The sequence below is a fragment of the Isoptericola sp. NPDC055881 genome (assembly GCF_053615895.1).
The window spans coordinates 1-55,768 of record NZ_JBSHCR010000016.1 but is presented as its reverse complement, the minus strand read 5'-3'; the positions used below and the strand labels follow the sequence as shown (position 1 = coordinate 55,768).

Annotated in this window: 53 protein-coding genes (1 of these 53 cut by a window edge); 22 read left to right on the top strand and 31 right to left on the bottom strand. The window is 74.0% G+C overall.

The window, feature by feature from the left end; translation table 11 throughout:
* Positions 1 to 10, top strand: partial view of an excalibur calcium-binding domain-containing protein gene (locus tag ACWGKI_RS07570; RefSeq protein ID WP_452185962.1) — the 3' portion only. The gene continues 989 nt to the left of window position 1, outside the view; only the last 10 of its 999 coding nucleotides appear in the window; the start codon falls outside the window, past its left edge; the stop codon is at positions 8 to 10.
* Here ACWGKI_RS07570 and ACWGKI_RS07565 read toward each other — a convergent pair whose 3' ends face one another.
* Positions 11 to 793 carry a hypothetical protein gene (locus ACWGKI_RS07565; RefSeq protein WP_452185960.1) on the bottom strand — a complete coding sequence of 261 codons (783 nt, stop codon included), beginning with the start codon at positions 791 to 793 and terminating at the stop codon, positions 11 to 13.
* Entirely contained in the window at positions 790 to 1,323 is a 534-nt protein-coding gene (locus tag ACWGKI_RS07560) for an RNA polymerase sigma factor (RefSeq protein WP_380245235.1), read from the bottom strand. Before ACWGKI_RS07560 ends, ACWGKI_RS07565 begins: the two co-directional genes overlap by 4 nt.
* 120 nt (positions 1,324 to 1,443) lie before the next feature.
* Here ACWGKI_RS07560 and ACWGKI_RS07555 point away from each other — a divergent pair, with 120 nt between their 5' ends.
* The gene (locus tag ACWGKI_RS07555) at positions 1,444 to 2,181 is read left to right on the top strand and encodes a hypothetical protein (RefSeq protein WP_452185958.1); all 738 of its coding nucleotides are present in this window, start codon (positions 1,444 to 1,446) and stop codon (positions 2,179 to 2,181) included.
* Positions 2,182 to 2,190: 9 nt separating this feature from the next.
* On the opposite strand, the gene ACWGKI_RS07550 is transcribed toward ACWGKI_RS07555, so the two are convergent.
* The 4 genes from ACWGKI_RS07550 to ACWGKI_RS07535 form a co-directional block, all read right to left on the bottom strand.
* Positions 2,191 to 2,994, bottom strand: a complete 804-nt coding sequence (locus ACWGKI_RS07550) for an amino acid ABC transporter ATP-binding protein (protein WP_452185956.1) — start codon at positions 2,992 to 2,994, stop codon at positions 2,191 to 2,193.
* Positions 2,991 to 3,950, bottom strand: coding sequence for an amino acid ABC transporter permease (locus tag ACWGKI_RS07545; RefSeq protein ID WP_380245232.1), 960 nt, complete (start codon positions 3,948 to 3,950; stop codon positions 2,991 to 2,993). Before ACWGKI_RS07545 ends, ACWGKI_RS07550 begins: the two co-directional genes overlap by 4 nt.
* Positions 3,951 to 4,026: 76 nt before the next feature.
* The gene (locus ACWGKI_RS07540; protein WP_452185954.1) at positions 4,027 to 4,956 is read right to left on the bottom strand and encodes an ABC transporter substrate-binding protein; all 930 of its coding nucleotides are present in this window, start codon (positions 4,954 to 4,956) and stop codon (positions 4,027 to 4,029) included.
* 170 nt (positions 4,957 to 5,126) lie between these two features.
* Entirely contained in the window at positions 5,127 to 5,606 is a 480-nt protein-coding gene (locus ACWGKI_RS07535) for a hypothetical protein (protein WP_452185952.1), read from the bottom strand.
* 165 nt (positions 5,607 to 5,771) lie between these two features.
* Here ACWGKI_RS07535 and ACWGKI_RS07530 point away from each other — a divergent pair, with 165 nt between their 5' ends.
* Positions 5,772 to 6,194, top strand: a complete 423-nt coding sequence (locus ACWGKI_RS07530) for a hypothetical protein (RefSeq protein ID WP_452185950.1) — start codon at positions 5,772 to 5,774, stop codon at positions 6,192 to 6,194.
* Positions 6,195 to 6,294: 100 nt separating this feature from the next.
* Here the strand turns inward: ACWGKI_RS07530 and ACWGKI_RS07525 are convergent, their stop codons facing one another.
* The 7 genes from ACWGKI_RS07525 to ACWGKI_RS07495 form a co-directional block, all read right to left on the bottom strand.
* The gene (locus tag ACWGKI_RS07525; protein WP_380244652.1) at positions 6,295 to 6,462 is read right to left on the bottom strand and encodes a methionine/alanine import family NSS transporter small subunit; all 168 of its coding nucleotides are present in this window, start codon (positions 6,460 to 6,462) and stop codon (positions 6,295 to 6,297) included.
* Entirely contained in the window at positions 6,459 to 8,042 is a 1,584-nt protein-coding gene (locus tag ACWGKI_RS07520; RefSeq protein ID WP_452185948.1) for a sodium-dependent transporter, read from the bottom strand. Before ACWGKI_RS07520 ends, ACWGKI_RS07525 begins: the two co-directional genes overlap by 4 nt.
* Before the next feature lie 86 nt (positions 8,043 to 8,128).
* Positions 8,129 to 9,409, bottom strand: a complete 1,281-nt coding sequence (locus ACWGKI_RS07515) for an FAD-binding protein (protein ID WP_452185946.1) — start codon at positions 9,407 to 9,409, stop codon at positions 8,129 to 8,131.
* A gap of 37 nt (positions 9,410 to 9,446) precedes the next feature.
* On the bottom strand, positions 9,447 to 10,595 hold the full coding sequence (locus ACWGKI_RS07510; protein ID WP_452185944.1) for a DNA glycosylase AlkZ-like family protein: 1,149 nt from the start codon (positions 10,593 to 10,595) through the stop codon (positions 9,447 to 9,449).
* 89 nt (positions 10,596 to 10,684) lie between these two features.
* The gene (locus ACWGKI_RS07505) at positions 10,685 to 11,053 is read right to left on the bottom strand and encodes an STAS domain-containing protein (protein ID WP_380244656.1); all 369 of its coding nucleotides are present in this window, start codon (positions 11,051 to 11,053) and stop codon (positions 10,685 to 10,687) included.
* Positions 11,054 to 11,147: 94 nt separating this feature from the next.
* Positions 11,148 to 11,723 (bottom strand): aminoacyl-tRNA deacylase, encoded by a 576-nt coding sequence (locus tag ACWGKI_RS07500; protein ID WP_452185942.1) that lies wholly within the window; start codon positions 11,721 to 11,723, stop codon positions 11,148 to 11,150.
* A complete protein-coding gene (locus tag ACWGKI_RS07495; protein ID WP_452185940.1) occupies positions 11,723 to 14,008 on the bottom strand; it encodes a PASTA domain-containing protein in 2,286 nt (761 codons plus the stop codon). The genes ACWGKI_RS07500 and ACWGKI_RS07495 overlap by 1 nt, the downstream gene beginning before the upstream one ends.
* A gap of 232 nt (positions 14,009 to 14,240) precedes the next feature.
* Here ACWGKI_RS07495 and ACWGKI_RS07490 point away from each other — a divergent pair, with 232 nt between their 5' ends.
* Both ACWGKI_RS07490 and ACWGKI_RS07485 read left to right on the top strand, forming a co-directional pair.
* A complete protein-coding gene (locus ACWGKI_RS07490) occupies positions 14,241 to 15,014 on the top strand; it encodes a LamB/YcsF family protein (RefSeq protein ID WP_452185938.1) in 774 nt (257 codons plus the stop codon).
* Between the two features lie 2 nt (positions 15,015 to 15,016).
* Positions 15,017 to 16,720: a 5-oxoprolinase subunit B/C family protein gene (locus ACWGKI_RS07485; protein WP_452185936.1), complete on the top strand. Its 1,704-nt coding sequence runs from the start codon at positions 15,017 to 15,019 to the stop codon at positions 16,718 to 16,720.
* A 2-nt stretch (positions 16,721 to 16,722) separates the two neighbouring features.
* On the opposite strand, the gene ACWGKI_RS07480 is transcribed toward ACWGKI_RS07485, so the two are convergent.
* Both ACWGKI_RS07480 and ACWGKI_RS07475 read right to left on the bottom strand, forming a co-directional pair.
* Entirely contained in the window at positions 16,723 to 17,466 is a 744-nt protein-coding gene (locus ACWGKI_RS07480) for a class I SAM-dependent methyltransferase (protein ID WP_452185934.1), read from the bottom strand.
* A 124-nt stretch (positions 17,467 to 17,590) separates the two neighbouring features.
* A complete protein-coding gene (locus tag ACWGKI_RS07475; RefSeq protein ID WP_452185932.1) occupies positions 17,591 to 19,057 on the bottom strand; it encodes a dicarboxylate/amino acid:cation symporter in 1,467 nt (488 codons plus the stop codon).
* 455 nt (positions 19,058 to 19,512) lie between these two features.
* Here ACWGKI_RS07475 and ACWGKI_RS07470 point away from each other — a divergent pair, with 455 nt between their 5' ends.
* Complete coding sequence (locus ACWGKI_RS07470) at positions 19,513 to 20,466, top strand: arginase family protein (protein ID WP_452185930.1); 954 nt, start codon at positions 19,513 to 19,515, stop codon at positions 20,464 to 20,466.
* Positions 20,467 to 20,693: 227 nt separating this feature from the next.
* On the opposite strand, the gene hutI is transcribed toward ACWGKI_RS07470, so the two are convergent.
* The 3 genes from hutI to hutH are packed head-to-tail and all read right to left on the bottom strand — an operon-like array spanning position 20,694 to position 25,446.
* Positions 20,694 to 21,953: an imidazolonepropionase gene (gene hutI, locus ACWGKI_RS07465; protein ID WP_452185928.1), complete on the bottom strand. Its 1,260-nt coding sequence runs from the start codon at positions 21,951 to 21,953 to the stop codon at positions 20,694 to 20,696.
* Position 21,954: 1 nt separating this feature from the next.
* A complete protein-coding gene (gene hutU, locus ACWGKI_RS07460) occupies positions 21,955 to 23,631 on the bottom strand; it encodes a urocanate hydratase (RefSeq protein ID WP_452185926.1) in 1,677 nt (558 codons plus the stop codon).
* Between the two features lie 54 nt (positions 23,632 to 23,685).
* On the bottom strand, positions 23,686 to 25,446 hold the full coding sequence (gene hutH / locus ACWGKI_RS07455) for a histidine ammonia-lyase (protein WP_452185924.1): 1,761 nt from the start codon (positions 25,444 to 25,446) through the stop codon (positions 23,686 to 23,688).
* Positions 25,447 to 25,625: 179 nt separating this feature from the next.
* Here hutH and ACWGKI_RS07450 point away from each other — a divergent pair, with 179 nt between their 5' ends.
* Complete coding sequence (locus tag ACWGKI_RS07450) at positions 25,626 to 26,390, top strand: IclR family transcriptional regulator (RefSeq protein ID WP_452185922.1); 765 nt, start codon at positions 25,626 to 25,628, stop codon at positions 26,388 to 26,390.
* Positions 26,391 to 26,413: 23 nt separating this feature from the next.
* On the opposite strand, the gene ACWGKI_RS07445 is transcribed toward ACWGKI_RS07450, so the two are convergent.
* Positions 26,414 to 27,691 (bottom strand): amidohydrolase, encoded by a 1,278-nt coding sequence (locus ACWGKI_RS07445; protein WP_452185920.1) that lies wholly within the window; start codon positions 27,689 to 27,691, stop codon positions 26,414 to 26,416.
* A 139-nt stretch (positions 27,692 to 27,830) separates the two neighbouring features.
* Between ACWGKI_RS07445 and ACWGKI_RS07440 the strand changes: the two genes are divergently transcribed.
* Positions 27,831 to 28,301, top strand: coding sequence for a hypothetical protein (locus ACWGKI_RS07440; protein WP_452185918.1), 471 nt, complete (start codon positions 27,831 to 27,833; stop codon positions 28,299 to 28,301).
* Positions 28,302 to 28,304: 3 nt separating this feature from the next.
* Here ACWGKI_RS07440 and ACWGKI_RS07435 read toward each other — a convergent pair whose 3' ends face one another.
* A complete protein-coding gene (locus ACWGKI_RS07435) occupies positions 28,305 to 29,153 on the bottom strand; it encodes a siderophore-interacting protein (protein WP_452185916.1) in 849 nt (282 codons plus the stop codon).
* A gap of 70 nt (positions 29,154 to 29,223) precedes the next feature.
* Between ACWGKI_RS07435 and ACWGKI_RS07430 the strand changes: the two genes are divergently transcribed.
* Entirely contained in the window at positions 29,224 to 30,018 is a 795-nt protein-coding gene (locus ACWGKI_RS07430) for a DeoR/GlpR family DNA-binding transcription regulator (RefSeq protein WP_452185914.1), read from the top strand.
* Positions 30,019 to 30,060: 42 nt separating this feature from the next.
* Here ACWGKI_RS07430 and ACWGKI_RS07425 read toward each other — a convergent pair whose 3' ends face one another.
* Both ACWGKI_RS07425 and ACWGKI_RS07420 read right to left on the bottom strand, forming a co-directional pair.
* Entirely contained in the window at positions 30,061 to 32,385 is a 2,325-nt protein-coding gene (locus ACWGKI_RS07425; RefSeq protein WP_452185913.1) for a beta-xylosidase family glycoside hydrolase, read from the bottom strand.
* Between the two features lie 144 nt (positions 32,386 to 32,529).
* A complete protein-coding gene (locus tag ACWGKI_RS07420; protein ID WP_452185911.1) occupies positions 32,530 to 33,669 on the bottom strand; it encodes an epoxide hydrolase family protein in 1,140 nt (379 codons plus the stop codon).
* A gap of 145 nt (positions 33,670 to 33,814) precedes the next feature.
* Between ACWGKI_RS07420 and ACWGKI_RS07415 the strand changes: the two genes are divergently transcribed.
* Both ACWGKI_RS07415 and ACWGKI_RS07410 read left to right on the top strand, forming a co-directional pair.
* Entirely contained in the window at positions 33,815 to 34,771 is a 957-nt protein-coding gene (locus ACWGKI_RS07415) for a helix-turn-helix transcriptional regulator (protein WP_452185909.1), read from the top strand.
* 67 nt (positions 34,772 to 34,838) lie between these two features.
* A complete protein-coding gene (locus tag ACWGKI_RS07410; protein ID WP_452185907.1) occupies positions 34,839 to 35,345 on the top strand; it encodes a hypothetical protein in 507 nt (168 codons plus the stop codon).
* Here the strand turns inward: ACWGKI_RS07410 and ACWGKI_RS07405 are convergent, their stop codons facing one another.
* Together ACWGKI_RS07405 and ACWGKI_RS07400 are read right to left on the bottom strand one after the other, a co-directional pair.
* Entirely contained in the window at positions 35,346 to 36,299 is a 954-nt protein-coding gene (locus tag ACWGKI_RS07405; RefSeq protein ID WP_452185905.1) for a D-2-hydroxyacid dehydrogenase family protein, read from the bottom strand. It lies immediately after the preceding gene.
* A 32-nt stretch (positions 36,300 to 36,331) separates the two neighbouring features.
* Positions 36,332 to 37,228, bottom strand: a complete 897-nt coding sequence (locus tag ACWGKI_RS07400) for a LysR family transcriptional regulator (protein ID WP_380245010.1) — start codon at positions 37,226 to 37,228, stop codon at positions 36,332 to 36,334.
* Positions 37,229 to 37,325: 97 nt separating this feature from the next.
* Between ACWGKI_RS07400 and ACWGKI_RS07395 the strand changes: the two genes are divergently transcribed.
* The 3 genes from ACWGKI_RS07395 to ACWGKI_RS07385 all read left to right on the top strand — a co-directional run bounded on the left by ACWGKI_RS07395 (position 37,326) and on the right by ACWGKI_RS07385 (position 39,931).
* Complete coding sequence (locus tag ACWGKI_RS07395) at positions 37,326 to 38,186, top strand: aldo/keto reductase (RefSeq protein ID WP_452185903.1); 861 nt, start codon at positions 37,326 to 37,328, stop codon at positions 38,184 to 38,186.
* A gap of 47 nt (positions 38,187 to 38,233) precedes the next feature.
* Positions 38,234 to 39,169, top strand: a complete 936-nt coding sequence (locus ACWGKI_RS07390; RefSeq protein ID WP_380245012.1) for an aldo/keto reductase — start codon at positions 38,234 to 38,236, stop codon at positions 39,167 to 39,169.
* A 90-nt stretch (positions 39,170 to 39,259) separates the two neighbouring features.
* Complete coding sequence (locus tag ACWGKI_RS07385; RefSeq protein ID WP_452185901.1) at positions 39,260 to 39,931, top strand: VanZ family protein; 672 nt, start codon at positions 39,260 to 39,262, stop codon at positions 39,929 to 39,931.
* Here ACWGKI_RS07385 and ACWGKI_RS07380 read toward each other — a convergent pair.
* Positions 39,862 to 40,533 carry a hypothetical protein gene (locus ACWGKI_RS07380; RefSeq protein WP_452185899.1) on the bottom strand — a complete coding sequence of 224 codons (672 nt, stop codon included), beginning with the start codon at positions 40,531 to 40,533 and terminating at the stop codon, positions 39,862 to 39,864. The genes ACWGKI_RS07385 and ACWGKI_RS07380 overlap by 70 nt on opposite strands.
* Positions 40,534 to 40,620: 87 nt before the next feature.
* Between ACWGKI_RS07380 and hrpA the strand changes: the two genes are divergently transcribed.
* On the top strand, positions 40,621 to 45,114 hold the full coding sequence (hrpA, locus tag ACWGKI_RS07375) for an ATP-dependent RNA helicase HrpA (protein WP_452185898.1): 4,494 nt from the start codon (positions 40,621 to 40,623) through the stop codon (positions 45,112 to 45,114).
* On the opposite strand, the gene ACWGKI_RS07370 is transcribed toward hrpA, so the two are convergent.
* Both ACWGKI_RS07370 and ACWGKI_RS07365 read right to left on the bottom strand, forming a co-directional pair.
* Positions 45,095 to 45,529, bottom strand: coding sequence for a DUF4267 domain-containing protein (locus ACWGKI_RS07370; protein ID WP_452185896.1), 435 nt, complete (start codon positions 45,527 to 45,529; stop codon positions 45,095 to 45,097). The genes hrpA and ACWGKI_RS07370 overlap by 20 nt on opposite strands.
* Positions 45,529 to 46,002 carry a cupin domain-containing protein gene (locus tag ACWGKI_RS07365; protein ID WP_452185894.1) on the bottom strand — a complete coding sequence of 158 codons (474 nt, stop codon included), beginning with the start codon at positions 46,000 to 46,002 and terminating at the stop codon, positions 45,529 to 45,531. The genes ACWGKI_RS07370 and ACWGKI_RS07365 overlap by 1 nt, the downstream gene beginning before the upstream one ends.
* A gap of 84 nt (positions 46,003 to 46,086) precedes the next feature.
* On the opposite strand from ACWGKI_RS07365, the gene ACWGKI_RS07360 reads away from it, so the two are divergent.
* Complete coding sequence (locus ACWGKI_RS07360; RefSeq protein WP_452185892.1) at positions 46,087 to 46,584, top strand: MarR family winged helix-turn-helix transcriptional regulator; 498 nt, start codon at positions 46,087 to 46,089, stop codon at positions 46,582 to 46,584.
* 29 nt (positions 46,585 to 46,613) lie between these two features.
* Here ACWGKI_RS07360 and ACWGKI_RS07355 read toward each other — a convergent pair whose 3' ends face one another.
* Positions 46,614 to 47,486, bottom strand: a complete 873-nt coding sequence (locus tag ACWGKI_RS07355) for an endo alpha-1,4 polygalactosaminidase (protein WP_452185890.1) — start codon at positions 47,484 to 47,486, stop codon at positions 46,614 to 46,616.
* 51 nt (positions 47,487 to 47,537) lie between these two features.
* On the opposite strand from ACWGKI_RS07355, the gene ACWGKI_RS07350 reads away from it, so the two are divergent.
* Entirely contained in the window at positions 47,538 to 48,470 is a 933-nt protein-coding gene (locus tag ACWGKI_RS07350; protein WP_452185888.1) for an aminoglycoside phosphotransferase family protein, read from the top strand.
* A gap of 22 nt (positions 48,471 to 48,492) precedes the next feature.
* Here ACWGKI_RS07350 and ACWGKI_RS07345 read toward each other — a convergent pair whose 3' ends face one another.
* Entirely contained in the window at positions 48,493 to 49,413 is a 921-nt protein-coding gene (locus ACWGKI_RS07345; protein ID WP_452185886.1) for a hypothetical protein, read from the bottom strand.
* 144 nt (positions 49,414 to 49,557) lie between these two features.
* Between ACWGKI_RS07345 and ACWGKI_RS07340 the strand changes: the two genes are divergently transcribed.
* The 4 genes from ACWGKI_RS07340 to ACWGKI_RS07325 all read left to right on the top strand — a co-directional run bounded on the left by ACWGKI_RS07340 (position 49,558) and on the right by ACWGKI_RS07325 (position 51,934).
* Positions 49,558 to 49,806 carry a PspC domain-containing protein gene (locus ACWGKI_RS07340; RefSeq protein WP_452185884.1) on the top strand — a complete coding sequence of 83 codons (249 nt, stop codon included), beginning with the start codon at positions 49,558 to 49,560 and terminating at the stop codon, positions 49,804 to 49,806.
* 40 nt (positions 49,807 to 49,846) lie between these two features.
* Complete coding sequence (locus tag ACWGKI_RS07335) at positions 49,847 to 50,371, top strand: O-acetyl-ADP-ribose deacetylase (protein WP_380243532.1); 525 nt, start codon at positions 49,847 to 49,849, stop codon at positions 50,369 to 50,371.
* Between the two features lie 104 nt (positions 50,372 to 50,475).
* Positions 50,476 to 50,796 carry a hypothetical protein gene (locus tag ACWGKI_RS07330; RefSeq protein WP_380243531.1) on the top strand — a complete coding sequence of 107 codons (321 nt, stop codon included), beginning with the start codon at positions 50,476 to 50,478 and terminating at the stop codon, positions 50,794 to 50,796.
* A 64-nt stretch (positions 50,797 to 50,860) separates the two neighbouring features.
* Complete coding sequence (locus ACWGKI_RS07325; protein ID WP_452185881.1) at positions 50,861 to 51,934, top strand: HAD family hydrolase; 1,074 nt, start codon at positions 50,861 to 50,863, stop codon at positions 51,932 to 51,934.
* Positions 51,935 to 51,949: 15 nt separating this feature from the next.
* On the opposite strand, the gene ACWGKI_RS07320 is transcribed toward ACWGKI_RS07325, so the two are convergent.
* Complete coding sequence (locus ACWGKI_RS07320) at positions 51,950 to 53,446, bottom strand: APC family permease (RefSeq protein ID WP_380243529.1); 1,497 nt, start codon at positions 53,444 to 53,446, stop codon at positions 51,950 to 51,952.
* 191 nt (positions 53,447 to 53,637) lie between these two features.
* Here ACWGKI_RS07320 and ACWGKI_RS07315 point away from each other — a divergent pair, with 191 nt between their 5' ends.
* Entirely contained in the window at positions 53,638 to 54,849 is a 1,212-nt protein-coding gene (locus ACWGKI_RS07315; protein ID WP_452185879.1) for a beta-ketoacyl-[acyl-carrier-protein] synthase family protein, read from the top strand.
* 171 nt (positions 54,850 to 55,020) lie between these two features.
* Here the strand turns inward: ACWGKI_RS07315 and ACWGKI_RS07310 are convergent, their stop codons facing one another.
* Positions 55,021 to 55,629: a GDSL-type esterase/lipase family protein gene (locus tag ACWGKI_RS07310; RefSeq protein WP_452185877.1), complete on the bottom strand. Its 609-nt coding sequence runs from the start codon at positions 55,627 to 55,629 to the stop codon at positions 55,021 to 55,023.
* Positions 55,630 to 55,768 lie beyond the last annotated feature (139 nt).

Here is a 55,768-nt window from a genome sequence, read left to right as displayed (position 1 = left end):
CGGCGAGTAGCTACCGCACGACGACGTCGGCCTCCGCGGTCGCCCCGTCGGAGAAGGTCAGCTCGGCCGTGTCACGGAGCGCCGTCGCGCCCGGTGCCCACACGGCCCACCAGCCGTCCTGGACGGTGGCCTCGACCCGCTCGCCCGACGTGAGGGTGAGCGTGACGGCCTCGACGTCCGCCCCGACCCGCCCGTACGCGGAGGTGAGGGCGCCGTCGCCGGTGTCGCCCTCGGACCACGAGGCGGTCCCCGCCTGGAGCGTCGTCAGCTCGCGCGGCCCCGGCGCGGCGGGTGCGTGCGCCAGGACGGCGTCGCCCGTGACGACGTCGGTCGCGCCGGAGGCCTGCGTCGTCACGAGGCACTCCCCCGTCGCGCTGTCGCCGGTGAGCAGGACGTACGTGTAGTCGCCGCGCTGCTCGGCCAGCACCGGGCTGATCGGGACGGTCTCGACGCGCGGCCCGTCGGCGCCCTCCGTGACGGCGTGCGCGACCGGGTCGCACGACGCGGCACGGTCGGCCGTCTCCGCGGCGGTCAGCGTCGCGGGGACGGCGGTCCAGCTCGCGTACGCCGGCGTCGGCCCGGACCACCACACGGTCGCGACGCCGGCCACCGCGACCACGGTGGCCGCCGCAGCACCGGCCAGGACGGCGGGCCGCCCGGAGCGCCGGGCTCGCGCGCCGGACCGGGTTGCGTCGAGGATCGCGGCCAGCGCCGCGTCGTCGGGACGTCCGGGCGCCCGCAGCTCGCGGGCAGGGTCCAGCGCGGCGAGCTCGGTCATCATCGGGGACCTCATCGCGCCTCCTGCAGCTTCTGGAGCACGGAGGCCGTCTCGGACGGGAGGCCGGAGTAGGCCAGCAGCCGCTTGCGGGCCCGGGTGAGCCGGACGGAGAACGTGGACGGGCGGATCCCGAGGACGCGGGCACCCTCGACGGCCGTGAGGCCGTCCCACGCGACCAGCGCGAGGACCTCGCGGTCCGCGTCGGTCAGCATCTCCCACGCCCGGTGCAGGTCGGTCCGGTCGGCCGCCAGGTCGTCCGTGCCCTCCCTGCCGCCCGCGGGCTCGCGCTCCAGCCGGACGCCGAGCGCCCGCCACCGGCCGTGGGTGCGCAGGTGGGTGGCGAGCACGTTCCGCGCCACGCCCAGCAGCCACGGCTTGGGCTCCGCGGGGACGTCCGCCAGACGGCGCCAGGCGACGAGGAACGTCTCCGACACGATGTCGTCCACCAGGCTCGCCTCCACCCGACGCGCCACGAATCTCGTCACCGCCTCGTGCTGGTCCACCCACATCTGCGTGAGCAGCTCGCGGGCGTCGGCGTCCTCCACACTGAAACCTTCCGTCTACCACAGGAGTTGCCGCCAACCCCCCGAGTGCTACACCGTAGTCACCGCGAGCGTCGACGACGACGTCCCGTGCCGCGCGCCGGAGCCCACCCGAGGAGTGTCATGAGCCGAGGCAGGACCGTCCACAGGAGCATCGCCGCAGGTCTGGGCGCCACCGTCCTCGCCCTGGGGCTCACCCTCGGCGCCGCGGCGAGCTCCCAGGCCGCGGACGACACCACCGCCCCCGCCGAGAACCTGCCGGGCGTGCCCGCCCCCGGCAGCCCCGACAGCGAGTGGGAGACGTGGGCCGCGCAGGAGCGCGCCGACGCCGAGGCCACCGACTGGGCGGCGGACGCCGCGGCCCGCGGCTGCACGCTGAAGGACGTGACGATCTCCGAGGAGGTCGACGCCGACTACAACAGGGCGATGGGCGCCCCCGCCGACCTCGCCACCCACCGGGTCGACCTGCTCGAACGCTGCGCCAGCCCCGCCGATGTCGCCGCCCGGTCCACCACGTCGGGGGTCACCACCCTCAGCCTGCCGGCGGGCGACCGGTGCGCCTCGACGTCCGGCCCGGGCACGATGTGCCTGTCCAAGAGCAGCGGGCGCATCTACGCCTCGTGGCAGTACCGCGGGTCGGGCTCCGTGACCGGGTTCGTCCGCGTCTACCGGGTCTCCTCCGGCGTGAGCGGCTGCCCCACGGGCACCACCTGGCTCACCGGGCCCAGCAGCACGTGGAGCAGCGGCGACACCCGCACCATCTCCAAGGCGCGCACCAGCGCGGGCGGCTACTCCGCGCACATCTGGAAGAAGGTCCTCGTGGGCCACACGGACTGGGGCGGCGCCTGCGCCTCGCTCTGACGCCCGCCCTCAGAGCACGTGGGCGAGGAAGTCCCGCAGCCGCGGCTCGGACGGGTCGTCCAGCACGTCGCCGGGGCGGCCCTCCTCCACGATCACGCCGTCGTCCATGAAGACGACGTGGTCCGCGACCTCGCGCGCGAAGCCGATCTCGTGCGTCACGACGATCATCGTCATGCCGGAGCTCGCCAGGTCCTTCATCACGGCGAGCACCTCGCCCACGAGCTCGGGGTCGAGCGCGGACGTGGGCTCGTCGAACAGCATCAGCTCCGGGTCCATCGCGAGCGCCCGCGCGATGGCGACGCGCTGCTGCTGGCCGCCGGACAGCTGCGCCGGGTAGTGCCCCACCCGGTCGGACAGCCCCACGCGGTCGAGCAGGTCGAGCGCCCGCTGACGAGCCTGCACCCTGGACAGCCCGCGCACCTGCACGGGTGCCTCCATGACGTTCTCCAGCGCCGTCATGTGCGGGAACAGGTGGAACCGCTGGAAGACCATCCCGATGCGGGAGCGCTGCTTCGCGATCACCTTCGGGTGCAGCCGGTGCAGCACGCCCTTGGCGTCGCGGCGGTAGCCCATGAGGTCGCCGTCGACGTGGATGGAGCCGGCGGTGATCTCCTCCAGCTCGTTGACGCACCGCAGCAGCGTGGACTTGCCGGAGCCGGACGGGCCGAGCACGACGGTGACGGAGCCGCGCGCGACGTCGAGGTCCACGCCCTTGAGGACGTGCACGGCGTCGTGCCCGTGGCCGAAGACCTTGTGCACGTCGCGCACCGCGACCATCGCGCCGTCGGCGCCGCTAGGGGTCTGGCCACTCATGGGGTCACCTCCAGGAAGGGGTCGTCCTTGGTGGTGCCGGACGCGCCGATGAGGTCCTGCTTGCTGGGCTTGCCCCGTCCGCCGCGCGGGCCGCGGCCGCCGCGACCGCTGCGGCCGCCGTCGAACCCGCGACCGTAGTACCGCTCGAGGTAGTGCTGCCCGACCATGAGGATCGAGGTGATGAGCAGGTACCAGAGCGCCGCCACGATGAGCAGCGGGATCGGCTGGAAGATGCGGTTGCCGATGGCGTTGGTGGCGTAGGTGAGCTCCAGCGTGAACGGCACCGCGAGCACCAGCGACGTCGTCTTGAGCATGGAGATCGTCTCGTTGCCCGTGGGCGGCACGATGACGCGCATCGCCTGGGGCAGCACGACGCGGCGCAGGATCTTGCCGTCCTTCATGCCGAGCGCCTTCGCCGCCTCGGTCTGGCCGGGGTCGACCGACGACAGCCCGGCCCGCACGATCTCCGCCAGGTAGGCCGACTCGTTGAGGGCGAGGCCGAGCAGGGCGGCCCAGAACGCCGTGATGACGTCCTGGGTGGAGAAGGTCCAGAACTCCGGGCCGAACGGGATGCCGACGCTGAGGCGCGGGTAGAGCACCGACAGCAGGCCCCAGAACACGAGCTGCGTGTACACCGGGGTGCCGCGGAAGAACCAGATCCAGAACCACGACACCGACCGCATCACGGGGTTGTCGCTGCGGCGCATCACCGCGAGCAGGATCGCCAGCACGATGGCGAGCGCCATCGAGCCGAACGTGAGCACGAGGGTCCAGCCGACGCCCCGCACGACGACGACGTCGCGCAGGTACAGCCAGACGGTGTCCCACCGGAAGTTCGGGTTGGTGACGAGCGCGTTGACGGCCATCGCCACGAGGACGAGGACGATCACCGCGGAGACCCAGCGGCCGGGCCGCGGCACGGGCCTGGCGTGGATCGGCTCGGGCAGCGAGCTCATGAGGAAACCTCCAGGGCGGCGGTCGAGCCTGTCGGGACCATCATGGCCTCGACGGGCTCGACCAGCGGGGACGGCCTCAGCCTGCCGGGTTCAGCTCGGCCGTGTCGAGCACGGCCGCGCCGGAGCCCCACGTGTCGGCGACCTGGGCGAGCACGCCGTCGTCCATGAGCTTCTGGAGCCCTGCCTGCACGGCCTTCGCGAGGTCCGTGTCGTCCTTGGCGACGACGACGCCGTACGGCGCGGCGTCGGTGATCTCGCCGAGCGACTCCACGGAGCCGCCCGTCTGCTCGACGGCGTACGCGATGATCGGCGAGTCCGCGTACATGGCCTGCAGCTTGCCGCCGGCGAGGTTGGTGGTGACGTCGGACTGCGACTTGTACGGCAGCACGTCGACAGCGTCCTTGCCGGCGTCCGTGCACTCCTTGCTCGTGGTCGCGAGCTCGTCCTGCTGGATGGTGCCGGTCTGCACGCCGACGGTGACGCCGCACAGGTCGTCGGGCGACACGCCGTCCGGGTTGCCCTTCGCGACGGCGAACTGCGAGCCCGCGCTGAAGTAGCTGACCATGTTGACGGTCTTCAGGCGCTCGGGCGTGACCGAGAACGCCGACATGCCGGCCTCGTACTTGGACCCGATCGCCGGGATGATCGAGTCGAACTCCGCGTTCTCGACCTGGAGCTCGAGGCCCATGGTCTTGGCCAGCGCGGTCGCGATGTCCATGTCGAGGCCGACGGGCGTCTTCCCGTCCGCGTCGAGGAACTCCACGGGCGCGTACTGCAGGTTCGAGCCGAGGGTGAGCTTGCCGTCCTCGGAGACGGCGGCCGGGACCATGGCCGCGACGGCGTCGTCCTTCTGGATGGCGTCGAGGTCGACGGCCGCGGCGGTGCTGTCGCCGGACGCGCCCGGCGTCGAGCCGGTGTCCTGCGAGGCCGTGGTGCAGCCGGTGAGAGCGAGGGCGGCGACGGCCGAGGTGACGACGGTCGCCACGAGGGCGGGACGGGTGCGCATGGTGGGGCTCCGAAAGTCGTGCGGGGGTCTATGCATGAGTATGCAGTGCTATGCATGATCCTCCAAACCGCCTGGTGATCAGCCCTCGCCGCGCCTGCCCCGGAACAGGGCCCGCAGGTTCGTCGTGAGCGCTCGCTGGAGCAGCTCCGTCCCGTCGGGCGTCGTCACCGTCAGCGTGGGGAACCGTCGGCCGTGCCGCTCGGCCGGGCGAGCCGGAGCGGTGGGCGCAGGTCAGGACGTCGGGGGACGACATCGGGCGTGACGTCCAACCGGTCGAGGAACCAGTCGACCTGGTCGCGCAGGACGGCGATCTCGACCTCACCCTGACCGGTCACCCCGCGGAAGACGGCACAGTCCGGGTCGACGGCGAACGACTCCCGGAACGACGGCGTGCGCGGTGGGCCGTCGAGCCGGACGACCTGCACGAGCGTCGAGCCACGCGCGACACGGCCGGCATCGACCGTCCAGCGGCCGTGCGTCCAGCGGGACGACAGCCCAGGCATGCTCCCCTCGACCACCCGCAGCCCGGCATGGATTTGCCCCCGGGCCTGGAGCCGTCTGCGCCGGCGTCGGTTCCACGGCTCCACGACCGCGCTGCCGACGGCGTCCCCGACGAGCTCGCCCACCACCTCCAGCACCATCCCCAGCATCGTGCACCTTTCTCCGCGCTCTCTGGCGCCCGAACCCTCGACCGGTGGCGCGCGGCGACGTCGACGTAGCGCTCGGGTCTCTTCTGCGGCGCTCACGCGACCGCAGCGCTACGTCGCCGACCCCTACGACATGCCGAGGGGCCCACCCCTCCCTATGCTCCGAGAATGATCAGGTTCCTGCTCCGGACGGCCGTCTTCCTGCTGGCTGCAGCGGTGGGCGTGCTCGTCGCCGCGTGGATCTTCGCGGCCTTCGACATGGAGACGTTCTCCATCAACTGGTCCGAGCCGCTGGGCTTCGTGATCGCGATCGTCGTCTTCGCCGTCGTGCAGGCGATCATCTCGCCGTTCCTCACCAAGCTGGCCAACAACAACGCGCCCGCCCTGGTGGGTGGGGTCGGCCTGCTCTCGACGTTCGTGGCGCTCATCATCGCGGTGCTGTTCACCGACGGGCTCGACGTCGGCGGCGTCGCCGGCTGGATCATCGGGCCGGTCATCGTGTGGCTCGCGGGGATGCTGGCAGCGTTCGTCCTGCCGCTCTTCCTCCTCAAGGAGGGCGTGGAGAAGGTCCGCGAGAACCGCGAGGACTGAGACCTCCCGGGCTGCCGAGGTAGTTCCCGAGGTGCCGAGGGAGTGCGCACTACCTCGGCAGGAAGGGAACTACCTCGGCAGGACTCCTGCTACCTCGCGGTCACGTGTCGCGCTCGGTGATCGCGTCGTCCTCGCGGTGGTCGTCCTCCCCGCCGGGCGGGAAGTCGGCCCGCTCGGGGCGGGCGCGCAGGGCCAGGATGCTCAGGAGCAGCCCGCCCCAGACGACCGCCAGGGACACCACCATCAGCAGGATCGCGGAGCCGCTCATCGGGCCGCCTCCTTCGTCGTCGCCGCCGTGACGGGCGGGTACTCGGGCCAGGCCACGAAGTCGTCCGGGCTACGGCGCCAGCGCGGGAGCGTCAGCACCACGGCACCCACCACGAGCACGACCAGCGTGCCCCAGCCGGCGTACAGCAGGTACGTGGAGTCGTAGCCCTCGTACCCGTTCTGCACCAGGTCGACGATGCGCGAGACCAGCATGTACGCCAGGACGGCCGGGACGACCGCGCCGACGCAGACGTACCACCAGCGCCCCACCTGCGCCGTGGACACGGCGTTGAGGTGGTAGCGCAGCTCGGGGCTGGTGCGCAGCAGCCACACGAGGAACACGCACATGAGCACGGCGGACGCGACGATGCCGACGTTGTTGGACCAGTTGTCGATCGTGTCGAGCGCGATCAGGCCCGTCGTGGTGGAGAAGCCCACCACCGAGAGCACCGCCGCGACGACGCCGATCCACAGCACCGCCTGGCGGCGCGTGAGGCCGAACTTCTCCTGGAAGCCGGCCGACACGACCTGCAGGATCGAGATCAGCGACGTGAAGCCCGCCATCGCCAGGGACCCGAAGAACAGGGCGCCGAACAGCGGACCCGCCGGCATCTGCGAGACGACGGCCGGGAACGTCACGAACGACAGGATCGGGCCCGTGATGCCCTCGAGGTCGGCGACGGCGACACCCTGCTCGTGCGCGAGGAAGCCGAGGGCGGCGAACACGCCGATGCCGGCGAGCATCTCGAAGCCGGAGTTGGAGAACGCCACGACCAGGCCCGGCGAGGTCAGGTTGGCCCGGCGCTTCCGGTACGACGAGTACGTGATCATGATGCCGAACGCCACGGAGAGGGAGAAGAAGATCTGCCCGTAGGCGGCGATCCACACGTTCGGGTCGCCGAGCGCGCTCCAGTCGGGCGTGAAGAGGGCGTTGAGACCGTCGACCGCGCCGTCGAGGAAGACCGAGCGCACCACGAGCACGGCGAACGCGACCACGAGCAGCGGCAGGAAGACGACGTTCGCCTTCTCGATGCCCTTGGCGACTCCGCCCACCAGGACGACGATGCTCACCACCCACACCAGCAGCAGCGGGATCAGCACCGCCGGCACGAAGTCGAGGGAGAACCACGGCCCGCCGTTCGCCGTGTCCGACAGCTGCAGGTAGTCGCCGGTGAAGAAGCCCGCCGTGTCGTCACCCCACTTCAGGGTGAAGGAGTAGACGAAGTAGCTCAGCGCCCACCCGATGATCGCGGCGTAGTAGATGGCGATGACGAAGCAGATCATCACCTGGAACCAGCCCAGGCTCTCCAGCCACCGTCGCACCCGGCGGAACACCGTCGGAGGGCCGCCGCGGAACCGGTGGCCCAGCGCGTAGTCGAGGAACAGGATCGGGATGCCCGCGGTCAGCAGCGCGATGACGTAGGGGACCAGGAAGGCGCCCCCTCCGTTCTCGTACGCGACGCCCGGGAACCGCCAGATGTTGCCCAGCCCGACGGCCGAGCCGATCGCGGAGAGGATGAAGCCGACCTGCCCGGTGAACTGCTCCCGGGGAGGCGAGGTGTCAGTGGTCGTGGTGCTCACAGCCGTCGAACCTCCATGGTGAGCGGCGTCGCGTCAACCGTGTCTCACGAACGATGCTGCCTCACCCGGCCGGGGCCGACCAGTCGTCAGCCCTCCAGCAGGCGGGCCACGAGGCCCCCGTGCAGCCGCCCCTCGGGGTCGAAGCGCGCGGCCAGACGCCGGAAGTCGTCGAACCGGGGGTACATCGCCGCGACGTCGTGCGGGTCGAGCGTGCTGACCTTGCCCCAGTGCGGCCGGGCGCCCAGCGGCACCAGCGCGGCCTCGACGGCAGGCAGCACGGCGCGCACGTCGTCCTCGCGGGGCAGCCACGTGAAGTGCAGCCCCACGCAGGGCTCGTCGAACGGGCTGAGCCACAGGTCGTCGGCGGCGACGGTGCGGATCTCGCTGGTCTGCAGCAGCGGCGCGACCTGCGGCCCGAGGGCGCGCAGCGCGTGGATCGCGACGGCGGCGTTCCGGCGCGGCACCAGGTACTCGGACTGGACCTCCTCGCCCGCCGACGGCGTGAACTCCATCCGGAAGTGGCTCAGGCGCTCGTGCCACGGCCCGGCGACGCCGAGCTGCTCCGTGCACGCCGCCGGGTCGACGCCGGGCAGCGGGTGCACGGGGACGGTCTCCCAGCGCAGGAGCTCCGGGGCCAGGCCGCGCACGCTGGGCCGGTCGGCGCGCTCCAGCGACTTGAACCACACGTGCCGCACCGCCGGCTCGTCCCAGCTCGTGAACGCGCTCACCGAGTACGCGGCCGAGGTGATCGCGTCGAAGCTCGCGACGAACGTCTCCCACGGCACGTCGGCCGCGACGTCCTGCCGGACGGCGAACGCCGGCACGGTGCGCAGCTCCACCCGCGTCACGACCCCCAGCGCGCCGAGGGACACCACGGTGCCGGGGAACTCGTCCGGGTCGCCGGCCCGCGTGATGCGGCGCAGCTCGCCCGCGGGCGTCATGATCTCGAGGCCCTCGACGGCGCTCGCCAGGCTCTGGTTCGTGTCCCCGGAGCCGTGCGTGGCGGTCGCGACGGCGCCGGCCACCGAGATGTGCGGCAGGGAGGCCATGTTCCCCAGCGCGCGCCCGGTCGCGTGGAGCGCCTGGGACACCTCGCCGTAGCGCAGGCCCGCGCTCACGGACACGACCTCCCCTTCGGTGCCGCCCGCGTCCGGCGTCAGCGGCTCGACGGCGGGCCGCCCGTCGTCGAGCGCGTCCACCTGGACGTGGACACCTTCGGTGTCCGCGACGTCGTTGAACGAGTGGCGCGACCCGAGCGCACGCACCGGGCCGCCGGCGAGCAGGACGTCGGCGAGCTCCTCCAGCGACGTGGGGCGCGCGACGGAGCGTGCGGAGTACGTGAGGTTTCCGGCCCAGTTGCGATGCACGGCACTACCCTGCCATCCGCGACGCCGTCCCGGCGGCTCAGTCCCGGGACTCGGCCAGGTCGTCGGCCCGCTGGTCGGTCTGCTGGCCGGTCCGCTGGTCGGCCGGCTCGTCGGCGAGGTAGACGGCGAGATCGGCGACCGCGGCGTCGAGGGCCGCGAGCTCCTGCGGCGTCGGCTCACGGAGCCACTGCACGTCGACGCCGGGGTCGCGGGACGACGCCGCGGGCCAGCGCCAGCGCGCGGCGACGACGCCGTCCACGGCCACGCAGTGCACGTACGCGCCCGCCCGGTCGGGGGGCGGCAGCGCCGGGTCGAGCACCACGGGTCGCGTCTCGCGGTAGGACATCAGCAGCTCGTCGTAGGCCTGCAGCAGGTCGACGACGGGCGCGCCGTCCGGGTCGCCGGTCGTGCCGCGGTCGGCGCGGGCCTGGGCTTCCTGGGACGCCTCGGCCGTCGCCGCCGTGGCGACGAGGGTCAGCCCCTCGAGGTCGCCCCCGCCCGGGACCTGCACGACCTCCCCCGCGTCGGTCAGCGCCGCGAGGGCGGGCCGCAGGGCGCCGGCGGTCAGCCCGCTCCAGTCCCGCAGGTCGTTCGTCGTCGCGAACCCGCGCCCCGGCAGGTACCGGCGCCACAGCTCGACGACGGCGGCCTCGGCGTCGAACCGCTCCCCCAGCGGCCCGTAGCCCGCGGGCACACGGTCGTCGAAGGTCGCGTACGACTGGTGCTGCAGGGGGGCGTCGTCGGGCGGCGGGCCGCTGATCACGAGCTGCCGCAGCTCCGCGTGCATGAGCATCTGGGTGAACGCGATGCCGGGTGCGTCGGCGTCGAGCACGCCGCGCGCCAGCAGCTCGTCCTTGATCTGGGCGCGGGTGCGCGGGCCGTCCGCCACGGCCGCCGCGACGGCGTCGGCCCCGGGGCCGAGGTCGCCCAGCTTCCAGGACCGTTCCGTCGACGCCATCTGCCGCGCGATGCGCGGGCCGGTGAGCTCCAGCAGCCACCGCGCGTCGTCAGGTCGCACCAGGTGCCACGTGGGTCGCAGCAGGTGGGTGCGCAGCACCTCGCCCGCGGCGAGCGCCGCGTTCGTCGCCGCACGGCCCGGTCGCGCTCCGGACGGGACGCGCCGCGACACGCCCCAGAGGGCGGGCTGCAGCTCCTGGCCCTGCACGGCGAGGAGCGCACCCACCACCGCGGACGCGTCCGGTGCGGAGGGCTGTCGCAGGCCCGTGGCGGTGAGGCGCGCGGCCCGGACGACGGCGGAGCCGGGCGCCGTCCCGCTCAGACGGGCCGCCCGGCGGGCTCCGCCTCGGCCAGGGGGATGCGGCCGCCCATGCCGACCATCTCCAGCACCTCGGCGACCGCCTCCGACGGCTGGTACAGGCTCACGGGCGTGCCCGTCTCCTGCCCCAGCATGTACACCTGCAGGATGAAGGCCACCCCGGAGGAGTCGATGAACGTGACGTCCCGGGTGTCCAGGACGATGGGGTCGGTGGCGCCCCGTGCGGCGAGCCCTGCCATCGCGTCGCTCGCCGCCTCCCGCAGCGCGGCGTCGACCTCGCCCCAGAGGGTGAGGACGGTCCCGCCGTCGGTGACCCGGGACGTGATGCCCGAGCTCGGTCCGGGGTCGCTGCTCGTGTCGATGTCCATGTGGTCGTGATGCTCCCGTGTGGGGCCGTGCCGGCTGTGGGCGCGGTCCGCGCCCTCTCCGTTCAGCGAACGGCCCGCGTCGAGTGTTCCCCCGTCAGGCGGATTCGTCCAGCGCCCGTACTTTCGGGCGGGTCGAGGCCGAGCCTGGCGGCGCGGAGCGGCCGTCGTCCGCCGCACCAGGGTCGTCCAGATCGGTCACGTCCGCGACCCGTGCGTCGAGGGCGCGCACCAGCTGCGCGCCGTCGACCGTGGCGGACACGCCGTGCCCGCCGCCCCCGACCGACACCGGCCCGGCCTGCGCGACGCGGGAGTCCGCGACCACCGGCCAGGCGCGGAGCGAGCCGAACGGCGTGATCGTGCCGCGCTCGTACCCGGTGACGTCGCGCGCCACCTCCTTGTCGGGCATCGACAGTCGTGACACCCCGAGCAGCGCGCGCAGCCGGGGCCACGCGATGGTGCGGTCGCCCGGCACGAGGACGAACAGGTAGTCGTCGTCACCGCGCCGCACCACCAGCGTCTTGAGGACCTGGCTCGGTACCACCCCTCGGGCGCGGGCCGCCTCCGCGAGCGAGCCGACCGGCCCGTGCCGCACGATCTCGAACGCGATCCCGGACGCCTCGAGCGCCTCGCGGGTGCGCCGCTCGCCCGGGCTCTCCTCGGCTGCCGACACTAGGGCGCCTCGTCCTCGCGCGCGGCCGGTTTGTCGGTGCTCGACGTCGAGCCGCCGCCGGAGGACTCGCCCTCCGTGCCGCCGGTGGAGACGACGAGGGTGACGGTGGATCCCTGCGGCACCGTCGTGCCCGCACCGCGGGTCTCCAGCACGACCCCCTCGGCCCCGTCGCCCTCCCCTGGCTCGGTGCGCACCGAGAGCCCGAGGGCCTCCAGCTGCGCGGTCGCGTTCGCGAGGGACTTCCCGGTGACGTCCGGGACGCCCACCTGCTCCGGTCCGCTCGAGACGACGAGGGTGACGGTCGAGCCCTGCTCGACGCTCGTCCCACCACCGGGGTCCGTCCCCAGGACGTCGCCCTCCGGCACCTCGCCGCTGGCCTGCGAGACCACGTGCGGCACGAGGCCGGCGTCCCGCACGGCCTGTGCGGCCGACTGCTCGCCCTGCCCGACGACGTCCGGCACCACGGCCTGCTCCGGGCCGCTGGAGACCACGAGCGTGACGGTGGCACCCTTCGGCACCCGGGTCCCCGCGCCCGCGGTCCGCACGACCTGGCCCTCGGGCGCGTCGCTGGCCTGCGTCGTCGTCGTGACCTTCAGCCCGAGCCCCTGGAGCCTGCTCTTCGCGGCGGCGAGGGCCTGGCCGGACACGTCCGGCACGAGGACCTTCGTCACGGGTGGCTGGGTCGAGCCGTTCGACGTGCCGCCGCTCGGCTTCTTGATCGGCGCGGACGTCGTGTCGTCCCCCGCCTTCGTCCCCGGCGTCGTCGACGCGCCGCCCTTCGTCCCGCCCGGCTTCGCACCGCCGGTCGTGCCGCCCTTCGACGTCGTCCCGTCGGCCTTCGCGCCCTGGCCCGTGCCCTTGCTCTTGTCCGTGCTCTGGTCCGCGCCCTGGCCGGTGCCGCGGGGGTGCTGCGCGGCCTTCTCCTGCGCCGTACCGGTGGAGCCGGTCGCACCGGTCGAGCCCACGTCCTCGGCCTTCCACGCACGGTTCGGGACGGGACCGGCGGCGAAGAACTCGAAGTGCCACGGCTCGGGCTTCGACCCGTCGTGCCGTGCCCACGACGGGTTGTCCCAGCCGTAGTCCGGACCGTGCACGCGCATCCACACGTACTGGGCGGTGGTGCCGGAGGAGATCGGGACGCCGAGGTCGACCGCGAGCCCCCAGCCGTGGTTCGACCAGCCGGGCGTCGCCGCGAGGTAGCCCTTCGTGGCCTTGAGACGCACCTGCGCGTCGAACGTCCGGTACGAGTCGGTCATCGGGATCGGCACCCCGAACTCCTTCTCGTACTCCGCGCTCAGCGCCATGAGCTGCTCGGCGGCGTCGCAGCGCAGCATGTGCCCGGGGGCGAAGTCGAGGGGGCAGAGCGCCGAGGTCGGGATCCGCCCGTTGGCGTACCCCGCGGTGCTCTTGCCGTACCGGTCGACCAGCTCCAGCAGGCTCGCCGTCAGCGTCGCGCGGGCCGCGACCGTGCCGTCCGCCCGCTGCACCCACGACGTCCCTGCGGGCAGGATGCCGCCGGTGAGCGTCGTCGTCGACGGGTCCAGCAGCGTGGCCAGGCGGGTCGCCGCCACGACGACGTCGTCGAACGTCACCGGCTCCGCGTCGTGGGAGGCATCGTGCTCCGCCTCGTCCTGCGGCGCGTCCTTCGGCGCGTCCTTCGGCGCGTCCTGCGGCTCGTCCTTCGGTTCGTCCTTCGCCTCGGGCGTCGCCGGCCCGCCGGTGACCCGGTGCGCGACGGGGACGACGTGCGCGGCGTCGGGCACCGCGACGGGCTCGGCCGGCGACCCGTCCCGCGACTGGTCCGGCACCGGGGTCGCGAGCGGCGTGGCCGCCTCCGCGCCCGGCGTGGCGAACTGGCCCGCCGCGGCCGACGCCGCCGACTGCTGGGCCACGTACCTGCTGAGGAGCATGCCGAGCTCCGCGGCGGCCTGCTCGACCTGCGGCGTCACCGCGCGTCCCGCGTCCTTCGAGGCGAGCTCGGCACGCTCGAGGACACCGAGGACCTCCTCGACCGTCGCCGGACCGGTCGACGACGACGTCCCGACCACGCCGACCGAGACACCGCCGCCCAGCGGGCTGCCGGCACCGACCGCCGGCGTGTCCTGGTCGGCGACGCCGACGGCGTTCCACGGGAGGCCGGCCACCGGCGCGGCGAAGAACGCCGCCGCGAGGACGCACGTCGCCGTCGACGTGGCGAGCAGCTTCCCGACGCGCCGACGCCGACGGACAGGAGACTCTGCGGTGACCACGCGCGCCACCTCGTCGGCGTCCCTCGGAGACCTCACGACGCGAACCTCCCCCATCGGCACTGCTCAGGCGCTCGGATCCTGCCACACCTTGGTGTCGTCGTGTGACACGGGCGACAGGACCAGGGTTCCACTGTGCGCCAGACGTCACGCACGTGCCACCCCTGCGGCGAGAGTTCACGCCGACGTCACCCGCACCCCGCCGGGAGGCCGTGCGCCGGCCCGCGACACCCGCTGCCGCCCCGGCCCCCGGCGCGGCAGACTGGTCGGCATGACCACCGTCGACCTCAACAGCGACCTGGGCGAGGGGTTCGGCCGCTGGACCCTGGGCGACGACGAGGCGATGCTCGACGTCGTGTCGTCGGCGAACGTCGCCTGCGGGTTCCACGCCGGCGACCCGACCACGATCCGCCGCACGGTGCGCCTCGCGGCGGCCCGAGGCGTGGCCCTCGGCGCCCACGTCGGCTACCGCGACCTGGCCGGGTTCGGCCGCCGCGACATCGACGTCCCGTCGGCCGAGCTGCAGGCCGACGTCGTCTACCAGCTCGGCGCCCTGCAGGCGCTCGCCGCCGTCGAGGGCGCCCGCGTCACCTACGTGAAGCCGCACGGCGCGCTCTACAACACGGCGGCCGTGGACGAGCGGGTGGCGGCCGACGTCGCCGCCGCGGTCGCCGCCGTCGACCCCGCGCTCGTCCTGCTCGGGCTGCCCGGCACGCCGGCGCTCGCCGTCGCCGAGGCCGCGGGCCTGCCGACCGCCGCCGAAGCCTTCGCCGACCGCGCGTACACGACCGCCGGCACGCTTCTCCCGCGCTCCGCACCGGGCGCCGTCCTGCACGACCCGGAGGTCGTCGCCCGCCGCATGTTGCGGCTCGTCACCGAGGGCGTCGTCGAGGCCGAGGACGGCACGGACGTCGCGGTGCGCGCCGACTCGGTCTGCGTGCACGGCGACACCCCCGGCGCCGTCGCGATGGCGCGCCGCGTCCGCGAGGCGTTCGACGCCGCGGGGGTCGCCCTCGCACCCTTCGCGCCGGCGCCCGGCCGCTGACCGTGCGCGTCCTGCCCGCCCGCGACGACGCGCTGCTCGTCGAGGTGGACGACCTCGCGCAGGCGCTCGCGCTGCACGCCACCCTCCGCGACGACCCGCTGCCCGGCGTCGGGCGCACGGTGCCCGGCGCGCGCACCCTGCTGGTCCCGTTCGACCCGTGGCGCGTGCCCGCGGCCCGGCTCGCCGCCCTGCTGCGGGCGCGGGCGGCCGCGGCGTTCCACCGGGGCCAGCGCCAGGACGGAGAGGACGGGGAGGACGAGGGGAGCGCGGCGGGCGTCGGGCGGCTCGTAGAGATCCCCACGGCGTACGACGGCGAGGACCTGGAGGACGTCGCGCGGCTGCTCGGCTGGAGCTCGCAGGAGGTGGTCCGGCGGCACACGGCGGCGGCGTGGGTGGTGGGGTTCGTCGGCTTCGCGCCCGGGTTCGCGTACCTGACGGGCGACGACGCCGGCCTCGTCGTGCCGCGGCGCGAGACCCCGCGCACGCGCGTCCCGGCAGGTTCCGTGGCGCTCGCCGGGCCGTATTCCGGCGTCTACCCGCGCGCCAGCCCGGGCGGGTGGCAGCTCGTCGGGCGCACCGACGTCGTCACGTGGGACCCCGACGTCGACCCGCCCACCCCGTGGTCCCCCGGTGACCGCGTGCGCTTCACGCCCGTGCGGGAGTCCGTCCGCGCCGCGGGCGGTCGTCAGGTCGGCAGCTCGAGACCGGGGCGGCAGCTCGAACTGCCGCCCCGGTCTCAAGGTGCCGACCTGATCGACGCGACCCTGAAGGTGCGGACCCCCGGGGTGCAGGCGCTGGTGCAGGACCTCGGGCGGCCCGGGCTCGCGCACCTCGGCGTGTCCGCCTCCGGCGCCGCGGACCCGCGCAGCCTGCGCGCCGCGAACCGTGCCGTGGGGAACCCCGTCGGCGCGGCCGCCGTCGAGGCCGCGGGCGGCGGGCTGCGGCTGCGCGCCCGGGGCGATGTCGTCGTCGCCCTCGCCGGCGCGGACGCGCACGCCGTCGTGCACCGCGGCGGCGACCCGGACGACCGCCGCCGCGCGCCGCTCGCGAGGGCGTTCCGCCTGCGCGACGGCGACGAGCTGGCGCTGGGCCAGCCCGAGCGCGGGCACCGGACCTACGTCGCCCTGCGCGGAGGCATCGACGTCCCACCGGTGCTCGGCTCGCGCGCGACCGACGTCCTCGGTCACCTCGGCCCGCCACCCCTCGCACCCGGCACGGCCCTGCGCTGCGAGCGGGCGATTGGCCCTGCCGACCGCCGGAAACAGGGCCAACCGCCCGCTCACCACGGGGTCGGGGCGGTGGCGGTGGACGACGTCGGGGCGCCCGACCCGGCGACGCTGCCCGCGCCGGGCCGGCTCGCGACGCTTCCCGTCGTGATCGGCCCGCACGACGACTGGTTCACCCGCGACGCCGTCGTCCGCCTCGGGGGACAGGTGTGGACGGTGACCGACCGTGCGGACCGGGTGGGTCTGCGGCTGGACGGCGCGCGCCCGCTGGACCGCACGCCCGCGGCACAGGGCCTGGAGCTGCCCAGCGAGGGCTGCGTGACCGGTGCGCTGCAGGTGCCGCCGGACGGGCTGCCCGTCCTGTTCGGGGTCGACCACCCGCTGACTGGCGGGTACCCGGTGGTCGCGGCGGTGGCGTCGACGCACACGTGGCTGCTGGGCCAGCTGCCGCCGGGGGCCAGGGTGCGGTTCCGCCTCTGACCTCAGGCGCGGCGCGCGAGCAGGCTGTACGCGTTCGGCAGGCGCCCGTCCCAGGCAGCGGCGTGCAGCCCGTCGGGCCGCCAGAACGGGTCGGGGTGCTCCTCCAGGTGCTCCAGCTCGAACCCGGCACGACGGCACGCCATGACGATCTCGGCGAGCGTGCGTTGCCGCTCGACGGCGCCGTGGCCGGGGAACGTGTCGTTGACGTGCGACCGCTCGAAGTACCCGCGGTCGGGTCGCACCCGGATCTCGTCGGTGTCCCACTCCCACAGCGGCACCAGCGGGTGCGCCTCGTAGACGTAGAACCACCCGCCCGGGCGCAGCAGCCGCCGCACCTCGGCGAGGAACGCGGCGAGGTCGGCGACCCAGATGAGCGCGCCCTTGCCGGTGTAGACCAGGTCCGCGCACGCGTCGTCCAGCCCGCTGTCGGGGAGCGTGGCCCGCGTGTACCGGCACGGCAGGCCGAGCTCGTCGGCGCGGCGCTGCGCGCTCGCCACTGGCGCCGCGCTGTAGTCCAGCCCGTGCACGGACCGTGCGCCCAGACGCGCGAGGGCGAGGTCGTCCAGCCCGTGCCCGCTGAGCGGGTGCACGACGTCCGCCCCCGGGACGATCGGGCGCAGCACCTCGACCTCCGCCGGCAGCAGCTCGACCGTCCGCGCCTGCTCCAGCAGGTCGTCGTACTCGTCGGTGTACTTGCGCGACGCGACGGCCCAGGCGGCGCGCGTCTCCTCCCCGGTGGCGTCCATGGAGGCACCCTGTCACCGGCGCACGGGTCGGGCCCAGGGAATTCGAGGGGCTGCGTGATCCCGCGGCCCGGGACGACGAAGGCCCGGCAGGTCGCGCCTGCCGGGCCTTCGTCGTCGTGCGTCGTCAGGCGCGCGAACCGGCCTCCGCCAGCTCACGGCCGCCCTGCGAGGCGTCGCCGTCGACCACGGGCTGCGCGGCGTCGTCCTTGGCCGTCTCGTCCTCGTCGAACAGGTGCTCCGACGACGCGGCGCGGAACCGCTCCAGGTCGAGGATGCCCTCGCGCTTGGCGACGATCGTCGGGACGAGCGTCTGCCCCGCGACGTTCACGGCGGTGCGGCCCATGTCGAGGATCGGGTCGACGGCGAGCAGCAGGCCGACACCCGCGAGCGGCAGCCCGAGGGTGGACAGCGTCAGCGTCAGCATGACCATGGCGCCCGTGAGGCCCGCGGTGGCGGCCGAGCCGACCACCGACACGAAGGCGATGAGCAGGTAGTCGGTCAGCGACAGGTCGATGCCGAAGATCTGCGCCACGAAGATCGCGGAGATCGCCGGGTAGATCGAGGCGCAGCCGTCCATCTTCGTCGTCGAGCCCAGGGGCACCGCGAACGACGCGTACTCGCTCGGCACGCCGAGGTTGCGCTCCGTGACGCGCTGCGTCACCGGCATGGTGCCCACCGACGAGCGGGACACGAACGCGAGCTGGATCGCGGGCCAGGCGCCCTTGAACCACGCGACGACGCCGAGGCCGTTGGCCCGCAGCAGCACCGGGTACACGACGAACAGGACGAGGGCGAGGCCCACGTAGATCGCGACCGAGAACGACGCGAGCGAGCGCAGCGACTCCCACCCGTAGGTGGCGACGGCGTTGCCGATGAGGCCCATGGTGCCCAGCGGCGCCAGGCGGATGATCCACCACAGCACCTTCTGCACGATGGCGAGAGCCGACTTGTTGAACGCGAGGAACGGGTCGGCCTTGGCGCCGGACTTCAGCGCCGCGATGCCGATGACCAGCGCGACCACGAGGATCTGCAGCACGTTGAAGCTGATCCCGGTCTCCGCGCTGAACGCGCCGTCCGCCCCCGGCTCGACCGACGTGCTCGCACCGAGGCCGAGCACGTTGGTCGGGATGAGGCCGTTGAGGAAGTCGAGCCACGTGCCCGTGGACGACGGCTCGGCGCCGTCCGCCACCGACAGGGTGGTGTTGTGACCGGGCTGGAACACCAGGCCCAGGCCGATGCCGATCGCCACCGCGATGGCGGACGTGATCGCGAACCAGAGCAGCGTCTGGCCGGCCAGCCGGGCCGCGTTGGTCACGGTGCGCAGGTTCGCGATCGACGCGACGATCGCGGTGAACACCAGCGGCGGCACGACCGCCTTGAGCAGGGTGACGAACGACGACCCGATGGTGTCGAGCGTCGTCGTCAGGCCGTTGGGCGTCTCGCCGTCGGCCTGCGGGCCGAGGGACAGCGCGAGCCAGCCGAGCAGGACGCCCAGGGCCAGGCCCAGCAGGATCTGCACGGAGAACGAGGGGAAGCGCAGACCCTTGCGGGCGCGGGGCTGCGCGCCGGGGATCTTGGTTGCGGAGGACACGGACAGACCTTTCGCCGGGGTGCCGGGGGCACCAGGGGTGGGCGGTCGCCCACCAGGAGGTACGGGGTGCGGGGGGGTGCGGGGGCGCGGTGAGGCGCCTGCCGCGCGTGGCGCGCTCGCACGCCCGACGAGCGGTCCGGGGGACCGGGGGAAGCCGGGCGGCGCAGGCTCCGACCGTCGACGACGACGTCGACGGGTCAGCGGACGGTCAGCGACAGAGCGCGCTCGCGACGCGACGGAAGTCGACGTCGAGGCGCGCGGTGAGGTGGGTCCTCACGGGGACGCTGACGGTCACGGGAGCTCCAGGCACGATCGGGTTCAGGGGGATCACGGCGATTCGACTCATCGACATGATCGATCGTGGGTATCGAACCCACGAATCCAGCACCCTAACAAGCGTCCGCCCCGATGCCCAGGTCGTGTGAGGCACCTCATGGTGGCCGTACGGTCGGCGGGTGACCTCCGCTCCCCTGCCCCACGACCCGCTCTGGCCGCGCGCGGGCTCCTGGCCCGCGCCTTCCCCCGAGCCTGCCGACCCGGCCGCCGCTCCCGCCGACCTCGCCCTGATCGGCGTCCCCACGTGGCGCACGTCCCTGTCGACGACGGGCGCGCACGCCACGCCCGCGGCGGTGCGCGACGCGCTGCGCCGCTTCAGCCCCGCGCTCGTCGCCGGCCCCGACGGCGGGCCCGTGGACCTGGGCGCGCTCGCCGTCGTCGACCACGGCGACGTGACCGAGCCCGACGGGCCGGAGGGCGAGGTGCGCGCCCGGGACGCCGTCGCCCGCGCGGTCTCGGGCGCCCGCGCCGTCGTCGCGCTCGGTGGGGACAACGCGCTCACCGTGCCCGTCGCGCTGGGAGCATGGGGCGACGACGTCGCGGCCGCCGGCCTGGTCACCTTCGACGCTCACTACGACCTGCGCGACGGCGTCTCGAACGGCTCGCCCGTGCGGCGCCTGGTCGAGGCCGGGCTGGACCCGGCGCGGATCGTGCAGGTCGGCATCGCGGACTTCGCCAACTCCGCCGCCTACGCCCGGCGGGCGCGCGACTTGGGCATCACCGTCGTCACGCTCGACGAGCTGCGCCGCCGCGGACCCGGCGGCCTCGCGGGCGTCGTGCGCGAGGCCCTCGACGTCGCCGGCGCCTCGGGAGGGCCCGTGCACGTGGACGTCGACGTGGACGTCTGCGACCGGTCCGTCGCCCCCGGCTGCCCGGCGAGCGTGCCGGGCGGCCTCGCCGCGTGGGAGCTGCGCGCCCTCGTCCGCGCGGCCGCGACCGACCCGCGCGTCCGGTCCGTCGACGTCGCCGAGGTGGACGCCACCGCCGACGCCCCCGACGGCCGCACCGTCCGCCTCGCCGCCCTCTGCGTCCTGGAGGTCCTCGCCGGGCTCGCCCTCCGCCCCGCGAGGTAGCCCCCACCCCGCCGAGGTAGTTCCCCTCTTGCCGAGGTAGTTCCCCTCTTGCCGAGGTAGTTCCCCTCTTGCCGAGGTAGTTCAAGTCAGGCCCAGGTAGTTCAACTCGTGTCGAGGTAGTCCACGAACGCATATATAAAAAATCCCTTTTGGTAGTAATGCCCGAACTACCTCGGCGCAGGGAGAACTACCTCGGCGGGATGGGTACTACCTCGGCGGGATGGGTACTACCTCGCGGGGTGGCCGTCCTTCCAGACCGCGTGCACGAGCGGGACGCCGGGACGGTAGGCGAGGTGCGTGCGGCTCGGGGCGTCCAGGACGACGACGTCGGCGCGGGCGCCGGGTGCGAGGTGCCCGACGTCGTCGCGGCGCAGCGCCCGTGCACCGCCCGCCGTGGCGGCCCAGACGGCCTCGGCGACGGTCATGCCCATCTCGCGGACGGCCAGCGCGACCATGAGCGGCATCGAGCTCGTGTACGACGAGCCGGGGTTGCAGTCGCTCGCCAGCGCGACGACGGCGCCGGCGTCGAGCAGCCGGCGCGCGTCGGGGTACGGCTGGCGGGTGGAGAACTCGACGCCGGGCAGCAGGGTCGCGACCGTCCCGCTGCCCTTCCCCGTCCACGACGCCGCGAGCGCCGCGACGTCGTCGTCGGACAGGTAGGTGCAGTGGTCGACGGCGGCCGCGCCGAGCTCGACGGCGAGGCGCACGCCCTCGCCGGGCCCGAGCTGGTTGGCGTGCACCCGCACCCCCAGCCCGGCGGCGGCGCCCGCCTCCAGCACGCGGCGCGCCTGCTCCGGGGTGAACGCGCCGGTCTCGCAGAAGACGTCCACCCAGCGCGAGTGCGGGGCGCACGCGCCGAGCATGTCGCCGACGACGAGGTCGACGTACGCGTCGGCGCCTCCGGCGTCGCCCGAGAACTCCGGCGGCACCACGTGCGCGCCGAGGAAGGTGACCTCCTCGGTGACCTGCGCCGCGAGCCGCACGGAGCGCTCCTCGTCGGCCGCGGTCAGGCCGTAGCCGCTCTTCACCTCGAGCGTCGTGGTGCCCTGCGCCAGGGCCTCGCCGACGTGCCGGCGCAGCCCGGCGCGCAGCTCGTCGTCGGACGCCGCCCGCGTGGCCGCGACCGTCGTCCGGATGCCGCCCGCGGCGTACGGCCGGCCGGCCATGCGCGCCTCGAACTCGGCCGACCGGTCACCGGCGAACACCAGGTGGGTGTGGGAGTCCACGAAGCCGGGGACCACCGCTCGCCCGTCCGCCCCGACGACGCGGTCGGGCGCGCGACCGAGCGCTGCCTCGACGCCGTCCGCGCAGGCCCGCTCGGGCCCGACCCACGCCACCCGACCGCCGTCGAGCAGCAGCGCGGCGTCACGCAGGACGCCGGTCGGGTCGCCGTCGGCCCCGAGCGTCGGGTCGTTGGTCGTGAGCTCGCCGATCCCGAGGATCAGCGTCGACGGGTGCTCACCGCCCGGGTGCTCCACCTCGCGCATCTCACGACTCTCGCATCGGCACGCGCAGCCCGCCCCGCGCGGCGGCCGCGGCGGCGTCGTCGTACCCGGCGTCGACGTGCCGCAGCACGCCCAGCCCCGGGTCGTTGGACAGCACCCGCGCGAGCTTCTGCGCCGCGAGGGCGGTGCCGTCGGCGACGGACACCTGCCCGGCGTGGATGGACCGGCCCATGCCGACCCCGCCGCCGTGGTGCAGCGACACCCAGGTGGCTCCGGAGGACGCGGCGGTGAGCGCGTTGAGCAGCGGCCAGTCGGCGATGGCGTCGGAGCCGTCCGCCATGCCCTCGGTCTCCCGGTACGGGGACGCGACCGAGCCGGCGTCGAGGTGGTCGCGCCCGATGACGACCGGGGCGCTCACCTCGCCCGACGCGACGAGGTCGTTGAACGCCAGCCCGGCACGGTCGCGCTCGCCGTGCCCGAGCCAGCAGATGCGGGCGGGCAGGCCCTGGAACGCGACCCGCTCCTGCGCGGCGCGGATCCAGCGGTGCAGGTGGTCGTCGTCGGGGAACAGGTCGAGGACGGCCTTGTCGGTGGCGGCGATGTCGCGCGGGTCGCCCGACAGCGCAGCCCAGCGGAACGGGCCCTTGCCCTGCGCGAACAACGGCCGGATGTACGCGGGGACGAACCCGGGGAAGTCGAAGGCACGGTCGAAGCCGCCGCGACGCGCCTCGTCGCGGATCGAGTTGCCGTAGTCGAACACCTCGGCACCCGCGTCGAGGAACCCGACCATGCCCTCGACGTGCCGCGCCATCGACTCGCGCGCACGGTCGGTGAACTCCTCCGGCTTGGCGGCCGCGTAGTCGGCCCACTCCTCCACCGAGACGCCCAGCGGCAGGTACGACAGCGGGTCGTGCGCCGACGTCTGGTCGGTGACGACGTCCACCGCCACCCCCCGGCGCAGCAGCTCCGGCACGACCGACGCGCTGTTGCCGACCACGCCCACGGACAGCGCGCGCCGCTCGGACCTCGCCGCCTCGACGCGGCGCACCGCGTCGTCCAGGTCGTCCGCGACCTCGTCGAGGTAGCGCTCGCGCACGCGCCGCTCCAGGCGCGACCGGTCGACGTCGACCACGAGGCACGCGCCCCCGTTGAGCGTGACCGCGAGCGGCTGCGCGCCACCCATGCCGCCGCAGCCGCCCGTGAGCGTGAGGGTCCCGGCGAGCGTGCCCCCGAACCGCTTCGCCGCCACCGCGGCGAGCGTCTCGTACGTGCCCTGCAGGATGCCCTGCGCGCCGATGTAGATCCACGACCCGGCGGTCATCTGCCCGTACATGGTGAGGCCCTGCGCCTCCAGGCGGCGGAACTCCGGCCAGGTGGCCCAGTCCCCCACGAGGTTGCTGTTCGCGAGGAGCACGCGCGGCGCCCACTCGTGCGTGCGCAGCACCCCCACCGGCTTGCCGGACTGCACCAGGAGGGTCTCGTCGTCGCCCAGCGTCGTGAGGGTGCGGACGATGGCGTGGTAGCTGGGCCAGTCGCGCGCGGCACGGCCCGTGCCGCCGTAGACGACGAGGTCGTCCGGGCGTTCCGCGACCTCCGGGTCCAGGTTGTTCATGAGCATCCGCAACGGCGCCTCGGTCTGCCAGCTGCGGGCGGTGAGGGTCGTGCCGCGCGGCGCGCGGACGGGCACGGGGGTGCCGCGGTCGTACGTGGCGGGGGACATCGGCGTCTCCTTCGGGCGGTGGGCGCGTACAGGCAGGTCCGGCGAGCGGGCAGGTCAGGCGAGCGGGCCGACGGCGGCGCTCGCGGCGGCGACGACCTCGCCGTCGACGACGAGCCGCGTGACCGCCTCGATCTCGGGGGCGAGGAACCGGTCCGGACCCGGGCCGGCGACGACCGTGCGCAGCAGCGCGTGGACGGCTCCGGTGCCGGCCGCGGCCCCCGCGGTCGCCGAGCTGTCAGAACCAGGTGCCGGTAGAGCAGCACCTGGTTCTGACAACTCGGGGCGCTGGGACTTGTCAGAACCACGTGCGGGTGGAGCAGCACCTGGTTCTGACAGGTCGGGCAGGCGGAGGTCGAGCGCGCGGGCGGCGGTCATGAGCTCGACGGCGAGCACGCGGCCGAGGCCGTCGAGGGCGCGACGGAGCTTGCGCGCCCCCGCCCACCCCATCGACACGTGGTCCTCCTGCATCGCCGACGACGGGACGGAGTCGACGCTCGCGGGGGCGGCGAGGCGCTTGAGCTCCGAGACGATCCCGGCGGCCGTGTACTGGGCGATCATCAGGCCGGAGTCGACGCCCGGGTCGTCGGCGAGAAACGCCGGCAGGCCCTCGTTGCGCGCGACGTCGAGGAACCGGTCGGTGCGCCGCTCGCTCATGGACGCGACGTCGGCCACCGCGACGGCGAGGAAGTCCAGCACGTACGCGACGGGCGCGCCGTGGAAGTTGCCGTTCGACTCGACCCGGCCGTCCACCGTGACCACCGGGTTGTCGATGGCGGACGCGAGCTCTCGTCCCGCGACCGTCGCCGCGTGGTCGACGGTGTCGCGCGCCGCGCCGTGCACCTGCGGCGCGCAGCGCAGCGAGTACGCGTCCTGCACGCGGGTGCACTCCGGGCGGCCGTCGGCATCGAGGGTGCGGTGGCTCGCCACGACGGGCGACCCGGCGAGCAGGGCGCGCAGGTTCGCGGCCGACGCCGCCTGCCCCGGGTGCGGTCGCATGCCGACCAGGTCGGCCGCGAAGGGCGCGTCCGAGCCGAGCAGCGCCTCGACGCTCGCCGCCGCGGCGACGTCCGCGGTACGGAGCAGGTCGCGCAGGTCGTGGATCGCGAGGCAGAGCATGCCGAGCATGCCGTCGGTGCCGTTGATGAGGGCCAGCCCCTCCTTCTCCCGCAGCTCCAGCGGCGCGATGCCGGCGCTCGCGAGCGCCTCGGCGGCGTCGAGCAGCTCGCCGTCGCCGTCCGGACCTGCCCCGACCCGGACCGGGCCCTCGCCGAGCGCGGCCAGCGCGACGTGCGCGAGCGGCGCGAGGTCGCCCGAGCACCCGAGCGACCCGTACTCGTGCACGACGGGCGTCACCTGCGCGTTGAGCATCGCCGCGTACGTCTCGGCGACCTCGGGGCGGGCGCCCGTGCGGCCCGTGGCCAGGGTGGCGAGCCGCAGCAGCTGCAGCGCGCGCACCACCTCCCGCTCCACCTCGGGGCCGCTGCCGGCCGCGTGCGAGCGCACCAGGCCGAGCTGCAGCTGCGCCCGCTTGTCCGTCGGGATGTGGCGGCGGGCGAGGGCGCCGAACCCGGTCGACACGCCGTAGTGCGGGCGGTCGTCGTCGGCCAGGGACTCGACGACGGCACGGCTGGCGGCCATGCCCGCGAGGGCCCGGTCGGTGAGGCGCACCTGCGCGCCGTGCCGGGCGACCGCGACGACGTCGTCGACGGTCAGGGGGTCTCCCGTGATCTCGACGACGACGTCGGACCGGGGCGCGACCGGGTGGGTCGTCGTACGGCGGGCGGGGTCGCCTGCCTCCTGCAGCGTTGCGGTCATGCGGTCAGCACACACCGTCGCGGGCTCGCTGGACACCGCGTCCGGACAGGTTCAGTCTGGGATCCCAGACAAACCGGATGCCGAGGTAGTCCAGGTCCTGCCGAGGTAGTGCGGGCCTTGCCGAGGTAGTCCCCGGAACTACCTCGGCACGACCCGGACTACCTCGCGGAGGGGGGACGATGGCGGACGTACCGGCGGCGCGCAGCACGTTGCGGGTGCTGACGTTCCTCGCCGCACAGGCCGGTCCGGTCCCTGCGGCGGCGGTCGCGCAGCACCTGGGCCTGCCGCGCTCCACCGTCTACCACCTGCTGACCGTGCTGGTGGACGAGGGTTTCGTGACGCACCTGCCGGAGGAGCACCGCTACGGGCTCGGGACGGCGGCGCTGTCGCTGGGGTCGGCGTACGCCCGGCAGGCGCCGCTCGCCCGGCTGGCGCGTCCCGTCGTCGCGCGGCTCGTGGAGACGACGGGCGAGAGCGCGCACCTCGCCGTGCTGCACGGCCGGGAGGTGCTGTACCTCGTGGAGCAGCGCGCGCCACACCGCCCCAGCCTGGTGACCGACGTCGACGTCCGCCTGCCCAGCCACCTGACGGCCAGCGGTCGTGCGGTCCTGGCGCTGCTGCCGGCCGCACAGGTGCGGGCGCTGTTCCCCTCGGCGACGGCTCTCGCGGACCGGACGGGCGTCGGCCCCCGGACGCTGCGCGACCTGCGTGAGGTGCTGCGCGACACCCGCCGCCGCGGCCATGCCACCGAGGACGGCGAGGTCACGACCGGCCTCGCGTCGGTGGCGCACGCCGCCCTCGACCACACCGGCCACCCGGTCGCGGGCGTGGCGCTGACGTTCTGGTCCGACGACGTCGACGACGGCCGGCGAACGGAGCTGGCTGACGCCGCCGGTCGCGCCGCCAGCGAGATCAGCCGCCGCCTGGGCGCGCGCCGACCGTGATCGTGACCCGGGTCGGCGGCCGGTCAGCCGAGCCACTCCTGGGCGGCGGCGACCAGGGCCGCGACGCCGAGGTCGAGGGTGGGCTCGGGGACCGGGGCGAAGAACGGCGAGTGGTTCGGCGCGACGCCGTCGGGCAGGCCGCCCATGCCGGTGGCCGTCGCAGCGTCGAAACCTGCGAAGAGCGCGGCGTCGAACCCGCCGAGGAACCAGAACACGAGCGGCACGCCGGCGGCGGTCGCCAGGTCGCCGACGTCCTCGGAGCCGGGCAGCGGCGGCAGGCTCACCACCTGCGGCCGACCGCCGGCCGCCTCCACGCGCGGACGCTCCGCCTCCAGCACCCGCTCGAGGACGGCGCGCGTGCGGGCCGTGGCGCCGGGGTCGTTCGCCGTGAGGTTGAAGGCGGCGACGTGCGCGTACTCGGGCGGATGCGGCGCCCCGGACGCCGCGGCCTCGGCGTCGACGATGCGGTGGATCGCGGCGAGGACGCGCTCGCGGACGCCGTCGTCGAAGGTGCGGACGTTGACGAGCAGCTCGGCCCGGTCGGGGATGACGTTCGCCTGCGTCCCGGCCTGCACGGACCCGACGGTGACGACGGCGGACTCGGTCGCCCCGACCTCGCGCGACACGATGCCCTGGAGCCGCAGCACCGTGGCCGCGGCCATGACCACCGGGTCGACGGTCGCCTCGGGGCTGGAGCCGTGCCCGCCCGCCCCGTGCATGGTGATGCGCAGCGAGTCCGCGGCCGCCATCGCGGTCCCCGGGGTCAGGCTGACCACCCCGACGGGCAGCGGCATGACGTGCTGGCCCAGCACGACGTCCGGCACGACGCCGATGCGGTCGTAGAGCCCGTCGGCGACCATGCGGCGCGCGCCCTCGCCGACCTCCTCGGCGGGCTGGAACAGGACGACGAGCGTGCCGGACCAGGCGTCCCGGGCCTCGGCGAGCGCGGCGGCGGCGCCGAGCAGGCAGGTGACGTGCACGTCGTGGCCGCACGCGTGCATGGTGCCGGACGTGCGGCCCTCCGGCGTCGTCGCGGTGTCGGTGGAGGCGTACGGCAGCCCCGTGCGCTCGGTCACCGGCAGCCCGTCCATGTCGGCGCGCAGCAGGACGCGCGGCCCGGCGCCGCAAGCGAGCACCCCGACGACGCCCGTGCCGCCGATCCCCTCGTGCACCTCGTAGCCCCAGCCGCGGAGCCGGTCGGCGACGATCCCGGCGGTGCGGTGCTCGGCGAACCCAAGCTCAGGATGGGCGTGGAGGTCGGTGTAGATGGCCGTCAGCTCAGACGTCGTCAGCGCGCTCATGGCCGCCATCGTGCCCCCGTCGGCGCGCCTCGACATCCGGTGAACGCCCGGTGTCGGCGGCAGTGCGCCCCGAGGCTGTGTGCAAGATCTCCACGTCGTCGTAAGGGTTTATTCAGGTCCGCGGTGCAGAATCGTGGCCATGACGTCAGCGACGACTTCGAAGGGCAAGACGACGACCCGTCTGGCCGCGGTGAGCCTCCTCGCCGTGACCATGATGCTGGGCGCGTGCTCCGCCCCCACCGAGGACGTCCAGTCGTTCATCGCCGGTGCCAAGAGCCAGGCCGAGGCCATCGACGTCGACCTCCAGCAGCTGCAGCACGCCACCGGCGTCCCCGCCGCCCTGCGCGGCTCCGTGACCGACGCGATCAGCTCCGCGCAGGCCGCGACCGACGAGGCGCGTGCCGCCCTCGCCCGGGCCGCCACCTCCGCCGACGGCGCCGTCGTCGCGCTGGAGGACGCGCAGGTGGCCCTCGAGGCCGCGTCCGCCGAGGTCCGGTACGTGACCGACGCCGCCCGGCAGAAGGGCGCGGGCGACGTCGCGGACCAGCTCTCCCGGCTCCAGGAGCAGATCGACGCCCTGCGCGGCGAGACGGAGAGCGCGGTCGCCTGACCGTCAGTCCGGGTCGCTCGGGTCCAGCGGCAGGTGATGGTCGAGGTTGACCACCCCGCGCCGCCAGTAGCCGGAGACCAGCACCTGCTCGGCGGGCAGGCCCAGCTCGCGCCGCAGGTGTCGGCGCACGGGCACCAGGTCACCGGCCTCGCCGAGCCCCACGAACAGCTCGTCGGGCCCCAGGGCGCCGAGGGAGCGCACGGCCTCCACGAGCTGCCCCGGGCCGTCGGTGCGGTAGAGGATCTCGACGGCCGCGCCGTCCAGCTCGTCCTCGACGTGCGCCTCGTCGACGTCGTCGCCGATCTCGACGATCGCCGTCACCGGCACGCCGGGCTCGACGGCGGCAGCCCAGCGGGCCAGGGCGGGCAGTCCTGTCTCGTCGCCGACGAGGGTGAGCCGCGCGATCCCCTCCGGCACCCCGGCGCTGCCCCGCGGTCCTGCGAGCACGACCTCGTCGCCCGGGGTCGCGCGGGCCGCCCAGGCGGACGCCGGGCCCTCGTCGCCGTGCAGCACCCAGTCGACGTCGACCTCGGCCACGCCGTCCACCGTCCGCGTCGCGCGGACCGTGAGGTCGCGGGAGATGGACACGACGCCGGCCGGGCGTTGCAGCCCGCCGTCCGCGGCGAGCGTCGGCGCGTGCAGCGCGCCGGTCGCCGGATCGGGCAGGAAGACCTTGACGTGGTCCTCCGGGCCGGGCGCCCGCAGCGCCGCCAGGGACGACGGCGCGGCGGGGTCCGCGCCGTCGACGTCGCGGAACGTGGTGCGCCGCAGGCTGCCGCTCAGCTCGCGCACGGCGTGCACGCGCACGCGGCGGGGGACGAGATCGAACCGGAGACGGGATCGCGTGAGCACGACTCGATTCCATCACGCAGGGCGGGCGTGTCCGCCCGCCCGGCCGCGAAGCCCGTGCACACTCGGTGCTGTGAGCCGTGCCGAGGGAACGAGGGCTGCGAAGGCGCGGCGCCAGCAGCTCATCGCCGACCTCGTCTCCCGCCGCGGCGAGGCGCGGCTCGGCGACCTGGAGGACGTGCTCGACTCGTCGCAGGTCACCCTGCGGCGCGATCTCCGCGACCTGGCGGCGCGCGGCGCCATCTCCTACGAGCGCGGCGTGGCGAGGGCGCGGCGGCGCCACACCCTCGAGCCGAGCTATGTCGAGAAGCTTCAGGTCGCGGCACGCGAGAAGGACCTCATCGGCAGAGAGGCGGCGGAGCTGGTGATGGACGGCGACGCTGTGATCCTCGGTCCGGGCACGACGACCCTGACGCTCGCCCGCCACCTGCGGGACAAGAACATCCAGGTCTGGACGAACTCGCTGCTCGTCGCCGAGGCGCTGGCCGACGCCGCCCCTGTCGACGTCCACCTCGCCGGAGGTGAGCTGCGTGGCTCCGTCCGCGCCGTCGTCGGGTCCCGCGCAGAACGGTTCTTCTCGGGTCTGCGCGCGCCCTTGGCGTTCCTCTCGGGGAACGGCTTCTCGCTGGAGCGCGGGCTCACCACGCCGAACGCCCACGTGGCCGACATCGACCGCGTGCTCGCCTCCGCGGCCCTCTCCGTGGTGGCCCTGGTCGACCACACGAAGGTCGGGCTGGAGTCGCTCCTGACCACGGTCCCCCCGTCCCGTGTCGCCCGCGTGGTCACGGACGAGGCCGCGAGCCCGGAGTTCGTCCAACAAGCCCGGCGGGCGGGGATCCGCGTCCACGTCGCGCGCAGCACGCGGTGACGCGCCCGGGCCGAGAACCTCCGACCCGAGCGCGCCCGCTGGTCAGTCGTCGACGGCCGTCGGCGGCAGGCTCGTCGCGCCGATCACCCGGACCCTGGGCATCGTGTGCGTGGCGACGTTCCCGTTGGCGTCGGTGGCGCGCACCTCGACGTCCCAGATGCCCGGGCGCAGGGCCACCGGACCGTCGTAGCGCTGCCAGCCGCCCCGCTGGGTGCGGTACTCCACGGCCTGGACCCCTGCGTCGTCGTCGGAGACGTCGAGGACGACCCGGGCACCCGAGAGGTACGACCCCGCAGGCCCCCGCCGACCCTGCACGCTCGCGTCGATCGTGGGAGCGACGTCGTCGTCCAGGCTTGCCGCACGCGCGTCGGACACCCGGTAGTCGCCGTTCCGGACGGCCCACAGCGACAGCACCGACCACGCGGCGTGCATCGCGACCCATTCCTCGCGCCCGGCGTACGTGTCGTCGTCACCTGCCACGTAGGTCCTGCCGTCGGCCGAGCGTGCCTGCATGGCGAGGGCGTCGCCACCGTGGAGCGGCAGCCAGTACCTGCCGTCCTTGCTCGCCGACCGGTCGACGCCGAAGGCCGCCGAGATCGCGTCGACCGCGACGAACTGGAGGCGCCGCGAGCTGCCCCAGTCGGTTCCTTCCGGGTAGTAGAGGGAGCCCGTGCCCTCCCGGTAGATCGTGCCGCCGGGTGCCTGATAGGGCGGCGCCGGGTAGTCGTGGTCCACGAGGTTTCCGTACATGAGCTCCATGTCGTGCAGCGCCGCACGCGGGGTCGGGCGTCCGGCAAGGGTCGACGTGGTGCCGGCGTACAGCTGTTGGACCATCGTCGCCATGTAGTCGGGATGCAGCAGGCCGTGGTTGTAGGCGCGCCCGTCCTCCTCGACGTTCCACCCCTGGACCCAGTCGTCCAGGGGGCGGCCGTTGACGACCGTGTCGTCGTGCACGTCCGACGGCTTGGCGTGCGCCGAGAGCAGCAGCTCGACGTTCTTCGTCATCCAGGCGTCGTGGCGGGGGTGGTCGGGCATCATTGCCGTCGCGACCTGCAGGAGCATGGAGTTCCAGGAGTTCTCCTCCGCCTTCGTGTCCCCTGGCGACAGGACCGTGCCGTCGGCCGCCGTCCAGTACGGGACGTCGTAGTGCACGAACCGGTCCGCCTCGGTCTCGACCATCATCCCGACCTGGCGCTGGTCCTCGGGTGCGAGGTCGTCCCACAGGAGCCAGGCCGCCTGTGCCGTCAGGGCTGCCCAGAGGGCGCCCTGCCAGCTGGTCGTGCCGCTCCAGCCCCCGGGCCGGTTCGCATAGTGGGCGTCGGCGAGCGAGGAGACGAGGCGCACCGTCCGGGCACGAGCCTCCGCCTCGGGCACACCCGTCACGTTCTCGTCGTACACCCCCGTGGCCAAGGACGTGGCGAGGGCGTCCGCCTCCGCGGCCACAGGCCGGATCTGGTGCTCGCCGGTGCCGCCGAAGGTGAGGTACCCGTCCGACGGCTGCGCCCCGAACTTCGTGCGCCACCACGTGGTGAGGGCGTACTCCGTGGAGTGGGTCAGGATCTTGGCGGGCACGGCGTCCACCCCGGTGAGCGGCTCGTCCCCGAGGCGGTCCCAGTCGATCGGGACGACCGTCCCGTCGGGCTGCGGGGGCGGGGGCGGCTCGCTGCCGTCGTGGAGCAAGGTGAACTCCTGGAAACGGGCGGGGACGACGGGGGCGCCCGCCGTGCCGCCCATGGCGAACAGACCGATCCGCAGGTGCTGGCCGGCCGGCACCGGCGTGCCGACCGGCGTCCAGGTGGTCCCGTCCGGCGAGTACATCCCGACGACCTCCGTGCCGTCGCTGACGAGCTTCAGCGAGAAGGTCGTGGGCCACTGCGCGAGCGGCTTGTCGACGGGGCCAGGGACCGACGGGGTCCCTCCCACCTCACGCAGGAAGAACACCCGCCCGTTCCCGCCCGTGCGGCCGGAGAACGCGAGCGACGCGTAGTTGCCGTCGTCCGTGTAGAGCACGAGCCCTGCCTGCTGACAGCACGTCGTCGGCGCGAGCTGGAGCGTCGTCGAGGCCTCCCAACGACCGTGGGTGGGTGCGTCCTGGAGCACGAGGTTCCGGGCTGTGTTCGTGCCGCCGTAGAGGTCGCCCGGGAGGGTGGCGATGGTGAGCGCCCCGTCAGCCAGCGACAGTCCCGCGTCGTCGGGCCGCACCCGATCCCACCGCCCTGCGTCGAGCGTCGTCCCGTCGAAGGTGTCGCTCCCGTCGGTGGGCAGCAACGGCCCGTCGTCGGCGGAGGCGACCGGCCCCGCCCCGAGGGTGGCGACGACCGCGAGCGCCGCACCCCATGCCACCACGATCCTGCTCGTCCTGGTCATCGTCGACCTCCACGCCGTCGTGTTCGTGGGCGCGATGCTAGCCAGAGGGGCGATCGACCCTGGGGGTGATCACCGAACGGCGATCAGGTGACCCGGACGGGCGCGGTCCGGGTCACCCGATGATCGACCACGGTGATCATCCCGTCAGGCGAAGAACGCCCGCAGGTCGGCGACGACGTCGTCGGGCACCTCCATGGCGGCGAAGTGGCCGCCGCGCGGGAACTCGGACCAGTGCTCGATGCGCGCGTTGTCGCGCTCGGCGAGGCTGCGGATGGTCTGGAAGTCGTCCTTGAAGACGGCGACGCCGATCCGTCCGGTGCTGACGACCGGCTCTGCGCCGGACCTCTGCTCGGCGTAGTGGTAGCGCGCCGCCGTGGCGTAGGTGTTGGTCAGCCAGTAGAGCGTGACCTGCGCCAGCACCTGGTCCGCGGAGACGAGCGACGTGCCGTTGCCGAAGTTCTCGAACAGCTCGGAGTACGCCAGCGTGCCGACGGGCGAGTCCGCCAGCGCGGCGCCGACGGTCTGCGGCCGGGAGGCGTTCATCGCGTTGTAGCCGCCCACCGACTGGAACCACTGCGCGTGGCCGAGGGCCGCGTACTCCTTCTCGCCGAAGTCGTCCATCTCCCCCGGCGCCCCGGTCGGGAAGGAGAACAGGTGCAGCACGTGCGCGCCGCGGAAGCCCTCGGGGTCCAGGACGGCGAGCTCGCGGCCGATCATCGCGCCGCCGTCGCTGCCGTGGATGCCGTACGAGTCGTAGCCCAGCCCGCGCATCAGCGCGTCGTAGGTGCGCGCGACCCGCGCCATCGTCCACTCCCCGCCGACGAGGGGCGTCGAGAAGCCGAAGCCCGGCATGGACGGGACGACGACGTCGAACGCGTCCTCGGCGCGGCCGCCGTGCGCGACCGGGTCCACGAGCGGGTCGATCATGTCGAGGAAGTCGAGCACCGACCCCGGGTAGGTGTGCGCCAGCAGGAGCGGTGTGGCGTCCGGGTGCGGCGAGCGCACGTGCAGGAAGTGCAGCGGCTGACCGTCGATCTCGGTGCGGAACGCGGGGTAGGCGTTCAGCCGCTCCTCCACCGCGCGCCAGTCGAAGGCCTTCCACCGCTCGACCATGTCGCGCAGGTAGGACTCCGGGGTGCCGTACTCCCAGGAGTCTCCGGGGGCGGCGGGGGCGAAGCGGGTGCGGTCGAGGCGCTCGCGCAGGTCGTCGAGGTCGGCCTGCGGCACGTGCACGGAGAAGGGCTGGAGCTCGAGGGTGGTCGCGGCGGGGGTCGTGGCGTTCATGGCGTGCTCCCGAGGTCGTGAGCCGGGCCTTCGCCCCAGCTCCTGAAACCCACGATAGGAAGGGTTCAGGAACGGTTCGTTCCTTTATTCTGGACGAGTTCTGACAAGTTCGTCGAGTGCGGGCACACCGGTCCGGGAGGTCGCGATGGGTTCTACGTCGGCACGGCTGCTGGCGCTGCTCGGGCTGCTCCAGTCCCGCCCGGACTGGTCCGGCGGCGAGCTCGCCCGCCGGCTCGACGTCACGGACCGCACGGTGCGGCACGACGTCGCGCGCCTGCGCGAGCTCGGCTACCCCGTCCACGCGGTCCGCGGGCCCGGCGGGCGCTACCGGCTCGGCGCGGGCGCCCGGCTGCCCCCGCTGCTGCTCGACGACGCGGAGGCGGTCGCGGTCGCCGTCGGCCTGCGCGCCGCGACCGCGACGGCCGGGTTCGAGGAGTCCGCGCAGTCCGCGCTCACCAAGCTGGAGCAGGTGCTGCCCGACCGGCTGCGCCGCCGCCTGGCCGCGATCCGCGACGCCAGCACCGCCGGCCCGGAGAACACCGGCTCCAACGTCGAGGACCCGGGCGTCGACGCGGGCACCCTGGCCGCCGTCGCCGACGCCGTCCGCGACCACCAGGGCCTGCGCGCCTTCTACCGGGACGAGCCCGTCGAGCTGGAGCCGTACCACCTGGTCTCCTGGCAGCGGCGGTGGTTCCTCGTCGCCCGGACCGTCGGGCCCGACGACGAGGCGTGGGCCCCGTACCGTCTGGACTGGCTGCGGCTCCGCACCCCCGGGGGCAGGCGTTTCCGGCCTGTGGCGTTCCCCGGCGACTTCTCGGAGTTCGTGGTGCGCGAGGTCGCCCGTACCGGCTGGGCCGTGCACGCCCGCATCACCGTGGACGCCCCGGCCGAGGAGGTGCTCGCCCGTATCAATCCCGCCGTCGGCACGGTCGAGGCCCTGCCGGACGGGCGCAGCGTCCTGGTCACCGGCGGGGACAGCGTGGAGGTCGTCGCCGTGTGGATCGGGATGCTCGGGCTCGACTTCCACGTCGCCGAGCCGCCGGACCTGGTGGAGCACCTGCGGCTGCTGTCGGCGCGGTACGCCCGTTCCACGAGCGGCTGACACCTCCCCCGGGGCGACCGGCCCCAGGTGCTGGCGCGACGGGCCACCGCTCCGCGAGACTGTGCCCGTGAGCGATCCGTACCAGCCGTACCAGCCGTACGAGCAGCCCGGCCGACAGACCGGCGAACAGTCCAGCCAGCAGACCGGCCAGCAGCCGACCCCGCAGGGCTACGCGCAGCCTGACCACGCCCAGGCGGGCTATCCGCAGGCCGGATATCCCCAGACCGGGTACCCGCAGGCCGGGTACCCCGGGTACCCGCAGGGTGCGTACCCGCCGCCGGGCGGGGGCTACCCGTACGGCTACGCGCCGGAGGACCCGGGCAAGACGATGGGCATCATCGGGTTCGTGCTGGCGTTCGTGTTCGCCCCTGCCGGGATCGTGCTGTCCGCCATCGGCCGGTCCCAGTCGCGCAAGGCGGGCTTCCCGCACCCTCTCGCCACGTGGGGGCTGTGGCTGTCGATCGCGTTCACGGCGATCTGGGTGCTCTACGTGCTCTTCTTCGTCGTCCTGCTCGGGGTCGGCCTGTTCGGCGCGGGCACGTACTCGGACTACTCGTCGGCACTGACGGTCTGATCAGGTCAGCACGCGCACGGGCGACCCCGCCGCCCAGGCGGCGACGTCCTCGGCCGCCTGGCCGTAGAACGTGCGGTACGTCGCCTCAGTGACGTACCCAAGGTGCGGGGTGAGCACGGTGCGCGGTGCGGAGCGCAGCGGGTGGTCGGCGGGCAGCGGCTCGACGTCGTACACGTCGAGCCCGGCCCCGCCGAGGCGCCCCTCGTGCAGCGCGGCGAGCAGGGCGTCCGTGTCCACGAGCGGGCCGCGGGACGTGTTGACGAGCACCGCGGCGGGCTTCATGCGGGCCAGGTCGACGGCACCGACGAGCCCGCGGCTGCGGTCACTGAGCTTGTAGTGCACGGTGACGACGTCCGCCGTCGCGAACAGCTCGTCCTTCGCGACGGCGCGCACGCCTGCCTCGGCGGCCCGCGCCGCGTCCAGGTGCTGGCTCCAGGCGACCACGTCCATGCCGAACGCGAGCCCGATCCGCGCCACCTTCGCCCCGATCCGCCCGAGCCCGACGACGCCCAGCCGACGCCCCTCCAGGTCGCCGCCCACGGTGTGCTGCCAGCCGCCGTCGCGCAACGCCCGGTCTTCGGCGGGCACGTGCCGCAGCAGCGCGAGGATCAGCGCCCACGTGAGCTCGGGAGTGGCGTTCGTGGGTGAGTCCGTGCCGCACACGACGACCCCGTGCGCCCGGGCGGCGTCGAGGTCGATCGACGCGTTCTGCCGCCCGGTCGTCACCAGGAGGCGCAGGTCGGGCAGCCGCGCCAGCCGTGCGGCGGTGAACGGCGTGCGCTCCCGCATCGCCACCACGACGTCGTACCCGGCGAGCGCCGCGACCACCGCGTCGTCGTCGGGCAGCGGTTGGTCGACGAACGCGACGTCGGCCCCCATGTCGGCCCCCATGGCCCCCCAGTCCGCGAAGCGGTGGGCGACCTGCTGGTAGTCGTCCAGGACGGCGACGTGCATCGTCGACCTCCGTGATCGGTCCCGCGCCCGGCTCATGCCGGCTGCGCCACGGCGAGGTTCGCCTCGCCCACGAGCTCCAGCAGCCGGGCGGCCGTGGGCTCGGCGGTCGGGGAGGCGATCGCGGCGACCACCCACTCCGGCGTCCCCTGGGCGGGGAGGTCGAGCACGGCGAGCCCGGCGGCCTGCGGCTTGGCCGCGACGTGCTGCGGGACGACGGCGATGCCGAGGCCGCGCTGCACGAAGTCGAGGAGGGTGTGCACGTCGTCGACGCTCATCCGCACCCGGCGCTCGAGCCGGCGCGCGGCGAACGCGCCGTCCACCAGCCGGCGGATGGCCCACGGCTCGCGGAAGTCGACGAAGTCCCGGTCGGCGAGGTCCTCCCAGTCCACCGCGGGCGCTGCGGCGAGCGGGTCGGTCGCGTGCGTCAGCACGACGATCGGCCGCCGGCCGAGCTCGAGGCGGCGCAGCGCGCCGAGGTGCTCGGTGGCGGCCACGAACGCGACGTCGAGGACGCCGGCGCGCACCTGCGCGGTGAGCTCGCGGGAACCCGCCTGGGCGAACTGGACGTCGACGAGCGGGTAGCGGAGGCGGAACCGTTCGAGCAGGGGCGCGACGTCGACCACTCCCAGGCACTGCTCCGCGCCGAGCCGCAGCCGGCCCGACAGCTGGTGGCTCGCGCGCACGACGGCGTCGTGCCCGGCGGACGCCTGCGCGAGCATGCGCCGCGCGAACGGCAGCAGCGCGCGGCCCGCGTCGGTGAGCGCGACCTGGCGCGTCGTGCGCACGAACAGCTCCGCGCCGAGCTCCCGCTCGAGGGTGCGGATCGCGGCGGACAGCCCGGACTGCGTCACCCCGCACAGCGCCGCCGCCCGCGTGAAGTGGCCCTCGTCCGCGACCGCGACGAGGTACTCCATCTGCCGCAGCTCCATTGATCGCTCCCGGTGCTGGAACCCATGAGACCTAGTTGTTGGACTCATCAACCGTGACCTTCCTATCGTCGGAGGCACCGACGACACAAGGAGAGCCGTGGAAGCTCGCACGATCGGAACCCAGACCGTCAGCGCGATCGGGCTCGGCGGCATGCCGATGTCCATCGAGGGCCGCCCCGACGAGGGCCGCTCCGTCGCCACGATCCATGCGGCGCTGGACGCCGGGATCACGCTCGTCGACACCGCCGACGCGTACCACCTGCACGCCGACGAGGTCGGCCACAACGAGGAGCTCATCGCCCGCGCGCTGCGCTCCTGGGGCGGGGACGCGTCCGCCGTCCTGGTCGCGACCAAGGGCGGTCACCTCCGTCCCGGCGACGGCGCGTGGACGCAGGACGGGCGGCCCGAGCACCTCAAGCAGGCCGCCAAGGCGTCGGCCCAGCGCCTCGGCGTCGAGGCGATCGGGCTCTACCAGTTCCACCGTCCCGACCCCGCGGTGCCTTACGCCGAGTCGATCGGCGCGCTGGTCGAGCTGCTCGACGAGGGCGTCATCGTCCAGGCCGGCATCTCGAACGCGAGCGTCGCGCAGATCGACGAGGCGAACGAGGTGCTCGGCGGGCGCCTGGCGTCCGTGCAGAACCAGTTCTCGCCCGCGTTCCGCTCCAGCCTCGCCGAGCTCGAGCACTGCGCCGCCCTCGGCGTCGCGTTCCTGCCGTGGTCGCCGCTCGGCGGCATCCGCCGCGCCGGCGAGCTCGGCACCGCGCACGCCGCCTTCGGCCGCGTGGCCGAGCGGCACGGCGTGGGCCCCCAGCAGGTCACCCTCGCGTGGGAGCTGGCGCTGGCGCCCGTCGTCGTGCCCATCCCCGGGGCCTCCCGGCCCGCGAGCATCGAGGACTCCGCGCGCGCCGTGGACCTCGTCCTCACCGCCGACGAGCTCGCCGAGCTCTCGGGCTCCTGAGCCCGGCCCACCACCCGACCCCACCTCTCCCCGATCGAGGAGGATCCATGAGAACCGTCCCCCTGGGCTCCAGCGGACGCCAGGTCCCGAACGTCGTGCTCGGCCTCATGCGCATTCAGCAGATGGACGACGACGCCGTCCGCGAGCTCGTGCGCACCGGCCGCGACGCCGGCATCGACTTCGTCGACCACGCCGACGTGTACGGCGAGGAGCTGCACGGCTGCGAGCGCCGCTTCGCGGAGGCCATGCAGCTGACGCCGTCCGAGCGCGAGCAGCTCACCATCCAGTCCAAGGCCGGCATCGTGCGTGAGGGGCCGTACTTCGACTTCTCGTACGAGCACCTGGTCGAGTCGGTCGAGGGGTCCCTCACCGCGCTGGGCACCGACTACCTCGACGTGCTCCTGCTGCACCGCCCGGACGCGCTCGTGGAGCCGGACGAGGTGGCGCGCGCGTTCGACGACCTGGAGTCGTCGGGCAAGGTGCGCGCGTTCGGCGTCTCCAACCACACGCCGGGGCAGATCGAGCTGCTGAGGCGCTCGGTGCGGCAGCCGATCGTCGCGAACCAGCTGCAGCTGTCGATCACGCACGCGCCGATCGTGGCGCAGGGCGTCGCGGCCAACATGGCGGGCGAGGACCAGTCGCTCACCCTCGACGGCGGCGGCATCCTCGACTACTGCCGCCTGCACGACATCACCGTGCAGGCGTGGTCGCCGTTCCAGGCCGGGTTCTTCACCGGGGTGTTCCTGGGCTCGGACGACTACCCCGAGCTCAACGCGGTGATCGACCGGCTGGCGGCGAAGTACGACGTGCCGCCCATCGCGGTCGCCGTCGCCTGGATCACGCGCCACCCCGCGGGCATGCAGGTGGTGCTGGGCACGACGACGCCCGAGCGCGTCGCCGGTGCGGCGCAGGGTTCAGACCTCCCGCTCACCCGGGCCGAGTGGTACGAGCTGTTCCGCGCTGCCGGGTACCGGGTGCCCTGACGTCGGCGAGCGGGTGCGGCCGGCCGGCCGCACCCGCAGCCCCGAGGTCCGCATACGCTCTCGCAACATGATCTGGTGTGGGCTGCGGGGATGACTGCACCCGCACCCGCGCCCGCCCCCCGGCGACGGACCGCCCTCGTCCTGCTGTTCGCGGCGTACCTCGTCCTCCTCGGCTGGCTGGTCCTGTGGAAGCTGGGGACGCCATGGGTCGGCGAGGCGGGAATGCGCGTCGTCAAGCTGGTCCCGTTCGTCGCCACGGCGAGCGCGGGGGCCAGCGACCCGGTCGAGATCGCCCTGAACCTCGTGATCTTCCTGCCGTTCGGCGTCTACCTGGGGCTCCTCGCCCCGTCGTGGCCGTGGTGGCGGTCCGCGGGCGTGCTCGCGGGGGCGAGCCTGGCCCTGGAGGTCGGCCAGTACGTGCTGGCCGTCGGCAGCACCGACGTCACCGACGTCGTCGTGAACACCGCGGGCGGGCTGGCCGGGCTCGCCGTCGTCGCCTTCGCGCGACGGCGGCTGGCCGCCCGCACCACCGTCGTCCTGTCGCGGTGGTGCGTTGCCGGGACCGTGCTCGCCGTGCTCGCGGTGGGGCTCTTCGTCGCCTCGCCCGTGCGCCTGAACGGCCCGCCGCCCGGTGATGTCGCGATCGCCTGCCGAGGCCCGGTGGCAGACAGGCACGGATCACCGTGCGCAGGTCAGGCCCGCGCGACGTCACGCAGTGCGCTCACCTCCAGGACCGCGGCCGAGATGCTCGCGCCGAGCTGACGGAGATGCTCGTGGTCGAGCACCTCCACGCCGTCGAGGTACTCGCGCCGTTCGTGCTCGGCCGAGGCGATGCGCCAGAGGACGACGACCAGACGATGTCGTGCGTCGTTGGGCCACCGCTCGCTCTCGCGGATCGTCGCAACCAGGTCGGCGTCCTCGGCGACGACCCGGCTGCGAGTCGCCTCTGGAACGTCGAGCTCACGGATCTCCCGGGCGATGCGCATCGCGCCCTCCCGCGTCATCATGAGTCCCCCGATTGCCATCAGCATGCAGGCCATGACAAGGCCGAACACCGGCGCGGGGTCCATTCCCAGAGCCGCCGCGGCACCGAGAACGGCGGGCACGGCCGCGCAGGAGGCGACGCTTGCCGCCCGCGCCCCGAGGAACCGTCGGCGGGCGACGCGGTCGACAGCGGCGAAACCCGCAGCCAGCCCGTCGACCTCGTCGCTCCCGGTCTCGGGGTGGACGACGAAGGCGTACCGGCCGAGCGCCGCCTCCATCTCTTCCACCAAGGAGCCCGCGAAAAAACGGCGGAGCTCGATGACGGCCCACGAGAACGCGACGATGCGTCCGGGGCGCGGCACCAGCCAGCCGTGTTGCACGACGGGATCCTAGGGCGCCGGGCACGGGAGGCCGGGTGTCCACGACCGGCACGAATCACCTTGCGGTCCTTGAGAGAATGGGACGTCGTGAGCACCGAGCCCAGCCCCGCACCGCAGTCGTCGTCGGACGACGGCGGTGCGCGTCGTCCCCGTCGACGGGGCCGCGGCCGCGGCCAGGGGCGCGGGAACGCCTCGGCGAACGGGCAGGGCGGGCGCCGCCAGGGCCCGCGCCGGGTGAGCCGGGAGGCGCTGGAGAAGGCCGCCGCGCTGCGCGCCGCCGTCGAGGTGCCGCCCATCGTCTATCCCGAGCAGCTGCCGGTCTCGGCGCGCCGGGACGACATCGCCGCCGCGATCCGCGACCACCAGGTCGTCGTCGTCGCGGGCGAGACGGGCTCCGGCAAGACGACGCAGCTGCCGAAGATCCTGCTGGAGCTGGGCCGCGGCCGGAAGGGCCAGATCGGGCACACGCAGCCGCGGCGGATCGCAGCGCGGAGCGTCGCCGAGCGGGTCGCGGAGGAGCTCGGCACCGAGCTGGGCGGCGTCGTCGGCTACCAGGTGCGGTTCACGGACACGTCGTCGTCCGACACGCTCGTGAAGGTCATGACCGACGGCATCCTGCTGGCGCAGATCCAGCGGGACCCGGACCTGCTCGCCTACGACACGATCGTCATCGACGAGGCGCACGAGCGGTCGCTCAACATCGACTTCCTGCTCGGCTACCTGTCGCGGCTGCTGCCGCGGCGGCCGGACCTCAAGCTGGTCATCACGTCCGCGACGATCGACTCCGAGCGGTTCGCGGCGCACTTCTCGCCGTCGCACCTCGCCGAGATCGGCGGCGCGCCCGAGGCCGTGGTCGACGTCCTGCCCGACGCCGCGCCCGTCGTCGAGGTCACGGGCCGCACCTACCCGGTCGAGATCCGCTGGCGCCCGCTCTCCCCCGACACGGACCCGGACGCCCCCGCCAAGAAGAAGGGCGAGGAGAAGGACCTGGTCACGGGCATCGTCGAGGCCTGCGACGAGCTGATGCGCGAGGGGCCCGGCGACATCCTCGTGTTCCTGTCCGGCGAGCGGGAGATCCACGACGCCGAGGACGCGCTCGAGGGGCACCTCAAGGACCGGGTGCGCGACGCGAAGCGCCCCGACCACGTCGAGATCCTGCCCCTGTACTCGCGGCTGTCGGCGGCGGAGCAGCACCGCGTCTTCCAGTCGCACCCGGGACGGCGGATCGTGCTGTCGACGAACGTCGCGGAGACGTCCCTGACGGTGCCGGGCATCCACTACGTCGTCGACCCGGGCACGGCGCGCATCTCGCGCTACTCCAAGGCGACGAAGGTGCAGCGGCTGCCGATCGAGCCGATCAGCCAGGCGTCCGCGAACCAGCGCTCCGGGCGGTCCGGGCGTGTGGCGGACGGCGTCGCGATCCGGCTCTACTCCGAGGACGACTTCCTCGGCCGGCCGGAGTTCACGGAGCCAGAGATCCTGCGCACGTCGCTCGCCTCCGTGCTGCTGCAGATGATCTCGGTCGGCGTCGTCTCCACGCCCGACGACGTGGCGCGGTTCCCGTTCGTCGAGCCGCCGGACACGCGGGCCGTGCGCGACGGCGTGCAGCTGCTCGCCGAGCTGGGCGCGCTCGAGACGAGCGACGGCGCGACGCGGCTCACCGAGGTGGGCCGCACGCTCGCCCAGCTCCCGATGGACCCGCGCCTGGCGCGCATGATCATCGAGGGCGCCCGGCGCGGCGTCGCGCGCGAGGTCGCGATCATCGCGGCCCTGCTGTCGATCCAGGACCCGCGCGAGCGCCCGGCGGAGTCCCGCGCGCAGGCCGACCAGCTGCACGCCCGCTTCACGGACGCGAGGTCGGACTTCCTCACCGCCCTGAACCTGTGGGAGTACGTGCGCGGCCAGCAGCACGAGCTGGGGTCGTCCGCGTTCCGGCGCCTGTGCAAGGCCGAGTACCTCAACTTCCTGCGCATCCGCGAGTGGCAGGACGTCGTCGCGCAGCTGCGCGAGATGTCCAAGCCGCTCGGCATCGACATGCGCTATACCCCCACCCGCCCCGCGCTCGACACGCCGTCCGACCCGTCTTCGGGCGTGCTCGGATCCGGGGCGGACGCCGACCTGAAGCACGTCTGGGACGACGACACCATCCACCGGTCGCTGCTCGCCGGGCTGCTGTCGCAGATCGGCATGCAGGACACCGGCGAGATCAAGGCGTCGTCGGTGGCGCACCTGCGCGGCGAGGCCCGTGCCCGCGCGCTGCGGCAGGCCGCCAAGCGCGCGCGCAACGAGTACGTCGGGGCCCGCGGTGCCCGGTTCGCGATCTTCCCCGGCTCCCCGCTGAGCAAGAAGCCGCCGGAGTGGATCATGGCCGGCGAGCTCGTCGAGACGTCCCGGTTGTGGGCGCGCGACGTCGCCCGCATCCAGCCCGAGTGGGCCGAGGAGCTCGCCGGGCCGCTCGCCAAGCACACGTACTCCGACCCGCACTGGTCCACCAAGCAGGGCGCGGCCATGGCCACGGAGAAGGTGCTGCTGTACGGCGTGCCGATCGTCGCGGACCGCCCCGTGCTCTTCGCCAAGGTGGACCCGGAGGCCGCACGCGAGATGTTCGTGCGGCACGCCCTCGTCGAGGGGCAGTGGACCACGCACCACCGGTTCTTCGCCGAGAACCGCCGCCTCCTCGCGGAGGCGGAGGAGCTCGAGGCGCGCTCCCGGCAGCGGGGGCTCGTGGCCTCGGAGGACGACCTGTTCGCGTTCTACGACGAGCGCGTGCCCGACGACGTCGTCAGCGCCGCCCACTTCGACCGGTGGTGGAGGTCGGCGCAGCGCGAGACGCCCGACCTGCTGACGTTCACGCTCGACCAGCTCGTCGACGCCGACGCCGTCGACACGTCCGAGTTCCCCGAGACCTGGACGCAGGGCGAGGTGACGCTGCCGCTGACGTACCAGTTCCAGCCGGGGTCGGCGGCCGACGGCGTCACGGTGCACGTCCCGCTGTCGATCCTCAACCGGGTGGCCCCCGAGGGCTTCGACTGGATGGTGCCCGGCCTGCTCGACGAGCTCTGCGTGGCCACGATCAAGTCCCTGCCGAAGGCGGTGCGCGTGCAGCTCGTGCCCGCGCCCGACGTCGGCCGCGCCGTCGCCGGCTGGTTGCGCGAGCACACCCCGGCGTGGCAGGACATGACGCGTGCCGGCGACATGGCCGAGCCGTTCCACGTCGCGTTCAGCCGCGCCGTGCGGGCCCTGCGCGACGTCGTCATCCCGGACGACGTGTGGGACGCCGAGCGCGTCGAGCGGCTGCCCGCGCACCTGCGCATGACGTTCCGGGTCGAGGACGCCGCGCCCGCGCCGGCGAACGGTGCGGCGAAGGGCAAGGGCCGCGGCAAGGGGAAGGGCCGCCGTCCCGCCCCGGAACCGCTCGACGAGTCCAAGGACCTGCTGTCCCTGCAGAAGCGGCTCGCCGCGCAGGCCGAGGCCGCCGTGCGCGCGGCGGTGAAGGGCGCCGTCGGGCTCGCGCTCGAGGAGGCCCGGCGGACCGCGGGGTCGCCCGCCCCGGCGGCCCCCGTGCCGGGACGTCCCGCACCGCGCACGGCCTCGCCGTCGCCGTCCGCCACGGGGGGCGCGAGCTCTGTCGTGCCGGAGCAGACGGGTCTCGTGACGTGGCCGGAGGGTCTGCCCGACGGGCGCATGCCCGACGCCGTGTCGACCGACCTGGGCGGCGGGGTGGTCGTGAAGGGCTACCCGGCGCTGGTCGAGGAGGAGGACGCGAGGCGCAAGCCGTCCGTCGCGCTGCGCGTCCTCGCCGACGCGTCCGGCCGCGACACCGCGCACGCACGCGGGGTGCGGCGGCTGCTGCTGGCGGAGACGGCGCTGCAGACGGGGCGCGTGACGTCGCGCTGGACGTCGAGGCAGTCCCTGACGCTCGCAGCGGCCACGTACCGGAACACCGACGCCCTGGTGGCCGACCTCCAGCTCGCCGCCGTCATCGCGCTGACCAGCCCGGACGTGGAGAAGGCACCCGGCACGCCCACCGGTGGCCCGGTCGCCGCGCAGGTGCGGGACGCCGCGTCGTACGCCGCCGCGCGGACCTTCGTGCACCGGCACCTGGAGGACGAGGTGCACCGGGTCGTCGGGCACGTCGTCGCCGCGCTGTCGGCGTGGCGCACCGTCGAGGGCGAGGTGCGCGCGTCGTCGTCCCTCGCGCTGCTGAACACGCTCCAGGACATCCGCGACCACGTCGCCGGGCTGGTCCAGGACGGCTTCGTCGCGCAGACACCGCCGCGGCGCGTGCCGCACCTGGTGCGCTACCTGCGCGCGGCGTCGTACCGGCTGGAGAAGGCGCAGACCAACCCGGCGCGCGACGCCGAGCTCGCCTGGCGCGTGCACGACGTCACCGAGGCCTACGACAAGGCTCGCGCCGCCTACGCCGCAGGCCCCGCCGACCCGGACCGGGCGGCGGAGCTCGCCGACGTGCGCTGGCTGATCGAGGAGCTGCGGGTCTCGCTGTTCGCGCAGCAGCTCGGCACCGACGGCGCCGTCAGCGAGAAGCGCATCCGCAAGATCCTCAGCCCTGGCGGCTGGTGACGGCCGGCCGGTCGCCGACGGACGCCCGGCGCGAGGCCGGCGCCTCCGTGAGCAGCAGCGCGCCGGTGACGACGAGGGCGAGCGCCGTCAGGCCGTGGACCGCCAGCGCGGTGACGGTGGAGCCGCCGGTCGAGAGGATGAGGGCGGCGTCGGCGACCGGGACCAGGGCCCAGATGCTGAGCACCCAGCCGAGCGCGCGCCGCTGCCCGGAGAGCAGGAGCGCGAGCGGGACCAGCCCGGACGCGAGGTCACGGGCCCCCTTGGTGGCCAGGAAGGCCGCCGCGTCGCCCTCGGGCCAGACGGCCATGCCGAACGACGGCGCGGTGGCCGCGGGGAAGAAGAGGTAGCTGACGCCGACGTAGCCGATGCCCACGGCGAGCAGGACGGTGAGGCCCGTGGCCAGGTGCCGGCGCATCAGGCCCGGCCCCCGCGGGAGAGCGGGCCGAGCACGCGGACGGCGGCGCGGGTCACCGGCGAGGTGGGCCGCATGACGTCGCGGTACCGGTGCAGCACGCCCGCCAGCCCGACCATGCTCGCCCGGTCCTCGCGGTGCAGGCGGTCCATGTCCGTGAAGAACGCCTCGACGCGGCCGGCCGGGGTGCTGAGCCAGCGCAGGACGGCCGGCTCGTCGCCCGGGTTCCACATGTGGTGCGCCGTGCCGCGCGGGACGACGAACGACTCGCCGGCGGAGTAGTCCTGCTCGTGGTCCGCGAACCCGACGCGGACGGTGCCGGCCAGCACCGTGAACGACTCGGCGTGGTGCGGGTGCACGTGCTTCGGCGGGCGCTCCCCGCGCGGCGCGTAGGTGGCCTCGACCTCGAAGCGGTCGGGGGTGCTCTCCAGCACCCGGATGGACTCGGACCCGTTGAGCGTGAGTGTCGCAGACATTGCTTCTCCTCAAGTTGCTTGTGTGCGAGTTACTTGAGCCGAAGGTAGAGCACAAGTAACTCGTGCGCAAGGTAAACTGGCGAGGTGGACGACAACGACCGCATCGACGCCCTCGTGCAGCAGTGGGCCGACCAGCGCCCCGACATCGACCGGGACACGATGTCCCTGCTCGCGCGGCTGACCCGCGCCGCCGAGCTGGTGAACGACCGGACGGACCGGCTCGCCGGGGACTACGGCGTGAACCGCGGGGACGGCGACGTCCTCTTCGCCCTGCGACGGTCCGGCGAGCCGTTCCGCCTCTCCCCCACCAGCCTCGCGCGCGCCCTGCTCATGACCACCGGGACGATGACGGGGCGCCTCGACCGGCTGGAGAAGCGCGGCCTGATCGTCCGCGTGCCGAGCGCGCACGACCGCCGCAGCCTCGACGTCGAGCTGACCGCAGAAGGCCGCCGCCTCGTGGACGAGGCCGTCACGAAGCACACCGCCGGCCAGCAGGAGGCGACCTCCGCGCTCACCGCCAGGGACCGCGCCGACCTCGAGCGCGTGACACGCAAGCTGATCGCGCACCTCGCCTCCGGCTGAACCTCGCCGCCGGCTGCCGCCCGGGCGGCTCAGCAGGCGTCGTACACGTACCCGTCCTCGCCTGCGGCGACCAGGTCCCGGTCGCGCAGGACCGTGAGCGGCGCGCGGTCGTCCAGGGCGCACACGTCGTCGAACGTCATCCGCGCCGCGTGGAGGGCGTCCGGGTACTCCACCTGCAGCACGTGGTCGCCGTAGACGTCGGTGTACGCGGCGCACTCCGACCACACGGCGCACTCCTCGGTGACGGCGAGGTCGAAGCCGAGGTCGTCGCGCGCGACGCGGGTGATCTCGGCGGCGTTCTTCTGCGCGACGGCGAGCCCGGACCGGTGCGCGAGGTCCACGTAGGCCCGGGCGAGGGCGCGCGCGCCCGCCTCGTCGATCGCGGCGAACCGCGTCCAGGTGTCGAGGTTGTCGATCTCCACGCCGTCGAACCCGGCGTCGGCGCACCCGGTGACGACGGGCCCGAGCACGTCGAGGATCGCCGCGCGCTGCGCCGCGGTCGACGGGTCGAGCACGTGCTCGTCCGGCCAGTCCGGGTCGACGACGAGGGCACCGCCCCCGTCGTGCAGCAGCAGGTCGTCGCGCCCGGCCCAGAGGTCGTCCTCGCCGGGCTGCGTCTGGAAGCCGTTGACGTAGCAGAGGTTGTACGCGCCAGGCAGCGGGTCGGCCGTCGCGTCACGCACGACGACGTCGATCGCCGTCGCGCCCGGCCCGGTGTCCACGGCGTCGTACGCGCCGCCGAGCTGGTAGTCGAGCACGCCGGTCGTGGGCGGCAGCAGCACCGGGGCGGGGGCCGTCGTCGTCGGGGAGGGCTCGGGCGACCGGGACGCCTCGCCGGGGGCGGCGCAGGAGGCTGCCGCGAGCGCCAGCAGGGCCGTGAGCAGGGCGGTCGTGGCACGCACTCCCCGAGTATCACCTGGCCGTGCCGGACGGGGCGCGCCTACGGTCGGGCCATGCCGTTGCACGACGACGAGGTCCCCGTCACTCCCGACGACGTCCGCCGCCTGGTCGCGGCGCAGCACCCCCGCTGGGCGGGGCTGCCGGTGACGCCGGTGCAGGAGTTCGGCACCGACCACCTGCTGTTCCACCTGGGCGACGAGCTCGTGGCGCGGATGCCGAAGACCGCCTGGGCCGGGGAGCACGCGCTGGCCGACGCCCGATGGCTGCCGCGCCTGGCGCCGCACGTGCCGTTGACGGTGCCCGCACCGCTGGCGGTGGGCGACCCGGACGACGACTACCCGTTCCACTGGTCGGTGGTGCCCTGGGTCCCGGGCGCCGCGATCGCGGACCCGCTCGACCCGGGCGCCGCGCCGAACCTCGACCTCGGGCCCGCCGCGACGGACCTCGGCGCGTTCGTCGCGGCGCTGCGCGGCGTCGACCCGTCGGACGGCCCGGTCAAGGACGGCACGGGTCGCGGCGTGCCGCTCGCCCGCCTCGACGCGGACGTCCGGCGCGCCACCGACGAGTGCGGCGACCGCGTCGACCGCGGCGCCGTCCTGCGCGCCTGGGACGCCGCGCTGGAGGCGGCGGCCGACCCGGTGCCGGGCACGTGGTTGCACGGCGACCTCATGCCCGGCAACCTGCTCGCATCAGGCCGCCGCCTCACCGCCGTCATCGACTGGGGCGCCCTCGGCGTCGGCGACCCGGCGGCCGACCTGCCGCCCGCCTGGTGGCTCTTCTCCGGCCGCGACCGCGACGTGTTCCGCGAGGCCGCCGGCGCCGGCCCCGGCGGCGACCTGGACGACGGCGCCTGGGCGCGCGGGCGCGGGTGGGTGCTGGTGCAGGGCGTCATCGCGCTGCCGTACTACTGGGACCGCTGGCCGGAGTTCGCGCGGGCGTCCCAGCGTCGCGTGGCGGCGGCCGTCGCCGCCGACGACGGCCCTTGAGGGGCCGCTTGCGCAGGGCACGTCACCGGGTCTCGGCGGGGAACACCTCCGCGAACGCACCGGTGACCCGCAGCTCGAGCCCGTGGCCGTCGTCGGCAAGACCTCCGACCCGCTCGACGCGACCGTCCGGCGCCCAGTAGTACACGTCGCCGCTCAGCACACCGCCCGGGTGGAACATCTCGGGGTCGTTCACGAAGGTGGCGGTGAAACGGAGCAAGGCGTTGACCGACGCGATGCTCTCCACGCCGTCGAACACCGTGTAGAGGATCGTGTGCCGGTCGGGAACGCTGAACAGGAGGCCTTGGTCCGCGGGCCCGATCTCCGGGAGCAGTGCCCGGAAGTTCCCGGCCCGCGCCGCGACGAAGAGCGACTCTCCCGTGAGGATCCGCACACGGACGCTCAGCGCGGCGTTCTCGTCGACGGGTTCGGCGTCGGTGTTGCGCTGCCCCTGGGCGAACAGCTCCTCCACGGGGACCGGAAGCTTCGCGAGAACCTCCGCGCTGATCGTCGTGACGGTGTGCGGGTAGTCGACGCACAGCGCTGTCACCAGGCCCTCGGCGAACGGCCGTGCGTACGACAGGTCTCCAGGTCTCGGACAGTCCATGTCGGCGCTGGAGAAGAGGCGTGTGCGGATCCGCGTCAGGAGCTCGTCCACCGGGAGGTCCTCCGGTTCCGCCGCCCGCAGCCCGGCGATCACACGGTCGACGTGCTCGCCCACGAGGTCGGCCCAGGCCCGACGCGGCTCGTCCTCGCAAGTCCGCACGATGTTGTACAGCGGGAGCACGGAGCCGTCCGCCGCCCTGAGCACTGCCGTCTCGATGTCGTCGGCGCCCTCGACCACCGTCTCGACGCCCCGCGTGGCCAGTGCCTCCCGGGCGAGACGCGCGACGGCGACCAGCGCAGGCTCGCCCCGCCTCGAGGCCCCTCTCCTGAACAGCGCCATCGCCGTCTCCTCTCGTCGTGCGCACACGGTAGCGAAACCCCGCAGCCAGGCCGTCCCCGAGTCCGGGGATCAGGGTCCTCGCTCAGGGTCGAACGGGGGGAGAACCCGATACCGAGCGCGCGGGGCCGCTCGTACCGTCGAAGCATGACCACACCGACCTCGACCCCGTACGTCCAGCCCGTCCCCGCCCCGAGGCGCAAGATGTTCCGCCCGAAGCACGGCCGCGTGCTCGGTGGCGTGTGCGCCGGCATCGCCGACTACCTCGGCTGGGGCCGCGGCCTCGTCCGCGTCCTCACCGTGGCGTCGGTCCTCATCCCCGGACCGCAGGTGCTCGCGTACCTCTTGCTGTGGATCCTCATGCCCGACGAGGAGAAGGCGCTGCGCGCCGCCTGACCGTGTTCTCGGACCCCGCTCCCGACCCCGAGGAGGAACCGTGCACCTCACCGTGGAACGAGGCGACATCACCGCTGTCGCCGTCGACGCGATCGTGAACGCCGCGAACTCGTCGCTGCTGGGGGGCGGCGGGGTCGACGGCGCCATCCATGCCGCCGCCGGCCCGCGCCTGCTCGACGCCTGCCGCGAGCTGCGCGCCACCACCCTGCCCGACGGGCTGCCGGTCGGCGACGCCGTCGCCACCCTGGGCTTCGACCTGCCCGCACAGTGGGTCGTCCACACCGTCGGCCCTGACCGGCACCGTGGGCAGACGGACCCCGCGCAGCTCATGTCGTGCTTCGCCCGCTCGCTCGACGTCGCGGCGGACGTGGGTGCCCGGACCGTCGCGTTCCCCGCCGTCAGCGCGGGCGTCTACGGCTGGGCCGCGGACGACGTCGCCCAAGCCGCCGCGCACGCCGTCCGGCGCTGGGACGACCTCAATCCCGCGGCCGTCGACCAGGTCCGCTTCGTCCTGTTCAACGACGCCGTCCTCACCGCGTTCGAGGACGCGTTCGCCGCTGCCTGACCTACCATCGCGGTTGTCCACAGGTCGCCGTCCGAGAACTTGTCGAAGCGGAGCCTCGGGGAATCGGTCAACCACAACCGCAGCTGATCTGGGACGATACGGAGATGGACCGCCCTCGGACGACAGCCCCAGCCTGGCATGCCGCGGTCACGCTGGGCGCGGGCTTGGTCGCATCGGCGGGCGCATCGCTGGCACTGGCGGCCGGCTACGCCGCAGACCTCAACACGGGCGACGAGCTCGGCCACCCGTACGACTTCGCCGGGTCGCTGTTCGTCCTGGGCGGCATCGCCTACGTGGCCGCGCTGTTCTGGCGTTGGCGGCTTGGTGAGATCGACGTCGCGCGCTGGATCGTGTGGTCGGTCGTCGCGTCCGTCGCCCTGTTCGTCCTGCTTTCCCTCTCCCTGAACGAGACGATGTCGTACTGACGCCGGCCCCAGCTCGCGTGGAAATCCGAGGCGAGGGCGCAACTGGCTCTGCCAGGATCGGCACGTGCGCCCTTCGGAGACCTTCGTCCGCGTCCAGGCGACCTACTGCGGCCGCCTCGGGGTCGAGGTGGGCATCTTCGTCGCCGTCGACCACTTGCGGCGCGCCGGCCTCCTGACCGCGCGGGAGGAAGCGGACTACCTCGACGTCGACGACTGGTTCACCGAGCACCTCCCGAACCCGGACTTCTACGGCGACGGCAACACGGTCGGCGCGGTGACGTGGTTCCACGCCCCGGTCCCCGAAGACATGCAACAGCGGGTGGACCGGCTGTGCGACATCCTGCGCGCGCACGGCGTCGAGTTCGACGTGGTGCACAGCACCGACCCGGGAACCGTGGTGTATCAGGACGAGTTCCAGGTCGGCGTCGTACCCCGTGTGCGGCGCGAAGCGACACCGCTGCCCGACGGGGTCGTCCTGGCACCCACCACCCCCGGCTCCAAGCGTGCCGTGGCGATGTCCCCGATCCGGCACGTCCTGTTCGACGCTGACGACGTGCTGCAGGTCGTGCCGGGAGGCTGGGAGGCTCTTGCGGCGCCGGTCGTCGGCGACCGAGCCCGCGAGTTCGTGCGCAGGGCGTGGGCGGTCGAGCGCCCGACGCTCGCGGGCGTCGGCGACTTCATCCCGCTGCTGGCGGAGGTGGTCGCGGAGTTCGGGGTCTCCGCCCCGGTGGAGCAGGTGTTCGCCGACATCTGGTGTCGGATCGAGCCTGTGGCCGCGTCGTTCGAAGTCGTCGACGCTTTGCGCCGGAACGGGTACGGCGTGCACCTCGGGACCAACCAGGATGGCCGGCGTGCCGCGCACATGCGCGACGTCCTCGGATACGACGCCGTGTTCGGCACCAGCTGCTACTCGTACGACCTCGGCGTCGCCAAACCTGACCCGGCGTTCTTCACCGAGGCGGCCCGGCGGATCGACGCGGACCCCGCGACGATCCTGTTCGTCGACGACACGCTCGCGAACGTGGAGGGCGCCCGGGCCGCAGGGCTGGTGGCAGAGCGCTGGACCGTCGCTGACGGGACGCCTGTCCTGATCGACCTGTTGGGCGCGCACGGCGTCGACGGCCGGGCGACGATCTGACGCCGCCGGACCGGTTCACCGCTTGGGGAAGCCCGCCTGCGGCTTGTCCTCCTCGAGGTCCCCGACGTCCTCGAAGTGGATCTGCTGGTGCCGCACGGCGCGGTTGTACAGCCAGGTGATGAACGACAGCACGAGGCCGACGGCCAGCAGGCCGCCCGCGATGACGTACTGCTCCTGCTGCTCCGCGCTGCGCGCCCACGGCCCGGCGAGGAACGCGCACGTCACCGCGCCCAGCACCGCGAGCGGCGTCCAGGTGCGGAAGTGCTGGTGCTCCACGGGCTGCTTGCGCAGCACCAGCAGCGCCACGTTCACCACCGCGAACACGGTGAGGAGCAGCAGCGAGGTCGTGCCGCCCAGCAGGCTGATCGCGTCCGCGCCCGCGTCGCTCGCGCTGGCACGCACCACGTAGGTGATGAGGCCGAAGGCGATGAGCGTCGTCACGACGATCGACACCCACGGCGTCTTCCGGGTGCGGTGCACGCGCCCGAAGCTGCGCGGCAGCACGCCCTGGTTCGCCAGCCCGTAGAGCAGCCGCGACGCCATGAGCATGTTGATGAGCGCCGAGTTCGCCACCGCGAACATCCCGATGAACGGGAAGATCGTGTCGAACGGCAGGCCGGGGGCGCCGGCGGCCACCACCTGCGTGAGCGCGGAGGCCTTGGTCTCGTCGGTGAGGTCGCCCACGGGGACGAGCGCCACGGCCGTGATCGCGACCAGCACGTAGATGAGGCCCGTGATCGACAGGCCCGTGATCATCGTGCGGGGGAAGTCCTTCACCGGGTCCCGGCACTCCTCGGCCATGTTCACCGAGTCCTCGAAGCCGACCATCGCGAAGAACGCGAGCGTCGTCGCCGCCGTCACCGCCAGGAAGACGCCCTTGTCGTCCGCGCTCTCGAAGACGACGACGCGCGAGAAGTCGGCGCGCCCCTGGGTCATGCCCCACACACCGACGAAGATCACCAGGAGCAGGCCGGACAGCTCCACGAGCGTCAGCACCACGTTGGCCTTGACGCTCTCCCCCACGCCGCGGAAGTTCACGAGCGCCACCAGGGTCATGAAGCCGAGCGCGATCCACAGCATGCCGGACCCGCCCTTCTCCAGCCCGAGGCCGAAGCCGTCGTTGAGGAACCCGGCGAACGCGTTCGACGCCGTCGACGCCGACGTGATGCCGGAGCACATCACCATGAACGCGATGATGAACGTGACGAAGTGGATGCCGAACGCCTTGTGCGTATAGAGCGCGGCGCCCGCGGCCTGCGGGTACTTGGTCACCAGCTCCAGGTACGAGAACGCGGTGATGGTCGCCACCACGAAGGCGATGAGGAACGGCGCCCACGCCGCGCCGCCCACCTCGCCCGCCACCTGTCCGGTGAGCGCGTAGACGCCGGTGCCGAGGATGTCTCCGACGATGAAGAGCAGCAGGAGCTTGCGCCCCATCACCCGCTTGAGTCCGTGGTCAGGTGCTGCGCCGCTCGCGTCGCCGCTGCCCGCCTCGTCGATCGTCTGGCTCATCGCGACCTCCAAGATCCTCGCTCGGACCGTCCTCGCGGCCCCCGCGCCTCGTCGCGCGGGACAGCCATGGCCCCCATCGAACCCCGCCGTGGCGCGAGCCGCAGGGCGACGCGCGGGCGAGCACGGCAGAGTGTGCCCACGACCAGGTCTCGCACAGCGCCGTGCGAGAGCTGACCGGAGCGACGAGGAGCATGCACGTGCGACGGACGGTGGTCACCGGGCTGGGCGCGGTCACGCCTCTGGGGCGGACGGCGGACGAGACGTGGCGCGGCCTGACGGCGGGCCGGAACGGCGTCGCGCACATCGAGGACGACTGGGCCGCCGACCTGCCCGTCCGCATCGCGGCGCGGGTCGACGACGCGTTCGCGGAGGGTCTCGACGCCCGGGTGCTGCGGCGCACGGACCGTGCCGAGCAGCTCGTGCTCGTCGCCGGGCAGGAGGCCTGGGCAGGTGCGGGTGCGCCCGACGTCGACCCGGACCGGCTCGCCGTCGCCGTCGGCACCGCGAACGGCGGGATCGCGACGACGCTCGAGCAGAGCCGGCTGCTGGCCGACGGCGGTCCGCGGCGCGTCTCGCCCCACGCGGTCACCATGCTGATGTCGAACGGCCCCGCCGCCTGGCTGTCCATCCATCTCGGCGCGCGGGCCGGCGCCCGGGCGCCCGTCAGCGCCTGCGCCGCCGGGTCGGAGGCGATCGCCACCGGGCGGGACCTGATCCGCACCGGGCAGGCCGACGTGGTCGTGTGCGGCGGCGTCGAGGCCGGGGTGCTCCCGTTCTCGCTCGTCGCCTTCGCCCGCACCCGGGCGCTGTCCACCCGCAACGACGAGCCCGAGCGCGCGTCCCGGCCGTTCGACACCGGCCGCGACGGCTTCGTCATGGGCGAGGGCGCCGTCCTGCTCGTGCTCGAGGCCGAGGAGCACGCCCGTGCGCGCGGGGCACCCGTCCTCGGAGCGGTGGACGGCGCCGCGGTCACGTCCGACGCGTACGACATCGTGGGCGGCGACCCGGCCAACCAGGCCCGCACCGTCCGCCTCGCGCTCCGGGACGCCGCGATCGGACCGGGCGACGTCGGGCTGGTGCACGCCCACGCCACGTCCACGCCCGCGGGCGACGTCAACGAGGCCGACGCGCTGCGACTCGCCCTCGGCACGCCGCCGCCCGTCACCGCCACGAAGGCGTCCACCGGCCACCTGCTCGGCGCGTCCGGCGCCCTCGGCGCGCTGGTCGCCCTCCAGGCCCTGCGCCACGGCGTCATACCGCCCACCCTGAACCTCGACGACCCTGACCCCGCCGTCGACCTCGACGTCGTCACCACGCCGCGCCCGACGACGGCCCGGCACGCGCTCGTCGACGCCTTCGGCTTCGGCGGGCACAGCGCCGCGCTCGTCCTGTCGCGAGACTGACGGCGACGTAGCGCTCGGGTCTGTTCCCCGTACGAGAAGAGACCCGAGCGCTACGTCAGTCGTCGACGCGACGGTGACGTCGTAGCCGGCGTCGTCGTGCGCCTCGGTCCGCAACGACACCGTCCAGCTCGGCTGGTACGCCGCGCGCGCCGGCTGGGGCGAGGCGCGAGCCTAGGTGTACCCGGCCGTGAGCCAGGCCAGGAACGGCGGCTCGACGACGGCCGCGAGCGCCGCGTAGCCCGCGGCGTCCGGGTGGAACCCGTCGCCCTCGCCGACCTCGCGCCGCCAGGTCGCGTCGTCCAGCGTGATGCCGAACGTGTCGACGAACGGCAGGCCGCGCCCCGCACACTCCTGGGCGAACGCGTCGGTGAGCCCGCGGAGGCGGACGTTCTGCGCGTCGTCGTCGACGGCAGGCGGCCCGACGACGAGCACCGACGCCGCCCCCGCCACGTCGACGGCGTGGTGCAGCGCCTCGACGGAGGCGGCGAGGGCGAGGCGCACCCGCCCGTCGCGGAGCACCATGTCGTTCACGCCGAAGGCCAGGACCACGCGGTGCTCGTCGCCCCCGGTCAGGCGGGGCCCCAGCTCGGCGCCCAGCCGGTCAGCCACCTGGCGCGACGTGTCGCCGCGCACCCCGAGGTTGTACGTCGTGAGCCGGTGGCCGCCGGCCAGCGCGGCCGCCACCACCCTGCCCACCCAGCCGAGGCCGGACCGGTCGCCCGTACCCGCGACGTAGGAGTCGCCGGCGAAGCAGATCCGCACGTCCGGTGCCGTCGTCATGCCCGGACCGTACCGACGGACGGGCTCTCCGACGTAGCGGTTTCTTCTCGTCCCGGTCGAGGACGAGAAGAAAACGCAACCGCCAGCGGGCGGAGCGTCAAACGGCGGGCGGCGTCTCGCCGCGGGCCCCGGGCGCCGA

Excerpts from the sequence above, each read along its gene's own strand:
- ACWGKI_RS07310 (WP_452185877.1), bottom strand. The coding sequence starts at position 55,629 with ATGACGACGGCACCGGACGTGCGGATCTGCTTCGCCGGCGACTCCTAC.
- ACWGKI_RS07340 (WP_452185884.1), top strand. The coding sequence starts at position 49,558 with ATGACCACACCGACCTCGACCCCGTACGTCCAGCCCGTCCCCGCCCCG.
- ACWGKI_RS07535 (WP_452185952.1), bottom strand. The coding sequence starts at position 5,606 with ATGCTGGGGATGGTGCTGGAGGTGGTGGGCGAGCTCGTCGGGGACGCC.
- ACWGKI_RS07550 (WP_452185956.1), bottom strand. The coding sequence starts at position 2,994 with ATGAGTGGCCAGACCCCTAGCGGCGCCGACGGCGCGATGGTCGCGGTG.
- ACWGKI_RS07555 (WP_452185958.1), top strand. The coding sequence starts at position 1,444 with ATGAGCCGAGGCAGGACCGTCCACAGGAGCATCGCCGCAGGTCTGGGC.
- ACWGKI_RS07450 (WP_452185922.1), top strand. The coding sequence starts at position 25,626 with ATGGCGGACGTACCGGCGGCGCGCAGCACGTTGCGGGTGCTGACGTTC.
- ACWGKI_RS07545 (WP_380245232.1), bottom strand. The coding sequence starts at position 3,950 with ATGAGCTCGCTGCCCGAGCCGATCCACGCCAGGCCCGTGCCGCGGCCC.
- ACWGKI_RS07420 (WP_452185911.1), bottom strand. The coding sequence starts at position 33,669 with ATGAACGCCACGACCCCCGCCGCGACCACCCTCGAGCTCCAGCCCTTC.
- ACWGKI_RS07445 (WP_452185920.1), bottom strand. The coding sequence starts at position 27,691 with ATGAGCGCGCTGACGACGTCTGAGCTGACGGCCATCTACACCGACCTC.
- ACWGKI_RS07540 (WP_452185954.1), bottom strand. The coding sequence starts at position 4,956 with ATGCGCACCCGTCCCGCCCTCGTGGCGACCGTCGTCACCTCGGCCGTC.
- hutU (WP_452185926.1), bottom strand. The coding sequence starts at position 23,631 with ATGTCCCCCGCCACGTACGACCGCGGCACCCCCGTGCCCGTCCGCGCG.
- ACWGKI_RS07330 (WP_380243531.1), top strand. The coding sequence starts at position 50,476 with ATGGACCGCCCTCGGACGACAGCCCCAGCCTGGCATGCCGCGGTCACG.
- ACWGKI_RS07405 (WP_452185905.1), bottom strand. The coding sequence starts at position 36,299 with ATGCACGTCGCCGTCCTGGACGACTACCAGCAGGTCGCCCACCGCTTC.
- ACWGKI_RS07365 (WP_452185894.1), bottom strand. The coding sequence starts at position 46,002 with ATGTCTGCGACACTCACGCTCAACGGGTCCGAGTCCATCCGGGTGCTG.
- ACWGKI_RS07425 (WP_452185913.1), bottom strand. The coding sequence starts at position 32,385 with ATGACCAGGACGAGCAGGATCGTGGTGGCATGGGGTGCGGCGCTCGCG.
- ACWGKI_RS07370 (WP_452185896.1), bottom strand. The coding sequence starts at position 45,529 with ATGCGCCGGCACCTGGCCACGGGCCTCACCGTCCTGCTCGCCGTGGGC.
- ACWGKI_RS07320 (WP_380243529.1), bottom strand. The coding sequence starts at position 53,446 with ATGAGCCAGACGATCGACGAGGCGGGCAGCGGCGACGCGAGCGGCGCA.
- ACWGKI_RS07385 (WP_452185901.1), top strand. The coding sequence starts at position 39,260 with ATGACTGCACCCGCACCCGCGCCCGCCCCCCGGCGACGGACCGCCCTC.
- ACWGKI_RS07490 (WP_452185938.1), top strand. The coding sequence starts at position 14,241 with ATGACCACCGTCGACCTCAACAGCGACCTGGGCGAGGGGTTCGGCCGC.
- ACWGKI_RS07530 (WP_452185950.1), top strand. The coding sequence starts at position 5,772 with ATGATCAGGTTCCTGCTCCGGACGGCCGTCTTCCTGCTGGCTGCAGCG.
- hutI (WP_452185928.1), bottom strand. The coding sequence starts at position 21,953 with ATGCGCGAGGTGGAGCACCCGGGCGGTGAGCACCCGTCGACGCTGATC.
- ACWGKI_RS07390 (WP_380245012.1), top strand. The coding sequence starts at position 38,234 with ATGAGAACCGTCCCCCTGGGCTCCAGCGGACGCCAGGTCCCGAACGTC.
- ACWGKI_RS07415 (WP_452185909.1), top strand. The coding sequence starts at position 33,815 with ATGGGTTCTACGTCGGCACGGCTGCTGGCGCTGCTCGGGCTGCTCCAG.
- ACWGKI_RS07350 (WP_452185888.1), top strand. The coding sequence starts at position 47,538 with ATGCCGTTGCACGACGACGAGGTCCCCGTCACTCCCGACGACGTCCGC.
- ACWGKI_RS07315 (WP_452185879.1), top strand. The coding sequence starts at position 53,638 with ATGCACGTGCGACGGACGGTGGTCACCGGGCTGGGCGCGGTCACGCCT.
- ACWGKI_RS07480 (WP_452185934.1), bottom strand. The coding sequence starts at position 17,466 with ATGGACGCCACCGGGGAGGAGACGCGCGCCGCCTGGGCCGTCGCGTCG.
- ACWGKI_RS07525 (WP_380244652.1), bottom strand. The coding sequence starts at position 6,462 with ATGAGCGGCTCCGCGATCCTGCTGATGGTGGTGTCCCTGGCGGTCGTC.
- ACWGKI_RS07565 (WP_452185960.1), bottom strand. The coding sequence starts at position 793 with ATGAGGTCCCCGATGATGACCGAGCTCGCCGCGCTGGACCCTGCCCGC.
- ACWGKI_RS07400 (WP_380245010.1), bottom strand. The coding sequence starts at position 37,228 with ATGGAGCTGCGGCAGATGGAGTACCTCGTCGCGGTCGCGGACGAGGGC.
- ACWGKI_RS07440 (WP_452185918.1), top strand. The coding sequence starts at position 27,831 with ATGACGTCAGCGACGACTTCGAAGGGCAAGACGACGACCCGTCTGGCC.
- ACWGKI_RS07345 (WP_452185886.1), bottom strand. The coding sequence starts at position 49,413 with ATGGCGCTGTTCAGGAGAGGGGCCTCGAGGCGGGGCGAGCCTGCGCTG.
- ACWGKI_RS07505 (WP_380244656.1), bottom strand. The coding sequence starts at position 11,053 with ATGGACATCGACACGAGCAGCGACCCCGGACCGAGCTCGGGCATCACG.
- hutH (WP_452185924.1), bottom strand. The coding sequence starts at position 25,446 with ATGACCGCAACGCTGCAGGAGGCAGGCGACCCCGCCCGCCGTACGACG.